The 57,671-nt window shown below is 37.9% G+C and carries 50 protein-coding genes and 1 riboswitch (2 of these 51 running past the window's edge); of the genes, 20 read left to right on the plus strand and 30 right to left on the minus strand.

Features of this window, described 5'->3' with window-relative positions; genetic code table 11:
* The 3 genes from dpaL to ADM90_RS01250 all read right to left on the minus strand — a co-directional run.
* A protein-coding gene (gene dpaL, locus ADM90_RS01240) for a diaminopropionate ammonia-lyase (protein WP_053993259.1) crosses the window boundary here: on the minus strand, positions 1-542 show its 5' portion. The gene continues 652 nt to the left of window position 1, outside the view; 542 of the gene's 1,194 nt are visible here — the first part of the coding sequence; it begins with the start codon at positions 540-542; its stop codon lies beyond the left edge, outside the window.
* 12 nt (positions 543-554) lie between these two features.
* On the minus strand, positions 555-1,715 hold the full coding sequence (locus ADM90_RS01245) for a M20 aminoacylase family protein (RefSeq protein ID WP_053993260.1): 1,161 nt from the start codon (positions 1,713-1,715) through the stop codon (positions 555-557).
* A 150-nt stretch (positions 1,716-1,865) separates the two neighbouring features.
* A complete protein-coding gene (locus tag ADM90_RS01250) occupies positions 1,866-3,104 on the minus strand; it encodes a hydantoinase/carbamoylase family amidase (protein ID WP_053993261.1) in 1,239 nt (412 codons plus the stop codon).
* 164 nt (positions 3,105-3,268) lie between these two features.
* Here ADM90_RS01250 and ADM90_RS01255 point away from each other — a divergent pair, with 164 nt between their 5' ends.
* From ADM90_RS01255 to ADM90_RS01265, 3 genes are all read left to right on the plus strand, one after another.
* A complete protein-coding gene (locus ADM90_RS01255; protein ID WP_053993262.1) occupies positions 3,269-4,165 on the plus strand; it encodes a helix-turn-helix transcriptional regulator in 897 nt (298 codons plus the stop codon).
* 264 nt (positions 4,166-4,429) lie between these two features.
* On the plus strand, positions 4,430-5,356 hold the full coding sequence (gene epsC / locus ADM90_RS01260) for a serine O-acetyltransferase EpsC (RefSeq protein ID WP_053993263.1): 927 nt from the start codon (positions 4,430-4,432) through the stop codon (positions 5,354-5,356).
* 300 nt (positions 5,357-5,656) lie between these two features.
* Complete coding sequence (locus ADM90_RS01265) at positions 5,657-7,039, plus strand: dipeptidase (protein WP_053993264.1); 1,383 nt, start codon at positions 5,657-5,659, stop codon at positions 7,037-7,039.
* A 46-nt stretch (positions 7,040-7,085) separates the two neighbouring features.
* Here the strand turns inward: ADM90_RS01265 and ADM90_RS01270 are convergent, their stop codons facing one another.
* Together ADM90_RS01270 and ADM90_RS01275 are read right to left on the minus strand one after the other, a co-directional pair.
* Positions 7,086-7,661 carry a nitroreductase family protein gene (locus tag ADM90_RS01270; protein WP_053993265.1) on the minus strand — a complete coding sequence of 192 codons (576 nt, stop codon included), beginning with the start codon at positions 7,659-7,661 and terminating at the stop codon, positions 7,086-7,088.
* A gap of 96 nt (positions 7,662-7,757) precedes the next feature.
* A complete protein-coding gene (locus ADM90_RS01275; protein ID WP_053993266.1) occupies positions 7,758-8,252 on the minus strand; it encodes an amidase domain-containing protein in 495 nt (164 codons plus the stop codon).
* Between the two features lie 219 nt (positions 8,253-8,471).
* Here ADM90_RS01275 and ADM90_RS01280 point away from each other — a divergent pair, with 219 nt between their 5' ends.
* Positions 8,472-9,494: a DUF2804 domain-containing protein gene (locus ADM90_RS01280; RefSeq protein WP_053993267.1), complete on the plus strand. Its 1,023-nt coding sequence runs from the start codon at positions 8,472-8,474 to the stop codon at positions 9,492-9,494.
* Between the two features lie 38 nt (positions 9,495-9,532).
* On the opposite strand, the gene ADM90_RS01285 is transcribed toward ADM90_RS01280, so the two are convergent.
* A complete protein-coding gene (locus tag ADM90_RS01285; RefSeq protein ID WP_053993268.1) occupies positions 9,533-10,249 on the minus strand; it encodes a glycerophosphodiester phosphodiesterase in 717 nt (238 codons plus the stop codon).
* A 131-nt stretch (positions 10,250-10,380) separates the two neighbouring features.
* On the opposite strand from ADM90_RS01285, the gene helD reads away from it, so the two are divergent.
* A complete protein-coding gene (gene helD / locus ADM90_RS01290; protein WP_053993269.1) occupies positions 10,381-12,609 on the plus strand; it encodes an RNA polymerase recycling motor HelD in 2,229 nt (742 codons plus the stop codon).
* 35 nt (positions 12,610-12,644) lie between these two features.
* Here helD and ADM90_RS25290 read toward each other — a convergent pair whose 3' ends face one another.
* The 5 genes from ADM90_RS25290 to ADM90_RS01310 form a co-directional block, all read right to left on the minus strand.
* Positions 12,645-12,767, minus strand: coding sequence for a hypothetical protein (locus ADM90_RS25290; RefSeq protein WP_268766596.1), 123 nt, complete (start codon positions 12,765-12,767; stop codon positions 12,645-12,647).
* A 107-nt stretch (positions 12,768-12,874) separates the two neighbouring features.
* Entirely contained in the window at positions 12,875-13,741 is an 867-nt protein-coding gene (locus ADM90_RS01295; protein WP_053993270.1) for a GNAT family N-acetyltransferase, read from the minus strand.
* Between the two features lie 521 nt (positions 13,742-14,262).
* A complete protein-coding gene (locus ADM90_RS01300) occupies positions 14,263-16,095 on the minus strand; it encodes an ABC transporter ATP-binding protein (protein ID WP_053993271.1) in 1,833 nt (610 codons plus the stop codon).
* Entirely contained in the window at positions 16,095-17,816 is a 1,722-nt protein-coding gene (locus ADM90_RS01305) for an ABC transporter ATP-binding protein (protein WP_053993272.1), read from the minus strand. The genes ADM90_RS01300 and ADM90_RS01305 overlap by 1 nt, the downstream gene beginning before the upstream one ends.
* A 40-nt stretch (positions 17,817-17,856) precedes the next feature.
* On the minus strand, positions 17,857-18,750 hold the full coding sequence (locus ADM90_RS01310) for a DMT family transporter (protein ID WP_053993273.1): 894 nt from the start codon (positions 18,748-18,750) through the stop codon (positions 17,857-17,859).
* A 187-nt stretch (positions 18,751-18,937) separates the two neighbouring features.
* Between ADM90_RS01310 and ADM90_RS01315 the strand changes: the two genes are divergently transcribed.
* Positions 18,938-20,959, plus strand: a complete 2,022-nt coding sequence (locus ADM90_RS01315; RefSeq protein WP_053993274.1) for a GGDEF domain-containing phosphodiesterase — start codon at positions 18,938-18,940, stop codon at positions 20,957-20,959.
* Between the two features lie 40 nt (positions 20,960-20,999).
* Here the strand turns inward: ADM90_RS01315 and ADM90_RS01320 are convergent, their stop codons facing one another.
* On the minus strand, positions 21,000-21,467 hold the full coding sequence (locus ADM90_RS01320) for a threonine/serine exporter family protein (protein ID WP_200908504.1): 468 nt from the start codon (positions 21,465-21,467) through the stop codon (positions 21,000-21,002).
* Positions 21,468-21,488: 21 nt separating this feature from the next.
* Entirely contained in the window at positions 21,489-22,241 is a 753-nt protein-coding gene (locus ADM90_RS01325) for a threonine/serine exporter family protein (protein ID WP_053993276.1), read from the minus strand.
* A 294-nt stretch (positions 22,242-22,535) separates the two neighbouring features.
* Between ADM90_RS01325 and ADM90_RS01330 the strand changes: the two genes are divergently transcribed.
* The gene (locus ADM90_RS01330; RefSeq protein ID WP_053993277.1) at positions 22,536-23,945 is read left to right on the plus strand and encodes a polysaccharide deacetylase family protein; all 1,410 of its coding nucleotides are present in this window, start codon (positions 22,536-22,538) and stop codon (positions 23,943-23,945) included.
* A gap of 41 nt (positions 23,946-23,986) precedes the next feature.
* On the opposite strand, the gene ADM90_RS01335 is transcribed toward ADM90_RS01330, so the two are convergent.
* The 4 genes from ADM90_RS01335 to ADM90_RS01350 form a co-directional block, all read right to left on the minus strand.
* Positions 23,987-26,086, minus strand: a complete 2,100-nt coding sequence (locus tag ADM90_RS01335) for a beta-propeller domain-containing protein (protein ID WP_053993278.1) — start codon at positions 26,084-26,086, stop codon at positions 23,987-23,989.
* Between the two features lie 122 nt (positions 26,087-26,208).
* Complete coding sequence (locus ADM90_RS01340; RefSeq protein ID WP_053993279.1) at positions 26,209-27,402, minus strand: acyl-CoA dehydrogenase family protein; 1,194 nt, start codon at positions 27,400-27,402, stop codon at positions 26,209-26,211.
* Between the two features lie 9 nt (positions 27,403-27,411).
* A complete protein-coding gene (locus ADM90_RS01345; RefSeq protein WP_053993280.1) occupies positions 27,412-28,584 on the minus strand; it encodes a saccharopine dehydrogenase family protein in 1,173 nt (390 codons plus the stop codon).
* Between the two features lie 26 nt (positions 28,585-28,610).
* On the minus strand, positions 28,611-30,089 hold the full coding sequence (locus ADM90_RS01350) for an aldehyde dehydrogenase family protein (RefSeq protein ID WP_053993281.1): 1,479 nt from the start codon (positions 30,087-30,089) through the stop codon (positions 28,611-28,613).
* A 419-nt stretch (positions 30,090-30,508) separates the two neighbouring features.
* On the opposite strand from ADM90_RS01350, the gene ADM90_RS01355 reads away from it, so the two are divergent.
* On the plus strand, positions 30,509-31,309 hold the full coding sequence (locus tag ADM90_RS01355) for a TIGR00266 family protein (protein WP_053993282.1): 801 nt from the start codon (positions 30,509-30,511) through the stop codon (positions 31,307-31,309).
* Positions 31,310-31,349: 40 nt separating this feature from the next.
* On the opposite strand, the gene ADM90_RS01360 is transcribed toward ADM90_RS01355, so the two are convergent.
* The 4 genes from ADM90_RS01360 to ADM90_RS01380 all read right to left on the minus strand — a co-directional run bounded on the left by ADM90_RS01360 (position 31,350) and on the right by ADM90_RS01380 (position 35,091).
* Positions 31,350-32,312: a 2-hydroxyacid dehydrogenase gene (locus ADM90_RS01360; RefSeq protein ID WP_053993283.1), complete on the minus strand. Its 963-nt coding sequence runs from the start codon at positions 32,310-32,312 to the stop codon at positions 31,350-31,352.
* Between the two features lie 219 nt (positions 32,313-32,531).
* Positions 32,532-33,824 (minus strand): globin-coupled sensor protein, encoded by a 1,293-nt coding sequence (locus ADM90_RS01365; protein WP_053993284.1) that lies wholly within the window; start codon positions 33,822-33,824, stop codon positions 32,532-32,534.
* A gap of 741 nt (positions 33,825-34,565) precedes the next feature.
* Positions 34,566-34,775 (minus strand): helix-turn-helix domain-containing protein, encoded by a 210-nt coding sequence (locus ADM90_RS01375; protein WP_053993286.1) that lies wholly within the window; start codon positions 34,773-34,775, stop codon positions 34,566-34,568.
* Positions 34,744-35,091, minus strand: coding sequence for a hypothetical protein (locus tag ADM90_RS01380; RefSeq protein ID WP_053993287.1), 348 nt, complete (start codon positions 35,089-35,091; stop codon positions 34,744-34,746). The genes ADM90_RS01375 and ADM90_RS01380 overlap by 32 nt, the downstream gene beginning before the upstream one ends.
* A 188-nt stretch (positions 35,092-35,279) precedes the next feature.
* Here ADM90_RS01380 and ADM90_RS01385 point away from each other — a divergent pair, with 188 nt between their 5' ends.
* The gene (locus ADM90_RS01385) at positions 35,280-35,684 is read left to right on the plus strand and encodes a helix-turn-helix domain-containing protein (RefSeq protein WP_053993288.1); all 405 of its coding nucleotides are present in this window, start codon (positions 35,280-35,282) and stop codon (positions 35,682-35,684) included.
* A 434-nt stretch (positions 35,685-36,118) separates the two neighbouring features.
* Here ADM90_RS01385 and ADM90_RS01390 read toward each other — a convergent pair whose 3' ends face one another.
* Both ADM90_RS01390 and ADM90_RS01395 read right to left on the minus strand, forming a co-directional pair.
* A complete protein-coding gene (locus ADM90_RS01390; RefSeq protein ID WP_200908500.1) occupies positions 36,119-36,955 on the minus strand; it encodes an undecaprenyl-diphosphate phosphatase in 837 nt (278 codons plus the stop codon).
* A 60-nt stretch (positions 36,956-37,015) separates the two neighbouring features.
* The gene (locus ADM90_RS01395; protein WP_053993289.1) at positions 37,016-38,095 is read right to left on the minus strand and encodes a metallophosphoesterase; all 1,080 of its coding nucleotides are present in this window, start codon (positions 38,093-38,095) and stop codon (positions 37,016-37,018) included.
* A 226-nt stretch (positions 38,096-38,321) separates the two neighbouring features.
* Between ADM90_RS01395 and ADM90_RS01400 the strand changes: the two genes are divergently transcribed.
* Entirely contained in the window at positions 38,322-39,470 is a 1,149-nt protein-coding gene (locus tag ADM90_RS01400; RefSeq protein WP_053993290.1) for an acyl-CoA dehydrogenase family protein, read from the plus strand.
* A gap of 39 nt (positions 39,471-39,509) precedes the next feature.
* Here the strand turns inward: ADM90_RS01400 and ADM90_RS01405 are convergent, their stop codons facing one another.
* The 3 genes from ADM90_RS01405 to ADM90_RS01410 are packed head-to-tail and all read right to left on the minus strand — an operon-like array spanning position 39,510 to position 42,546.
* Positions 39,510-41,705 (minus strand): histidine kinase dimerization/phospho-acceptor domain-containing protein, encoded by a 2,196-nt coding sequence (locus ADM90_RS01405; protein WP_053993291.1) that lies wholly within the window; start codon positions 41,703-41,705, stop codon positions 39,510-39,512.
* A gap of 15 nt (positions 41,706-41,720) precedes the next feature.
* Entirely contained in the window at positions 41,721-41,876 is a 156-nt protein-coding gene (locus ADM90_RS24645; protein ID WP_162838592.1) for a hypothetical protein, read from the minus strand.
* On the minus strand, positions 41,854-42,546 hold the full coding sequence (locus tag ADM90_RS01410; RefSeq protein ID WP_053993292.1) for a response regulator transcription factor: 693 nt from the start codon (positions 42,544-42,546) through the stop codon (positions 41,854-41,856). The genes ADM90_RS24645 and ADM90_RS01410 overlap by 23 nt, the downstream gene beginning before the upstream one ends.
* A 263-nt stretch (positions 42,547-42,809) precedes the next feature.
* On the opposite strand from ADM90_RS01410, the gene ADM90_RS01415 reads away from it, so the two are divergent.
* A complete protein-coding gene (locus ADM90_RS01415) occupies positions 42,810-43,040 on the plus strand; it encodes a MerR family transcriptional regulator (protein ID WP_053993293.1) in 231 nt (76 codons plus the stop codon).
* Between the two features lie 91 nt (positions 43,041-43,131).
* Here ADM90_RS01415 and ADM90_RS01420 read toward each other — a convergent pair whose 3' ends face one another.
* The 3 genes from ADM90_RS01420 to ADM90_RS01430 all read right to left on the minus strand — a co-directional run bounded on the left by ADM90_RS01420 (position 43,132) and on the right by ADM90_RS01430 (position 46,564).
* The gene (locus tag ADM90_RS01420; protein WP_053993294.1) at positions 43,132-44,118 is read right to left on the minus strand and encodes a homoserine dehydrogenase; all 987 of its coding nucleotides are present in this window, start codon (positions 44,116-44,118) and stop codon (positions 43,132-43,134) included.
* Between the two features lie 445 nt (positions 44,119-44,563).
* On the minus strand, positions 44,564-44,950 hold the full coding sequence (locus tag ADM90_RS01425; RefSeq protein WP_053993295.1) for a hypothetical protein: 387 nt from the start codon (positions 44,948-44,950) through the stop codon (positions 44,564-44,566).
* Positions 44,951-45,262: 312 nt separating this feature from the next.
* A complete protein-coding gene (locus ADM90_RS01430) occupies positions 45,263-46,564 on the minus strand; it encodes an O-acetylhomoserine aminocarboxypropyltransferase/cysteine synthase family protein (protein WP_053993296.1) in 1,302 nt (433 codons plus the stop codon).
* Positions 46,565-46,680: 116 nt separating this feature from the next.
* Positions 46,681-46,794: riboswitch (SAM riboswitch) on the minus strand.
* A 156-nt stretch (positions 46,795-46,950) separates the two neighbouring features.
* Here ADM90_RS01430 and ADM90_RS01435 point away from each other — a divergent pair.
* The 4 genes from ADM90_RS01435 to ADM90_RS01450 all read left to right on the plus strand — a co-directional run bounded on the left by ADM90_RS01435 (position 46,951) and on the right by ADM90_RS01450 (position 51,349).
* Positions 46,951-47,583, plus strand: coding sequence for a glycerol-3-phosphate acyltransferase (locus ADM90_RS01435; protein ID WP_053993297.1), 633 nt, complete (start codon positions 46,951-46,953; stop codon positions 47,581-47,583).
* 398 nt (positions 47,584-47,981) lie between these two features.
* Complete coding sequence (locus ADM90_RS01440) at positions 47,982-49,463, plus strand: DASS family sodium-coupled anion symporter (RefSeq protein WP_053993298.1); 1,482 nt, start codon at positions 47,982-47,984, stop codon at positions 49,461-49,463.
* A 536-nt stretch (positions 49,464-49,999) separates the two neighbouring features.
* Positions 50,000-50,731: a class II chromate reductase ChrR gene (chrR, locus tag ADM90_RS01445; RefSeq protein WP_053993299.1), complete on the plus strand. Its 732-nt coding sequence runs from the start codon at positions 50,000-50,002 to the stop codon at positions 50,729-50,731.
* 192 nt (positions 50,732-50,923) lie between these two features.
* Entirely contained in the window at positions 50,924-51,349 is a 426-nt protein-coding gene (locus tag ADM90_RS01450) for a hypothetical protein (RefSeq protein WP_053993300.1), read from the plus strand.
* A 49-nt stretch (positions 51,350-51,398) separates the two neighbouring features.
* On the opposite strand, the gene ADM90_RS01455 is transcribed toward ADM90_RS01450, so the two are convergent.
* Positions 51,399-53,078 carry a tripartite tricarboxylate transporter TctB family protein gene (locus ADM90_RS01455; protein ID WP_053993301.1) on the minus strand — a complete coding sequence of 560 codons (1,680 nt, stop codon included), beginning with the start codon at positions 53,076-53,078 and terminating at the stop codon, positions 51,399-51,401.
* Positions 53,079-53,200: 122 nt separating this feature from the next.
* Between ADM90_RS01455 and ADM90_RS01460 the strand changes: the two genes are divergently transcribed.
* The 5 genes from ADM90_RS01460 to ADM90_RS01485 all read left to right on the plus strand — a co-directional run.
* Positions 53,201-53,851: a lysoplasmalogenase gene (locus ADM90_RS01460; RefSeq protein WP_053993302.1), complete on the plus strand. Its 651-nt coding sequence runs from the start codon at positions 53,201-53,203 to the stop codon at positions 53,849-53,851.
* Positions 53,852-53,880: 29 nt separating this feature from the next.
* On the plus strand, positions 53,881-55,110 hold the full coding sequence (gene pepT, locus ADM90_RS01465) for a peptidase T (protein WP_053993303.1): 1,230 nt from the start codon (positions 53,881-53,883) through the stop codon (positions 55,108-55,110).
* A 120-nt stretch (positions 55,111-55,230) separates the two neighbouring features.
* Positions 55,231-56,193 (plus strand): DMT family transporter, encoded by a 963-nt coding sequence (locus tag ADM90_RS01470; protein WP_053993304.1) that lies wholly within the window; start codon positions 55,231-55,233, stop codon positions 56,191-56,193.
* Positions 56,194-56,671: 478 nt separating this feature from the next.
* Entirely contained in the window at positions 56,672-57,382 is a 711-nt protein-coding gene (locus tag ADM90_RS01475) for a hypothetical protein (protein ID WP_053993305.1), read from the plus strand.
* Between the two features lie 111 nt (positions 57,383-57,493).
* Positions 57,494-57,671 (plus strand): IS3 family transposase gene (locus tag ADM90_RS01485; RefSeq protein ID WP_152927953.1) (it continues 964 nt past the right edge of the window). Within the gene, positions 57,494-57,671 belong to an annotated coding region that runs on past the window's edge; the region does not span the whole gene.

A 57,671-nucleotide genomic window follows, 5' to 3' on the forward strand; every position in this document is an offset into this window, starting at 1 on the left:
TTTTGCTCAGCATGTTCAGCAGCTAAACGAACAGTATCATCATAATTAACATCCGTAATAGAAGCACTTGCCCCTAAGCTTTTAATATGATTTAACCTTTCTTCAGAAGACCCTTTAGGCATATAAACAACAGCCTTTTGCCCTAGCTGCTTGGCTGTCCACGCAACTCCTCGACCGTGGTTTCCATCTGTTGCTGTAATAAATGTTAGTTCACCTAGCTTTTCTTTCACTTCAGGTGAGACAAGTCGATCATACGTTAGATCAGAGGGAACAATGTTTAGTTGCTTTGCTAAATATTGGCCAATCGCATACGATCCACCTAAAGCTTTAAAGGCATTTAAGCCAAAACGATAGGATTCATCCTTTACAAATAATTTGCTAATATTCAACTCCTCCGCTAAATGATCTAACACAGCTAAAGGCGTCGGTTTATACTGGGGAAAGCTCTTATGAAATGCGTGTACTTTTTGAGCCCCCTCTAGTCCTAAAAAGTCAATATTTGTACTTGGATTTTTCTTTCTAGTATATGTTATTAATTTCATCGTGACTCTCTCCTATTCTTTTGCTAGGCGAAGCTTAATAATTTCTGCAAAAAATTCAGCGCCTATTTCTATAATCTCATCATTGTAATCATACATGGAGTTATGCAGTGGAATTACTTCCTCACCTTCAACCTTACTTCCTAAAAATACAAAGCAACCAGGAATTTTTTCGATAAACTTGCCAAAATCCTCTGACGCCATAATTGGCGTACCATCGCTGTTTGTATTTTCTACGCCAACGATATTTTTGGCAGCTAATGTCGCAACTTCATTGCATTTATCCCAGTTAATCGTAGGAGAGAATTCATGTGTATAGTCAAACTCACATTCAGCCCCATGCATTGCACAGATCCCCTCACATAAGCTTTTCATTCTTTGCTCCAGCAATTTTTGAACTTCTGGCGTAAAGCTTCTCGTATCGCCTTTAATTTCTACATTAGAAGGAATGGCATTGCGAATGCCATCTGATTGTATTTCTGTACATGATATGACTGCCGTTTGAAGTGGGTCAAGATTTCTTGCCACTACTGTTTGCAGTGCAAGAATAATTTCAGCCGCAATAACGAAAGGGTCAACTCCCATATGCGGGCTTGATGAATGTGCCCCCTTTCCTTTAATTCGAATAACGAAATTATCCTCACTAGCCATAATAGGACCTGACTTTGTGTGTATCGTTCCAGCAGGTAATCCCGGCATATTATGTAAACCGTAAATTTCATCCACTGGGAAGCGCTCAAATAATTGATCCTCTATCATTGCTTGAGCACCCTTGCCGATTTCTTCAGCAGGCTGAAAAATAAATCGAACAGTCCCATTAAAGTTTCTTCGGGTAGAAAGTAATTGAGCAGCGCCTAATAATGTCGTCATATGTCCATCGTGTCCACATGCATGCATTTTCCCTTGATGCTTAGAGCGATATGGAAGGTCTTTTACCTCATTTAGATTTAATGCATCCATATCAGCCCGTAACCCAATAACACCTTTACCATCTCCCATAGTAAGATTTGCCACAATACCTGTAGTACCGATATTTTCATGAACCTCTAAGCCCATTTTTTGAAGCTCCTGTGCTATATAGGCAGATGTTTTTACTTCCTCAAAGGCCGTTTCAGGATATTTGTGCAGATAATGTCGCCATTCTAGTAATTGTTTTTTAAACTCGATATTACTCATAATATACCTCCATTTTCACAGAAAAATCTGATTATTTTTGTGTTGCTTCCTTGATATTAGATAAATGAATGGTTGTAACATCTGACTCTTTATTCCACTCAGGTTCCTTTACACCGCTTTTTAATTGATGCATATAAGCCCCCATTTTGCCTATTGCTCCATCACATCATGCACTAATCGTAAAAATGCGCGAATCCCCACCTCTAGCTTTAACTCTGGCGTATGCTCCTCCTTCGTATGGGATAAACCGCCTTCAGACATTGTAAACATCATGACAGTTGGCACAACCTTCGCCATTTCCACCGCATCATGTAAAGGACCTGAATACATTTTCGTTGCCTCACCTGTTTCCTTCTGGACAGCTTTTTCACATAGGCAAATGAACTGCTCATCAAATAATTGCGGTGCGACCGAATAAATTTTTCGCCATCCTACTGAAACGCCATTTACGCTCGCAATTTTTTCTGTCACAGCCTGTGCTTCCACATACATCTTTTGCAAATCAGCCGCATCAATTGTACGCATATCTAAAGAAATCGTACATTTTCCCGGCACAATTGTGACAACATTAGGCTGCACCTGCACTTGACCAACCGTGCAAACCGCCTTATATTTTAACGCAAGCTTTCTGAATTCTAGTGCCGCCTCTGCCGCAGCTAAAAAGGCATCTTGACGCATTGGCACAGGGAATGAACCCGCATGAGCAGCCTGTCCAACAAAATCTATATAATGACGCTCTACTCCTGCTGCGCCGAATACACACGCCACATCCTTCTGCTCTTTTTCTAACACAGGCCCTTGCTCAATATGCAGCTCTAAATAGCCTATAATATTTCTTTGTAACATTTCTTGATGCGCCTGTAGCATTTTATCTGGCATCACCTGATAGGCGGATACAGCTTTTTCAAATGTAATGCCATTACTATCAGCTCTTCCTATTAGCTCCTCGACACGTAAAGAGCCACTTGCCGCGGATGAGCCTAGGCAGCTATAGCCATAGCGAGCTCCTTCTTCATCTGCCCAATCAACAACATATAACGTTTTCCTTGGCTTTTGTTTTTCTGCTGAATAACGTCTCAATGCCTCAAGTCCAGCTAATACACCAAGTGCCCCATCAAGCCAGCCACCATGTGGCACACTATCTAAATGGCTCCCAATAACAATTGCCTCTGCGCTCTCTCCTTCCATTTTCGTCCACACATTGCCTGCACTATCTGTTGAAACCTCTGCGCCAAGTGCCTCTGCTTTTTGACGATACCAATCGCGTGCTGTTTGCCATAAAGCTGTCCATGCAACTCGCTGTGCTCCATGCTCATCTGACGTTAATACAGCAAGCTCCTTTAAATCAGCAATAACACGTACTGCTCCTTGTTCTAAACTATACTTCATCGTCATTCTCCTTTTATCAAATTTAATTACAATGCAAAAAACTTAACGATTGTTTCCAAATCCGCTAAACTGTTGTTATTACAACTACTATACATATAATCAAAATATTCCTTCTATAATTTTTGTAACTATTTTTATCAAATTTGAGTGAAAAGGTGATGTCCATGAAATCGAATCCAATTGCACAGAATATTTTAGATGGAACAACGTTCAAAATAACATTAACAGAGGATTTAGAGGAGCAAATAATCTATACATTCGAAGACTATGCGATTGCCTTATTTACACAAACCTATCATCATTTACGCTCAGACTATATACCGATTCATTGGCATGATGCCCTGCAAATTGTTTGGGTGTATCATGGCATACTTGATTATCAAATTAATCATGAAATTTTAACGGTTTCAGAAAATACACTTTTACTAATTAACAAAAAACAGCTTCATAGCTCGAAAACAATTAATCAAAATACAAATGCACTATGTATCAACTTTGACTTGAATTTTTTGCATCCAAAGCTGGTGACAGAACATGTACAGCCATTTTTTGAAAACCATCCATTTGCTTACTATTTGCTGCCATTATCCCCCAACCAAATGGCAAAGCTTGCTGATTGGACACAAGGTAAAAAACTAACACTTTTTTCGGTCATCACCCTTTTAACAACACTTATTGAGCATTTACTCACACACTATGATGCAATGATGCAAAATCATGAAGAACAGGAAATTGCTATTTTCAATCAAATGTTGCAATTTGTACAAGAAAACTATCAAAATAAGATTACAGTTAGCGACCTTACAAACTGTGCACTCATTAATAAAAGTGCCTGTAATCAGCTTTTTCGTAAATACACACGCCTATCACCCATTAAATTCGTGAACAAGCATCGGCTCTATATCGCACAAGGCTTAATTTTGCATACAAATAAATCGATTTCCGAAATTAGCGAGGACGTTGGCTTTAATCAAGTGAGCTATTTTGTAGAGTTATTTCGCAAAAATTATCATCTTGCTCCATTGCAATATCGCCACAACTACCGTCACGATACCAAATAAAGTGTCAGTAAAGAGGGATCATTCCTATTCTTCTCGATAATAAGAAGTGCAGGCTCATCAGCTACCATCATTCCATGATAAAAATATAAATCTATATAGTAGGTAATTTATTTATCAAATAAAAAGGGGTTTTCTTTTATTTTAAAGCGAAAAGGGCTACTTCAAAATTGTTACCTTGCAAATGGATGAAATCTTTTGTACCTTTATTAAAACATTAGAAATATTATATGTTTAATGACGAATTTAAAGGGGTGCCATTTTAGTATGAGCTTAAATGATTGGCTAAATGAAAAAGTGCCAGAAATTACAAATGCATTAAAAGATATGAATCGACAATATGTGGATGTAGAAAACTCCATCGGCTTTGTAGGGCGCAACCAAATTTATAAAATTTTAGATAATTTCCATGAAGTACTGTTCCCTGGTATCCATACTGTTCCACCAATTGATGATACACGTATCAATATTGTTAGCAGCAATAAGCTGCGTGAAACGGCCTTAGATTTACGTGACATTATTGAAAAGGTATTAATTTATAATATGGATTATAGTGATCCAGAGAATTGCACATGCCAAGAGGATGCAGATCGGATTGTCATGAATTTAATTTCACAATTCCCGAAAATCCGTCAAATTTTGCAAACAGATATTCAAGCAGCCTACAATGGTGATCCAGCTGCTCTTTCGACAGAGGAAATTTTATTAAGCTACCCATCTATCGTTGCTGTCTATATTCATCGTGTTGCCCATGAGTTATACGAAATGGGTGTACCAATTGTGCCTCGTATTATGTCAGAATATGCCCATAGCTTAACAGGCATTGATATTCATCCAGGGGCAACGATTGGTGAATCATTCTTTATCGACCATGGTACAGGGGTGGTTATTGGTGAAACATGCAGCATTGGCAAAAACGTTAAAATTTATCAAGGTGTCACGCTAGGCGCATTAAGCTTCCCTCTCGATGAAAATGGCAACCCAATTAAAGGCATTAAGCGTCATCCAAATATCGAGGATAATGTTGTTATTTATGCAGGGGCAACCATTTTAGGCGGTGAAACAACAATTGGTCACGATTCAGTGCTGGGCAGTAATATTTGGCTTATGAATTCTATCCCACCGCATTCTCGTGTCTATAACTCACCACCAACACCGAATATTAGTAGTAGTAAAGCCAAAAAGAGTGAATAGCCCTCACCCTTTAACAGGCTAAGATAAAAAAGTCCAAACTATTCTACAAAACTTTTACACAAGGGTTTCGTAATTGTTTGGGCTTTCTCGTACTATTACGTACATTTTCATCCACTGACATTTCCTTACCCTAAAATTTGTAGTAAAACCTCTATATCATTAATAATAAGCATAACCCCATCCTGTGATTAAACTTTATAGACTACTTCATACCCAAACCATTGATATATTGGGCTTCTGCTTGTTGGTTGTGCTATACTATTTCCATTATCGAAATACTTAGGAAAGAGGGCTTCTATCATGACGAACTTACAGCAACTAGATGCTTATTTCGCGGAACATCGTGAGGCACATTTAGAAGAATTAAAGGAGTTTTTACGAATTCCAAGCATTAGTTCTTTATCTGAACATAAGGAAGATATTCAACATGCCGCAAAATGGCTAGCGGGTACATTTGAAAAACTAAATCTTGAAAATATCTCTATTATGGCAACAGAGGGACACCCTGTCGTCTATGCTGATTGGCTACACGCAGAGGGCAAGCCAACGATTTTATTTTATGGTCACTATGATGTCCAGCCTGTTGACCCCTTACATTTATGGGAAAGCGAGCCGTTTAACCCATCAATTCGTGATAATAAATTATTTGCTCGTGGGGCTAGTGATGATAAAGGGCAAGTGTTTATGCACTTAAAAATGATTGAGGCTCTATTTGCTACAACAGGCACTTTACCTGTCAATGTGAAATTTATTTATGAAGGTGAAGAGGAAATTGGCAGCCCCCACCTACCTGCCTTTGTTGAACAGCATAAAGAAAAATTAGCAGCAGATTTAATTTTAATTTCTGATACGGGGCTATATGGTCCTGGTAAGCCTGCGGTCTGCTACGGGCTGCGTGGTTTGACGGGTATTCAAATTGATATTCGCGCTGCTAAAGGAGATTTGCATTCGGGTCTTTATGGTGGAGGTGTGCAAAATGCCATTCATGCATTAGCTGAAATTTTGGCATCCTTCCGTGATGAGCAGGGTACAATCCAAGTTGAGGGCTTTTATGACAAAGTATTACCATTAACAGAAGAAGAGCGTGAGGCTTATCGTGCACTTAGCTTTGATGAGGAAGCTGTGAAACAGGAAGTTGGCGTACAAGAATTAGTTGGTGAACCTGGGTTTTCTTATTTAGAACGTACTTGGGCTCGTCCAACATTAGAGGTGAATGGTGTATTCGGTGGCTTCTCAGGTGAAGGGATTAAAACGGTACTACCTGCTGAGGCTGGTGCTAAAATTACATGCCGTCTTGTGCCAAATCAAGAGCCAGACGAAATTGTTGCACTTTTAAAGGCACATGTTGAAAAGCATAAGCCTGCTGGTGTAGAAATAAATATTTCTGAATTTGATAAAGGTCGTCCATTCCTAACACCTTTCAATCATCCATTTATTCAAGCGGCTGGACGTTCTTATGAAAAAGTGTACAATGTCCCAACTGCCTATACACGTGGTGGAGGCTCTATTCCGATTGTAGCTGCATTTGATGAAATTTTAGAATTACCTGTTGTCTTAATGGGCTTTGGTTTATCAAGTGAAAATTTTCATGCACCAAATGAGCACTTCCATTTAGAAAACTTTGATAAGGGCTTACGTGTATTAAGCGATTATCTATACGAAGTTGCAGAATTACAAAAATAATAAACAAATCCCTTCGCTCCTCATTCGCGAAGGGATTTTCTTTTCACTATTGCTCACCAAAAATGGTCACAATTTCTGCCGCTGATTTACGTTCTTTTCCTTTTGGCACTTCATCAAAATAACCAACTTGTAGCATGGCAATCACACGCTCTCCTGGCTGCACCTTTAAAGCTTCACGGAATTTAGGTTGATCTAAGAAGGCTGGTGTTTTCCAGCAAGATCCGATGCCTCTATCCCACGCCAACAATTGAATATTTTGAATAAAAATACTTGCTGCCGCATAATCTTCTAAGCGCTCTTTTTGACGCACATCCTCTGGCACAATCACAAAGGCATAGCCACCAGGAGTAGTAAATTTCTCCATTTGCTTGCCCAATGTTTCACTTGATAGCTCTTGCCATTTAGGTATAGCTAAGTCACGCAATAATTCATGAAGCTTTGCTAATTCCTCACCACACGCAACCACTAAACGCCATGGCTCCCGGTTGCCATGATTGGGTGCCCATACAGCATCATCAACAATAGCCAGTAAATCCTCACGATCTACAGGCTGGCCATTAAACTTTTTAATGGAACGACGTTGAATAATGGCATCTTTAACAGATAAAATTTGTTCGCTCATATCCCATTCTCCTTCTACCATAAGACAGCATATTATAGTTTGTCTCTTCTATCTTTCACATTATCATAAAATCATATGCTTTAAAACTATCTCTTTCTAAGCAAAGCTATCATCTATATGATAGAAAAAATAAGTCATACTTGGCGTATACGCAGTCGAATCCTCGTACAAATACGGTCGATGAATACTATCTGAGGTATGAGCATTCACATAAGGCACGCCATTTTGAATACTTGTCACAATAACAGAGTGGTCAATTCTTCCATTCCCTTGAAAATCATAAAAAATAACATCTCCAAGCTCTAGCTCCTCTGCATATTGGACCCGTCTACCCTTCAATCCAGTTGTAGATCCTTCTAAATACCACCTTAATGAATGGGCAACAGACCAGCTAAAGCTCCAATTTCCTTGTTGAATCCACCAGCCCTTCTCTCGATTTGGCGCTCCTCGCATTGGCGCCCCTCCTGCAAGTAAGCATTGAGAAATATAATTTGTGCAATCTACATCAAAGTTTGGAAAAGCTGGATTACGTCTATTCCACCAATAATTGGCGTATTGGACAGCAGCCTGTCGATCGTACATCTTTGCCATACATCCCCCCCCTCACCCCATCATATGTTTAGAGAGGTATTTCTAGTAGAGCTATGTATATCGCAACATTGGGGTACTTCACTCGTTAGGTCCTTACTCATATTCTTACTAAAAGCAGGGGTATTCAGCTTGATCCTTTCCATTTTTCAGAGTATTTTTGCTACAATAAAAATAATAGAATAATCAAGTTCTAGCTTAAGACCAGAGGGGATGTTGAATGTGAAGCAACATGCTGAGAAAGAAATTTTACAACCTACTTTTTTATGCGATAAAAAGGGTAATTTAAACCCCGCAGCCATTGGATTTGCCCGAAAGCCCGTTATTCATAGCAATTTAAGCGGCCATATTATGCGTAAAAAGAAATGGAATTATTGGTGTGTGTATGGTGATGAAATCCTATTTTCTGCCACGATTAGTCATTTGGATTATGCAGCGGTCTGCTTCGTCTATTTCCTTGAGTATGAAACACAGCGCTATTTTGAAAAAACAATAACGATTCCCTTCGGTGGTAAATTAAAAATGCCTACACAAGTTTTAGAATCTGTCTCATTTAAAAATAGCGAAATGATGATTGATATGACATACATGCAAAATAAAACCTACTTGTCCGTTTCTATCCCTAACTTTGATGGAGAAGTTTTATGTGCAAAGCTTGTCGTTCAACATCCCCCAACAGATGAAACCTTAAATGTAGTCATCCCTTGGAATCGAAAGACATTTCAATTTACAGGCAAACATCATATCCTCCCTACTTCTGGTACTGTTACAATAGGTACTCGCCGTTTTATCTTCACACCAGAGGAAAACTTTGCTGTGTTAGATTATGGACGAGGGGTCTGGCCTCGTGATGCGATATGGAATTGGGGAATGGCCTCTCAGCGGGTTCGTGGAAGACGTATTGGGCTTAATCTAGGCGGTAAATGGACAGATGGCACAGGTATGACGGAAAATGCTGTGTTTGTTGATGGTAAAATGACAAAAATACATGAGGATTTGATTTTTCAATATGATCGAGAGGATTATATGCAGCGCTGGAAAGTGAAAACCAAATTTTCGAAGCAAGTTTCATTAACATTTTCACCGTTTTTTGAACGTGTAGCCCGCACAAATGTAAAGCTGGTTAAATCAGAGGTACATCAATTATTTGGTTATTATGACGGTGCGATTTTACTCGATAATGGCGAAACATTAATCATTCAGCAAATGCTCGGCTGTATTGAGGAACATCATGCAAAATGGTAAGGGAAGCGTTGAATCACTAACGCTTCCATTCCGTCATTCTAACGCAAAGCCTCCAACATTTGGACTGGATCATCTGTAAATATTGCCTGTACGCCAAGCTGCTGCAGGCGTCGAGCATCCTGCTTATTATTTACTGTATACACACGTACAATCGCTCCTTCGTCAAGAGCTAATCGTATTGATTTGCGAAATGCTGTGGACACATGGACATGCAATGCTTTAGCTGGTATAAGAGCAGTATACGTTGTAAAATCCACAAGCACCTCTGCAAACAATGGTGCAATGTCAATATACGGTGCGATCTGTGCAACGGTTTGTAAGGATTCATGGTTAAAGGAGGAAATAATAACCCTCTCTATCATTTGATGGGTAGCAACTTCCTTTAATACAAGCGATTCAATCCCCTCATATGCAAACACATCTGTTTTTAGCTCAATATTAATGCGATGATGTGTACCTGCGAAAAGCTCTAATACTTCCCCCAATGTTGGAATGCGCTCATTTTCATATTGTGGTGAAAACCATGAACCAAAATCAAATTTCCGCAATTGCTGCAATGTAAAATCCTTTACATAGCCAGAGCCATTGGAGGTACGATCTATCGTTTCATCGTGAATAACCACTACCTCTCTATCTGCTGTTACATGTACATCCAGCTCAATTCCCGCAATAGGAAGGTCAGCTGCTGCTTGAAATGCCGCAATTGTATTTTCAGGATAATGTATGGAAACACCCCGATGTGCAAAAATATCCAACTATATCAGCCCCTCTTTACTCATTTTCACCTCAACATCATCAGCATTTAGCTTTCACTTGCTGGTCCATATTTTATATAGTAGTATGGTAATCTACTTTGAAATTGTAAGTACCTAGGAGGTGCTAAAAAATGACTGTACCACATCCAGATTTTCAGGCTGAAATGAAGCGACTGGCATATACCCAAAGTTATATGCAGCAAATTTTAAACGAATCACAAAGAGATTTACGATCCGCTCAAGAAAATATTCGCCAATCCATGGCAGACCTTGATTACCTTGATTCAAGTTTAAGCTATCTAAATATTTTAACAAATGCTAGATTTTTTGAAATGGCTCGTACTCAAAAGGAAGGTTTAGAAGCTATTCAAAAGAAGCCGTACTTCGCTAGAATCCACTTTCAAAAAATAGGTGATCCTGAGGAATTTCTCTATATAGGAAAAACCTCTCTCTTTCATCGTGAAACACATGAGCCAATCATTGTTGATTGGCGTTCACCTGTAGCGAATGTCTATTATGATGGGCGTCTTGGTGATATGGAATATAATGTACGCGGCGAAATTCATAAAGGACACTTGTTTGCCAAAAGACAATATAAAATCGAGAATGGTGAATTACTCGATATCCGTGATATTGACTTAACCACAAATGATGAATTACTACAAGAAGCATTAGCAGGTAAAGCAGATGTTCGTCTAACTGAAATTGTTTCAACAATTCAAAAAGAGCAAAATGACATTATTCGTGCTCATTTACGCCAACCTATTATTGTCCAAGGTGCAGCAGGTAGTGGAAAAACAACCATTGCTCTACACAGAATATCGTATTTCCTCTATACAATGGGTGAACACTTCAACCCTGAACAGCTCATGATTTTAGCACCGAATAAGCTATTTATTGATTATATAGGTGATGTTTTACCAGAACTTGGGGTCGATAAAATTTGTCAAACTACATTTGCTGACTATGTTCTTGCTGCCACTAAATTAAAGCTAAAGCTTCAAAATCCAAATGAACGGCTAGAATCGCTTGTAGCAGGAGAAAGCAACCCATCCACTGCCTGGATAGCTGAAGCCAAAGGTTCACTTTATTACCGTGATATCATTGAACGCTATATTCAAAAAATAGAGCAAGCCATCGCTGGGCAATTTGAGGATGTTTATATCGAAAAATACCGTATTATGCGAGCCTCGCATCTTAAAAAGCTATTTTTATACGAATTCTCTTATATGCCTATCGAAAAAAGACTGGCACATATTAAAAAGGTAGTAGCCAGCCATGTTCGCCAGAAAAAGCAGGCTGTCTTGGCTACACTCCATAAAAAGTATGATGAAGCATTAGGTAAAGCTTTAAACGGTATTCGAGATGATGACAAACGACGACGTGTTGTGACAAGGTTTATTGATGAGCGTGATGAACGAATTCCTGCTATTGAAAAAGAGACAAAATCAACAGCAACCGTTTATATGCGGCGCTTTGCCAAGCATAATATCAAAACGCTCTATCGTAACCTTCTTACAAATGCAGATCTTGTAGCAGAGCTTGCGCCTGAATGGCATTATCTCGAACAGCAGCAATTTTTGCAGATACATCGCAAAGAGCAATGGGCACTTGAGGATTTAGCCGCACTTTATTATTTACAGGCACGGATCAAAGGCATTGCAGATGAATGGAAAATGCGTGTTGTCTTTATTGATGAAGTACAGGATTATAGCCTATTTCAGCTTGCTGCTTTAAAAACAGGTCTCGGTACAGACATGTTCACAATGGTTGGGGATTTAGCTCAGGGTATCCATAGCTATCGCTCACTTACTTCATGGGAGCCTGTCCAAAATTTATTTCCCCGTGCAAGTTTCTGCACATTACAAAAAAGCTATCGAACAACCATTGAAATTATGGAAGTTGCGAACCAAATTTTAGCACAGATGGATGAACAGCTTCCATTAGTAGAGCCAGTTGTTCGTCATGGCAATGTACCAAGCTTTATTCAGGCGGCTACCTTCGATGCCTTACAAATTAAAGACATTTTTAATATGATTCGTCAATATGGACATCGTTCGGTTGCTTTAATTTGCAAAACGACTGCTGAAGCAACCGCAATGCAACAGACACTTACAGACCAGCATATTGCCTCACAACTGTTAACTGAAAATGACACAATCAATCAGGATATGCTGCTTGTTGTGCCAAGTCATCTTGCTAAAGGGCTAGAATTTGATGCTGTAATCGTTGCTGCCTTTGACACGCCTTTTTATGATACAGCCATTGATCGAAAGCTTCTGTATGTTGCCCTTACAAGAGCTATGCATGAGCTCTATTTAATCGGCCCATCAAAAGGTACATTTTTATTAGAAAATTAAAAAGTCGCTAGCACGGCGACTTTTTTCATCCATTATCAATTTCTTGGTGGCAGCTTATAAAACTTGCCTTTTGACAGATAGGCTTTCACTACTTTCCACCATGAACGAGGGGCTTCTTTTGGAGGAGATTTCTTTTTTGGCAATGCTGGCATACGCATACTCACGACTCCCTTCACCATGCTTATTAATACTATATGACGATAGTTCGCAAATATGATTAAAAAGGCGAGAAGTTTATGTTAAACGCCACTCCTCGCCTTTTTTGCTATTGTTTTACATAATAATCAATTTGCTGTGCCTTCATAAAGCCAGCTTTTTCATAAACAGATAATGCTTTTATATTATCAATTTCTACATCCAGCATGACAAACTTTGCACCAATTTTACTTGCATAATCCTTTGAAAATGCTAATAATGCTGTGCCAATTCCTTGCCCTTCATAATGTGGATGAACAGCAAGTGCAGTTACCCATTGAATCTCACTTTCCTGGGCTGTTGTCACTGTTCCGACTATTTCCCCATCACGGTAAGCAACCCAAAGCTCTCGCCCAGTTGTTGATGTATTAAAAGCAATCAATTCTACAGATTCCTCTGGTAAATCTCCAAAGGCTTCACTATAAATCGTTATTAGCTCAGCCTGCTCATGATTGTAAGGCTGAATACTTATATTATGTTGTAATACAACTGGCTCTGCTTTTGTTTCTAACGTGGCTTCGGAAAAGCTATAGATAAAGCCTCTATTTTCAATAAATGTATGACCATAAGGAGAACCATCAATAACAACGGCTAATTGCCCCTCTGCCCCTCTGTCGTTTAAACCTGCTTGTATCCCCTCCACCAAGACAGTGCCAATTCCTTTTTGTCGATAGGCAGGTGATATGACGAGTGACCACTCATATGTATGAAGTCCCATTAAATCAATAGCACTCGCAGCTCCTACTAGTACATCCTTGTCATCCTCATATGCAAGCACCATAAAGCCCTTTGATTCAAAGGAGCTAGCCATTGGTATATTCATCACCGTTTCATAGACACGATAATCATGGCTTGTTGCTTCTTCACATAATAATTTTAATTCCTTCAGTGTTTCTCCATCTAATGGGAAAGACACTGTTATTACTGAAATATTCATCCTCTACTCCGTTTCTGTCTCAGACTATTGCCAGTCTATTTTATTGTTATAACAATAAAATAGACTGGCAATAAAATCCTCTACTAATCAAAATTTTACCTTAAATTAGCGCATAATAAAAGGATTTATACTATAACAAATCCTTGAAATAACTAAATTTCACTAGTTATTAATCATGGTATTCAAGTTTAAAAAGGAAATTTACTAAGTTACTTTAAAACTACATACTATGCATACTTTCCTGTAACAAAAGATAAGTTGGTGCTTCATTCTCAAATAGTCTCACTAGCGCTGCCTCCATTCATTTATATGATAAAATCACCGGAAAGGATTTTTTAGTTAATTTACACAATTATCCCATTTTATTAAATAAAGAGAGATCGACTTTAGTATGTGCTAAAATACCCTTTCTGATTTTTAGTAAAGAAGCCAACATGTAATAAATAATAGAGAAGATGTGTCTGAAAAATTATTTTAAGGCACACCCTCTCGCTAAAAAGTTTTAAGCATCTGTCTATTATCTATTCCTCGAGATGGTGGGCGGAAGACTGGAGCATTTGTGCGTAAAGACCACCTGACTCGATTAGTTTTTGCTGAGAGCCAGCTTCCACTAACTTTCCTTTTTGCATAACAAGAACTATATCGGCATTATGTACAGTATTTAAACGGTGTGCAATCACAAAACTTGTGCGCCCCTGCATTAATGTATCGAGTGCCTCCTGAATCGCCATTTCTGTCACCGTATCAATACTACTTGTAGCCTCATCCAATAATAAAATTTTCGGATCAGCAATTAGCGCCCTTGCTATGGAGAGTAATTGCTTTTGCCCTTGTGAAATTTCGCGTCCATCTGCAGCAAGAATCGTATCGTAGCCATCCTTCAGCTTGCTAATAAAGTCATGTGCATTTGCACGCTTAGCCGCTTCTTCTATTTCCTTATCACTTGCATCCAGTCGACCATAACGAATATTTTCCCGTACGGACGCCTCAAATAAAAATGGATCTTGTAAGACAAAAGCCATTTGTGAGCGAAGTGCTTGACGGTCAATCTGCTGAATATTTACACCATCAAACAATACTTCACCCTTTGTTACCTCATAGAACCGTGCAATCAACTGTAAAATGGTTGTTTTACCAGCTCCAGTTGCCCCAACAAGTGCGACTGTTTGACCGGGCTCCACATTAAAATGAACATCCTTTAATGTGTATGCTTCCTCTTCCCGCTCATATTTAAAATACACATGCTTAAATGTCACTTGTCCTCGGAGTTGATGCTTTTGTGCAGAGGTCGTTTCTTCCTCAGGCTGTTCATCAAGTAAGGCAAATACTCGCTCTGCACCTGCAATAGCTGATAATACTGTATTAAACTGGTTCGCTAAATCATTTAATGGACGTGTGAATTGTCTTGCATATTCCGTGAAAATAACAATAACCCCTATCGACACATGGCCATACAATGCAAGCACGCCTCCTATACCTGCAACAATGGTAAAGCTCATATTATTTAAAAAGTTCATGACCTTTGGAATATAGCCTGAGTATGTTTGTGCCCAAAAGCCCGTTCTTTTTAAGTGTAAGCTTTTGTCGCGAAATTCTGCCTTCATGCGTTCCTCTTGTGAGAAAGCCTTGACGATTCGCTGTCCTGAAATGGTTTCCTCTATCATGCCATTCAAAGCTCCTATTGCTGCTTGTTGCTCTTTAAATAATGGGGATGTACGTCGTGTAATCCAGCGCATTGCCCAAAACATCACAGGAATAATGGTCATGGTAAGCACAGTCAATAATGGGCTTAGGCTTAGCATAATAATAACCGTTCCGCCAAGTGTTAATACACTTGAAAACACTTGAATAAAGGAACTATTTAATGTAGAACTCACTGCTTCAATATCATTTGTCATACGACTCATTAATTCTCCATGCTGTCGACGATCAAAGAATGCAATAGGCAGTTGTTGAAAATGAGCAAATACATTTGTACGTAGTCGATAGATGGTTTGCTGTGCTATTCCAATCATCCAATAATTTTGTAGGAACAATGCAATGGCTAAGAGCGCATAAATGCCAACTAATAGGAAAATGCCCTTGCTTAAACCTGTAAGCTCTCCATGCATCACATATTGATCAATCATTTGACCAATTAAGTAGGGACCCACTAATGCTAATACCGAGCTCATTAAAACTAATAGTAGAACAATGATTAAAAGAACACGTTGCTCATCAACGATTTTCCATAGTCGAAGCAATGTATTTTTCGAATTTGCTGCACGTGGACCTTTCTTTTTCTTCACAGTTTGCTGCAAATCATCTTTCGTCAAAATCGGCTCATAACCAAAAGGCTTCTGGAAAAATCCCATTATTCCTCCACCTCCTGTTGAGAAATTGCAATTTTTTTATAAAGTGTTGACGTTTGTAAAAGCTCTTCATGTGTGCCATATGCGACTACTTTACCAGCGTCAATTAATAAAATGCGATCTGCACCCTTCGCTGTGCGAATTTTTTGCGTAACCACAAGCATCGTTGCCCGTTCCTCACTCAATGCCTCCCATAATGCCTGTTCCGTTTTTACGTCTAACGCACTGGTACTATCATCAAGCATTAAAATATGTCCTTTTCTTAGCAGTGCTCTGGCAATGGATAGTCTTTGCTTTTGTCCACCCGATAAATTAACACCTTTTTGTCCAACCTTAGTGTCATAGCCGTGTGGAAAATCCTCAACAGCAGCATGTATTTGTGCCTGCATTGTCGCTTGAAGGACCGCATCCATATCTGCCTGTGTATCTCCCCAACGTACATTATCTGCGATGCTACCTGTAAACAATAATGATTGCTGAGGTACATAGCCGATCATTTCTCGCAATTCTTGTAAACTCCATTGCCGCACATCTTGCCCCTCTACCAGTATTCTTCCCTCTGTCACTTCATAAAAACGAGGAATAAGCTGCAATAGTGTGGATTTACCAGCACCTGTTGCACCCATAATCGCCAGCTTTTCACCTGACTTCACCTGAAAATTTATGTTAGACAGGACAGGCTTATCTCCTCCCGGATATGTAAAACTAACCTGTTCAAATGCTAGCTCTCCATAATTTGTAGGGGGAGCTGCTTCCTGTGACAATGTTGTAGCCTCTACCGCATTTTCCATTGAAAGCACTTCTGCCATACGTTCTGCTGAGGCTTTTGCACGTGCATAAAAGATAATAATAAACGCAAACATAGAAAACGAACCCGTCATACGCATTGCATAGTTAACAATGGCCACAATATCGCCAAGCGGCGTAGTACCTGCTGCAATTTGCTTTGTACCAAACCACAATACAGCTAATAAACTGATATTCATAATAAATAAAAGCACAGGCATAATGTATTCCATTGTGCGTAAAGCTTTAACAGTATCAATTTTTAAGCGTGAAGCAACTTTATCAAAGCGAGCAGCTTCATAGGTTCCTCGTAAATAAGCCTTTACTAAGCGTATCGCCTGTAAGTTCTCCTGAAGCACTCTATTTAAGCGATCCACCCTCTTTTGCACACGCCCAAAGTAAGACACACCCTTTGCTACCATAAAAACAAGGAAAATAAATATAATTGGTGCACCTATTACTAAGAACAAGGCTAACTTTGCGTTCACGACAAAAGCCATTAGAATGCTTCCAATCACTGCGAGTGGCGCACGAAGCATAATACGCAAGCTCATGAATAACACGGTTTGTACTTGTGTTACATCATTTGTTAGCCTTGTAATTAAGGATGCCGTCGAAAATTTTTGATAGGCTGCTAATGTAAAGGATTGAATTTTATCAAATATTGCATTTCGTAAATCATACGAAAAGCTTTGAGCTGTATGGGATGAAAAATATGAATTAATCACCCCCGCCATAAAGGCAATAAATGATAGCACAAGCAACATAGCACCCCATTGTACAATCATGCCTTGGTCTTGAGCCCGTACACCTTCGTCAATTATTTTTGCCATAATCAGCGGCTGTACAAGCTCTACAAATAATTCAACCAGCATTAAACATAAAGCAAAAATAGCCGTCCATTTATATGGCTTTACATAGGAAAAAATTTCTCTCACATTCTTTCCTCCCTATTTAAAAAATTTAAAGATCATGAACTTACGCCTTTTCTCCAGCTATTGAAAGCCATGTTACGCAAATAAGCATAACGAATACCCCAATTAATTGCCAAAAACCTAAAGAAGCACCGAAAACAATTACCGAAATAATCATCGCAGTTAACGGTTCAATGCTAGAAAGAACACTCGTTTCGACTGCCGAAATATAGTGCATACTGCTTAAAAATAAAATAAAGGCGACCGTACCCAAAAATATTAATGCGATCATTAACAGAACAATTTGAAGTTCCATCAAAACCATCCATTGATCAGACTGCCATATACGGCTTACTATGCCTAATGCTACACCACCTACTAGCATCCCCCATCCAACGACTGAAAGTACACCCCATTCTTTCATCAAAGGAGCAGGGTATAATGTGTAAAATGCAAAGGCTAAGCCTACAGCTATTCCCCACAGCAAGGCTTTTGGGCTAATAAGTAAACTATCGAATGAAGCATTCGTTAGTAACAGAAATAATCCAATAAGTGTGCCCATAATACCTAACACTTGATATTTTGGTGGCCATTTCTTTAAACTAAGAGAGACATAAACCACAACAAATATTGGTGCTAGAAATTGAAGTAAGGTTGCTACTACAGCGTTACTGGCATTAATTGCTGCTACAAAAGAAAATTGTACACCCAACATACCAACAATACTAAAAATAACAAGCTGTCTACCCCATAATTTGTGCTGCCAAATACCAAAAATATTTTTTCCTGTTAACAATAAATATGTAAGTAATCCAATACCTGCAACCGATAAACGGATTGTTAACAAAAAGGAAACTGTCATTGATGTGTGGTTAAGCAACCATTCCATCAGAGGTCCAGTTGCTCCCCATAACATAGCACCTATGACAATAAATATAATCCCTTTTAAACGTTTCATACCAAGCCTACTTCCTATATACATACTAAAAAATATTATTTTTCTTCAAATCTTTTCTTACAATTCATTAGGAAAGTCCTAAATATCTTTACTATCAAATATTTACATATATATTCATAATGACTAATTCCCGATAATTATCTATAATAGATAGTATATATTGATTACCCAAGGAGATCGAATAATCATGAGTCATATGCATAAATCATTTACGATTGATGAACATTATCTAAATTCACTTCCTTTTCCTGCAATTATCATAAATCAAGATGGCCAAGCGATTATTTGGGGGAAGCTCGCCGAACATCTGATTGGTTTTTTAGCTAATGATATTACAGGAAATACTACTCCATTCATACATGAAAATCTACTACGTCAGCTTCCAGTGGAAACATTCCATGCTATTTTGCAAAATGAGGACAGTACGTATATAGACAGTATTCAAGTAAACACCTCTACAAATACAGAAATTACGACAGCATTACTAGCTAAGCCTTTTACAGAACAAGATGAGCGTTTCATTCTTCTTATTTTTATGCTTCCAGAGCTAATGTTAAAGACTATCTCTACTAGCAGTGCCTTTGTTGACTTAAAGCAGGGAATAGATACTACATTTATGACAGTGACGCTTGACCATGATGGATTTATTTTGGAATGTAATAATGAATTTTTAAAAACAAGCCAATGGACACCAAAACGTGTTATTGGTAAAACATTTTGGCAGCTATTCCCCGATAATGAAAAGGTCACAAATACGATTTGGCGTACTTTAAATAATGGTCAGCCATGGCAAGGTGAAGTTGAAAAACTCACTAAAACAGGACAAGTATATTGGGTACTGCTAACCGCTATCCCGACATTTAATTTTGAAACGAATGAGCAGCAATTTATCTTAATTGAAAAAGATATTACCAAATCAAAGAAAATCCAACAGCAGCTAGAAAAAATAGCTTACATTGATACAGAAACAGGTTTAATGAATGCCCATCGACTTGAAAAGGTCATTGCTACTATGGTAGAAGAAGCAAGACATTTTTCTTTTGTATATTTAAGTATTGATAAATTTTATACTTTAAAAGAATTACACGATCAACAAATTAATCAAAGTCTGATTACTGAATTTACAAATCGCATCCAAATGTACTTCCAAGATAGTACAATGGCTCGCATTAATGAAAATGATTTTGTTGTTATTACGCCTTTAAGTGAGTGGTTTATTCAAGGCTTTTTATCTTATTTACAGCAGCACCCGATCTATAGCGGCAATGTGGCGGTTCCCCTTTCGATTAGCGGTGGAATAACAAGATATCCTGAAGATCAAACAACATTCTCTCAGCTTATGAAAGCGTCCATTGCGACAATTTCAACAGTACGTGAGGCTGGCGGTAATAAAATTGTGTCATTGTCAACCGCGACACATAAAGCTTTAAATCGTAAAGCTTTAATTGAAAAACGTCTGCTTCAAGCACTGGACCAAAAAAATTTAAAGGTATTTTATCAGCCACAAATTGATATTGTTTCTGGTCATATTATAACGGTTGAAGCACTTGTACGATGGGAAGATGAAATAATCGGTGTTGTGTCACCTGATGAGTTAATACCTATTGCTGAAGAAACAGGCCTTATTAATAATATCGGGTCCTTCATGCTGGAAAAGGCTTGTGAACAGGCATTGACTTGGAAAAAGGCTGGTTATGATTTTAAAGTTTCCATCAATTTATCTGTACGAGAATTTCGTGATAAAAATATGGCAAAGTCCATCCTTAATACACTAGCCAAAACAGGTTGTCCAGCAAGTCTTCTGCAAATTGAAATTACCGAGAAATTTGCCCTTGAAGCAGAAGCGGCATCTTCCATTATTCAACAAATGCGGAAGCTTGAAAATGAAGGAATTACCTTTGTGTTAGATGATTTTGGCACAGGCTATGGGTCGTTTAAATATATGCAAATTTTACCGATAGACACATTAAAAATCGATCAGACCTTTACAAGTTCATTATTAAAATCTGAGAAAACACAAAAGCTAATGCACGGTATGGTACAGCTAGGAAAATCAATGGGCTTAAAAGTTGTAGCAGAAGGTGTTGAAACAGCAGAACAAGCCAAGCTATTGGTCACTTATGGCTGTGATGCTATGCAAGGCTTTTATATTAGCAAGCCTGTTACACCAGAGGAAATCACTACATTGCTTGTGCAAAAGCAATCATAAAACAAGGAGGCTACGTCTGTAACGTGGCCTCCCTATTTTGTTATTTTTTATAAACTCTCTGAAATGTTAATTTACTTAAGCGGATGGAACGAACAATAAGCTGTGTAAATACTTCTGCGAAAACAAGCCCCATAACAATCGCTCCTGTAATCAAAAATGCCTTTAAGCCATATTGTAAGCCCTGTAAATAATCATCTGCCACGACATTGCGCATCGCATTGTAAGCCATGCCCCCTGGCACTAAGGGGATAATGCCCCCTACTATAAAAATAATCATCGGTATTTTAAAACGTCGGGCATATAAATGAGCCACAATAGCAATAACGAATGAGCCGAAAAAGGAAGCATTCACAACATCCATTCCCCGCTCTGTTAAACTATAATAAATAATCCAGCCGATAACACCGACAAGTCCGCAATGAAGCAGCGTTTTTCTAGGAACATTAAAAATAATAGCAATGCCGGCGGTTGCAAAGAAGCTAACAATGATTTGTGTAATAATATCCATCATGTGTATCTGGTCTGCCTCCTAAAATCCTAGAGTAACGGCAATTGCTGCGCCAATAGCAAAGGCTGTTAAAAAAGCCTCTGCCCCCTTTGCCATCCCTGACATAAAATGACCTGCCATTAAATCACGCACTGCATTCGTAATTAATATACCTGGTACAAGGGGCATCACAGAACTAATAATAATTTTATCAATTTCTGTACCATAACCATATTTTTCTGAAAAGAAGGCAATAAAGCCAATAGCAAGGGATGCTGTAAATTCTGAGAAAAACTTTACCTTTGTTAAATGATTAATGATGACAAGTACTAGGAAGCCTAACCCACCTGCTAAACAGGCTATAGGAAAATCAGACCACCCTCCCTGAAACATAATCAGGAAGCAACCGCTTGCTAAAGCAGCTGCCAGAACTTGTAGATAAGTTGGTAAAAAATAATTTGTTTTTTGTATCGACTTTAGCTCGTCATAAGCCTCTTCTAATGTTATCATGTGAGATGTAAGTCTCCGAGATACTGAATTTACCAGGGCTATTTTTTGTAAATCTGTTACCCTTTTAGAAATTGATGTAATTCTCGTTGGCTGTGTCTTGCCTAATGAAAAAATGATTCCCGTTGGTGTTGCATAGCATTGTGCATTTGTCATCTTTTGTGATTTAGCCATTCGTAGCATCGTATCTTCTACACGATAGGTTTCTGCACCACTCTCAATCATAATACGCCCTGCAAGCAACAAACAGTCAATTGTAAGTTCATTATCCGCTTCTTGTAAGACCATTACAGCTATCTGCCTCCTTCAAAAGGTTCCTTGCCAATAGTATCGAACTGCCAATAAAAACTCAACCGCAAATTTAGCTTTCTTTCCATCAATTATGTTTGGTTTTAAGCAATCACTGCAAAAAGGATAAATTGGTATTGATTTCACTACTTATCGAGAGCACAGAGGCATATCATCCTATTTGGAATTATTTTTATAAATTCACATAAAAAGTTTTTCAATTTGTATAACTTTTTCAATAGTTAACACGTCTGATTGTATAGAAAATAAAAAGAGGGGAGCGTATCCAACATCATGCAGGAACGCAGAAGAAGACGCGGCCCAATAATAGATTTCTTATTACTTGGCCTTATTGTTACATTAACAACGATTATACTAGTTATTATCCTATCAAAGGATGAATTTAAGTTTCAAAAAATTAGTGCTTCAAAAGAAACCGATACAGAATCGGTTAATAGCAATTTATCAACGGAAAGTTCTGCGTTTCCAGGAATACGAATTGTCACAGATGTTTCGAACGATCAACGTACACCTTTTGCGATTCACTATCCACAAACAGATAATGAAGCCTTTAATGATGCCGTATTACAATACATATCGGATTCAAAAGAAAACTATCTAGCGTCTATGAAAAAAAATAAAGATAAAGAAGCAATGGGTGAATTAAATATTAGTTTTGAAACGTTCCCCTATCGAGAGCATTACTATTCCTTTGTGCTAACAAAAATGCTGTACTTAGGCGGAGCAAATCACGAAGTCTCCATCAAAACATTCTTTATTAACAATGAAACAGGAGAACAAATTTCGATCCAAATATTGTTGCAAAATGATGAAAATAATTTATCCACATTAGCTGCAAGTGTACGTAAGGATTTGCAAAAAAATCTTCAAATAAAGGATGCACTGTTGAATGAAGAGCTATTGAAAGCAACGGAACCGAAATGGTCTAACTTTGAGCGCTTTGCTATTGTAGATGATTCATTACAATTCTATTTCGATGAGTACGAGATTGCTAGTGGAGCAGCTGGTGCGCCAGTTGTGAAACTATCCCTATCACTGATTAATCCGTTGTTAGCCTCTGATTTTCAAATTGCTATGGAAAACGTTCAACCAACAAATCCAACGCCTACAGGTGATCCTACTAAAAAGCGAATTGCACTCACTTTCGATGATGGACCGCACCCTAAAGTGACGGAGCAAATTTTAAATATTCTCGATAAATATCATGCAAAAGCAACCTTCTTTATGCTTGGTAGCCGTGTCCAGTATTATCCTGATATTGCCAATGATGTCCTTGCACGTGGTCATGAGGTAGGCAATCATACATGGAACCACCCTGTTTTAACAAAGCTAACACATGAGCAGGTGATGAAGGAATTTAATGCTACTGCTGCTGAAATAGAAAAGGCTATTAACCAAGGAGCCACTGTATTTAGACCACCATATGGGGCAACAAATGATGCAATTAATGCTGAAATCCCTATACCTGTTGTATTATGGACCATCGACACCTTAGATTGGAAGCATCGTAATGCACAGCAGTTATTACCGCATATAAAAAATAATTTACACAATAATGCGATTGTCTTAATGCATGATATCCATCAGTCAACTGCGGATGGACTGGATGCTGTACTTGCTTATTTACAAGAGCAGGGCTATGAATTTGTTACAGTTTCGGAGATTTTACCATATCGTCAATAATAAAAAATCCAATGAATTCAGCATTCATTGGATTTTTCTTTTTATTTGATTGTTAATGTATCGAGATGTTTGAAGTCTTTTAGCTGATAGCTCTTGACCTCGTTGCGCGCTATTGTATAAAGAGTATCATTTATATAGACAACTCGTTGTACAGTTTGCGCCCAATTTTCATACTGTTCACCAGTAGATGCATTAATAAGATTTCCTTTTAAGGTAATGCCCTTGTCAGCTGTAATTTCGTAAATTTGAGCACCCTGACCTTTGTAAATAATATTATCCTTTTGAGCTGCCTCATATAGAACGACTGGGAAGCCAAAATAGCTATATTCCTTATTTCGGAAGAGTGCCTTCGGATTGTGCTGTACCTCAGAGTATGAGCCTTTTCCGCCAATTTTTACCGTTGATTGCTCTTTTGGATTACGGAAGTCTGATACATCAAATAATGACATTTTCATATTCGTTGTTACCGTGAAATTTTGCTTTGTATAGGCATCATAACGTTGTTCTGTATCATAGCCAATGCCAATTAAATGCGTATCGTCTAATGGATGTAGGTAATTACTAAAGCCCGGAATCTTTAGCTCTCCTAAGACAGTTGGCTTATTTGGATTCGCTACATCGATCACAAACAATGGGTCCACTTGCTTAAATGTTACGACATAAGCCTTCTCCCCCATAAAGCGAGCAGAATAAATTCTTTCTCCAGGCGCTAAATCTTTCACCGCCCCAAGCTGTTGTAAGTGCTCATCTAAAATAAAGAGATGGTTACGTGAAATATTCTTTTCATCCCATGTATTTCCTTCTGTTGTGAAAATACGGAAGTTCCCTTTATGCTCATCCATAGAATATTGATTTAATACCGTTCCCTTTACCTCTGCACTTCCAACAAAATTCATAGCTGTACCATCTACAGTCCATTTAAAAATTTGTGTATCTGTTGTTCTTGGTAGCCATATTCTATCCATCACCCGCTCAGTTGCAGGAGAAATAACATTTTTCTCATAAATTGGGGCTGTTACATACAGCGCGTTCTCTGACATATAAAGTCCACTACTACCACCTAAGTACCCCTTTGTATTGACAGTTCCTTTAGCGCCATTTTTTAAATCAATGGCTGTAATGATACTATATGTGCCATCCATTGTATTTGGTAAAATAGAGATTTTCTCTAAAGGTAGGCTTTTGAATTCTTTTCCTTCTGCACTATCAAATGTTTTTGGTTTTAAATCTGGCACCTTTTGTTCTTGTAATACCCAATAATTTGGATGCATATTTCCGATTAAATACAATGTATCATTCGTAATACGAATATCTTGTAAATACCCCTCTTGCCCTACATCACGCAGATGCTTTGGCTTTTCAGGATTGCTAATATCATACAGAGAGGCTGTTGCCATACTTGTGCCTGTTTTCTGCGAATATTCATCTCCAATGGCAATTAAAAGATTATCGTATAATGCAAGCTTTGTTATATAGTGAGATTCTTTGAATTTAATCGTTTTCACCAATTTTAAATTGTTTGGGTCTTTCGCATTCACAACGGTAATGCCCTGATCCTTGATCGAATAAATATAGCCAGCGTTGACGACAACAATATCGCCCTCTTCCACACCTTCTACCTGATTATTTGTGGAAGATTCGTTCGTTGTACTTGCTTTGTCCTCACTACTTGCACTTGGGGCACTCTGTTCACTTTCTAGCCACACAGTATACTTTTGATTGGCTAATAGCTGCTCAAAATATTGCTGTAGCTCTTGCTCAGATTTTACGGCTGTTACTGTTGTAATAATCGTAAATGGAATAACCTGTGAGTCTACCTTAAAACCATGGTCAAATGCCTCTTTTTTCACATGTAATTGATAACTGCCTGCCTCCATGCTCTTGACCACTAATGTTTTTCGATCTTCTAGCAATTCAATTGTTGCAGGTACTTTTTTGTCTTTATCTGTTGTGACATAGACATAGTCCTCTATGATTTTGTCTTTCTTTAAAGCGACAGAAAAGGATACCTGCCAATCCTGCGTAGTCATACTTGTGCTCACAGCCTTTGCGGTTACATCTGTTTTTATAACCCATGTGAAAATGCCAGGCATTATGGCTAACACAGTGATTAATAGAATAACTAACCATTTCTTTTTCATGATTTTCCCTCACCTTCATATACTTGTTTATCAATTAGACTACCAATGAGTGTGAAAGTTACATTTTTCTGAAATTTTTTTACTACATACAAAAAACGAGAGGGCATCAAAATCCCTCTCGTTTATTCTTCAAATGGCCATTTTGGCAGCATTTTTGTTAATGGCTTATCATGACGTCTTCCTAGCACATAATCAGCCTGCATAATCGTATGAATCTCACGAGTGCCTTCATATATAACAGGTGCTTTGGAGTTGCGTAAATAACGAGCTACTGGATACTCATCTGAATAACCGTATGCGCCATGAATTTGTACAGCATCATCAGCAGCTTTATTAGCAAAATTACAAGCCTGCCATTTTGCTAAAGAGGTTTCTCTTGTGTTACGCACACCTTTATTTTTTAATTCACCAACCCGATAAACAAGAAGTTGGCTCATTTGATAGCCAGCCTCCATATTCGCAATCATTTGTCCAACAAGCTGATGTTCTCCAATAGGTTTGCCAAATGTTTCGCGTTCATGACAGTATTTTACGCTAGCCTCTATGCATGCTTGAATCAAGCCTACAGCACCTGCTGCTACTGTAAAACGACCATTATCAAGTGCAGACATAGCAATTTTAAAGCCCTCGCCTTCCTCACCAAGACGATTTTTCACAGGTACACGTAAATCCTCAAAAAAGAGCTCGCCTGTATTGCCTGCGCGAATACCATACTTTCCTTTAATAGCCTTTGAGGAGAACCCAGCCATTGAACGTTCTACAATAAATGCACTAATCCCATGATGCTTTTTGGATTTATCTGTATACGCAAAAACAAGAAAATGATCAGCGATATCACACAAAGAAATCCATGTTTTTTGTCCATTGATTCTATAATGGTCACCATCGCGAACAGCAGTTGTCGACATAGCTGCTACATCAGAGCCTGCTCCCGGCTCCGTTAAGCCAAATGCGCCAATCCGAACACCCTTAGCCTGTGGCGCAAGATACTCCTGCTTCTGTTCCTCAGTACCCCATTGCATTAAGGTCATGCTATTTAAGCCTGTATGGACGGATACAGCCGTACGAAACGCTGTATCCCCTCTTTCAAGCTCCTCACATACAATAGCAAGTGCATTATAATCCATACCACTACCACCATACTGTTCAGGAACACAAACACCCATTAAACCTAGCTCTGCAAGTCTTGACCAGATTTTGGCATCAAAGCCCCCTTCAGCATCCCACTTTGCGATGAAAGGAATAATTTCATCATCCACAAATTGTCTGACTGTTTTTCGCAGCATTTCCTGCTCAGTGGACATTTCAAAATTCATGGCCAGCACCTACCATTTCACAATCATTGCAGATTTATGAGATGTCTCCTTAATCACCACGCCACGTTTTGCCATTTCTTCAATATACATATCACCCGGCACAATTGATTCAGGTGCAAACACACCACGCTCCGTAATTACACCTGCACCAATCATTTGTGCAACAACAGAAACCGTGTTGGCAGTAGCACGTGCCATAGCCGTTTCATTAATTGTCATATCCTTGCGGACAACCATTTCATATTCATATGTCACTTGTTGCTCAGCTTTTTCACCAGCTACAATAACACGTAGAAGTACAGCATCTGGCTTCGTCCCTAACTCAAGTTTCTTTTTAAGGGCTTCACGCACTACCGCACGAACAGGTACTTCCTGATGATCCACTTCTACTGTATTTGTGGCATCAAGGAAGCCTAAATCAGCTAATAGCTTAAATTTCTCTGCATGCCCTTTATAGCGAATTGTTTTATATTCTAATGTGCGGACATTTGGGAATGTCTTATACAGTGTGGAGATTCCTCCAGAAGTATAAAATGCCTCCAGCACACCAAACTCATCAAAATAAATAGGTTCAATGCCTGATAGGGATGGAACTTCTTCAAGTACACCCTTCTGAATTGTTTTAGAAGGTTCCGTATAATGATCAAAAACACCGTCTAAAGAAAATACACGCGTATAGTGAAGAGGCGGCTTAGGCTCAGTTGGAATACCCCCAACAAATAGTTTAATAGATTCAACATCATCTAATTTAGATGCACCATAGCCTGTTAGGATATTGACCATACCTGGTGCCACACCTAGGTCAGGGATAATTGTGACACCCTTTGCCTTTGCTTCCTCATGAAGCTCTAATATTTTTTCTGTTATTCCACCAATATGTCCACCTAAGTCTACGGAATGCACACCTACCTCAATTGCCGCTCTTGCCACTCGTTCATTGAAGGAATAGAATAGCGCATTGACAACAACATCCCCTTTTGCAATGACCTCCATTAAGGAATCATCACTCTCTGCATGAAGCTCCACAACCTCAATCTTATCTGTACCTAGTGTGTCCACAAAATCCTGTGCCACATTTATATCAATATCACTTAAAAATACACGCTTTACTTCATCATTTTTTATTAAATCACGAGCTACCTCTTTCCCCATTAAACCTGCACCTAATACAACAACTTTCATCAAGAACATCCCCTTTCGCTGATCTGTTATTCTGTATCGATTTGTGCTCTTTGTAATTTACCGCTGTAGTCTACGTAAATGCTCTTCCATTCTGTGTATACATCGAGAGCAGCAACACCCGAGTCACGGTGCCCATTTCCTGTCCCTTTTGTACCACCGAAGGGCAAATGAATTTCAGCACCAGTTGTGCCAGCATTTACATAAACAATTCCTGTGTCTAAATCACGTTGGGCGCGGAAAATTGTATTTACATCCTGTGAGAAAATTGAGCTAGATAAGCCAAATTTCACGCCATTATTTACTTCAATTGCTTCCTCTAAACTAGCTACTTCAATTAGTGAAACGACTGGACCGAAGATTTCTTCTTGCGCAATAATCATGTCAGGTTTGACATTCGTAAACAATGTCGGTTCATAATAAAATCCATTATTATACGGCGCTTCATTTAATATATTGCCACCTGCTAATAATGTGGCTCCCTCTTGTTTACCTATTTGCACATAGTGATTAATTTTTTCTAATGCAGCTTTATTAATCACTGGTCCAATTTTAACGCCCTCATCTAAGCCGTTCCCAACGGTTAGCTTTTGCATTTCTTCCAAGAGGTGCTGCTCCAATTGCTCTTTTACATCTTTATGCACAATCACTCGACTACATGCCGTACATCTTTGCCCAGCTGTGCCAAATGCACTCCATAAAATTCCCTCTGTAGCGAGCTGCAAATCAGCATCATCCATGACAATCACAGCATTTTTTCCACCCATCTCTAAAGAAATCTTCTTTAAATGCTTACCGCCAAGCTCAGCTACTTTACTACCTGTTGTTGTAGAACCTGTAAAGGAGATAACCTTTACATCGGGATGTTCAATTAAAGCTGTTCCAACTGTAGGCCCTGTACCAAATACAATATTTGCTACACTATCTGGTAAGCCTACTTCTTCAAAAATTTTACCCATTTCATAGGCCATCATTGGTGTCTCATTTGAAGGCTTCCAAATAAATGTATTCCCTGCAACAATTGCAGGAAATGACTTCCATGTTGCAATAGCAATAGGGAAATTCCAAGGAGTAATAAGTGCCACAACACCAATAGGCGCTCTTACACTCATTGCAAACTTATTAGCTAGCTCAGATGGTGTCGTCTCACCAAACAACCTGCGACCTTCCCCAGCCATATAGTAAGCCATATCGATGCCTTCTTGCACCTCTCCTCTAGCTTCTTCAATAACCTTGCCCATCTCTTTTGTTAAAACGGTCGCCAAATATTCCTTTTTTTCTTTCATTTTTTGACCGATGGCATATAAATAGTCTGCACGCTTTGGCGCTGGTACAAGTGCCCAGCCTTTTTGTGCTTGTTTAGCAGCTACTACCGCCTCATCTACTTCGCTTGCTGTTGAACGAGGTATGGTGGCTAACTGCTCTCCATTTGCAGGGTTCGTCACTGCTATACTTTGTAAATGTGAATGTGCTTTCCATTTACCACCGATATAGTTTTTAATCTCCACTTCATACACCCCCTGAAATACTCTATGATGCCTCGGCTATCGACCAGTCGTATTCCATAGGTACAGAATATATGACTTTCGTGAGAATTAATTATGTCAAAATTCCGAATTTTAAAGATATATTATCCCTTTGTAATACGTCCGTAAAACAAATATCAGCGACAACTGCCAGAGGCTTTATTTTCACTTAACGTAAAACTTTCACCTATCCATTTATGCAAAGGGATAGCCGTTTAAGGTTATGTATATTCACCATACCCTCCATTAAATGAAAATAAATCATACACATTCTAGTTTTTTATATTCGACATTTTCTGTCTAATTCCCTTTTTTTCTAAAAGATTTAATTTTTCATTGAAACTAATGTGACGGATCACCGTATATAATAACAATAAATTTATTATTGGAGGAATCTCTTTATGAATAACCATGAAATTGATTACAAATTGTTTGGTGACGATATGCAGTATGTACAGGTGGAGCTTGATCCTCAAGAAACTGTTGTTGCGGAAGCAGGCGCTTTAATGATGATGGATGATGCCATTCATATGGAAACAATTTTTGGTGATGGCTCAAGAGGTAGCTCACAAAGCGGAATAATGGGGAAATTATTAGGTGCTGGTAAACGAATGATTACAGGTGAAAGCTTATTTATGACGACATTTACAAATGTTGGCTCAGGTAAAAAGCATGTCTATTTTGCTTCACCTTACCCAGGCAAAATTATTCCAATGGATTTAAGTCAATTAAATGGCAAAATTATTTGTCAAAAGGATGCCTTTCTAGCAGCGGCTAAAGGAGTTTCTATTGGCGTTGAATTCCAGAGAAAAATCGGTGCTGGTTTCTTTGGTGGTGAAGGCTTTATTATGCAAAAACTTGAGGGAGATGGTATGGCATTTGTCCATGCAGGTGGTACTATTCATGAAAAAACATTGCAGCCTGGGGAGGTTTTACGTGTGGACACTGGCTGTCTAGTAGCGATGACTGCCAGCGTGGACTATAATATCGAGCTAGTAGGAGGCGTAAAAACGGCACTATTTGGGGGAGAAGGTATTTTCTTTGCTACTCTACGTGGTCCGGGTAAAGTTTGGGTACAATCATTACCATTTAGCCGTTTAGCAAGCCGCGTCTTTGCAGCAGCGCCTATTTCACAAGGCGGTGGTGGTCAATCGAAAGGTGAAGGCGGTATTGGCGGTTTATTTGATTTATTTAACAAATAACAAAATGGGAGCATATCACTACTGGATATGCTCCCATTTTTTAATCAATTCGATTTGTTACAGCCTTGCCTTGTCCATAAGCCGTAAGCTCTTTTACATTTAACATAAGCATCGCTGTTCTTGTTTCTAAGGACGCACTACCGATATGCGGCAGGGCTACAACATTTGACAGTGTTAATAAAGGATGATCCATAGCTATCGGCTCTTGTTCAAATACATCCAGCCCTGCAGCCCACAACTTGCCCTCTTTTAATGTGTCGTACAATGCCAGCTCATCTATAATACCACCACGTGAGGCATTAATAATAACAGCATCATCCTTCATTAGCGCTAGTTCTTCAGCACCGATAAGCCCCTCTGTATCATTGTTATATGGTGTCATAATGACAACGAAATCTGATTGCTTTAAAAGCTCCTCCAATGATGCATACTGAAAGCCGTACATTTCTTCTGCTTCATGACGGCGTCTTCGATTGTTATATAAAACCTTCATATCAAAGCCCTTTGCCCGCCTAGCAACAGCCTGTCCAATACGCCCCATTCCAATAATACCTATGGTAGCACCTGACACATCCTTCCCAACTAATTGCATTGGATACCAGCTCTTCCATTTGCCCTCACGTAAATAGCGTTCACTTTCTGGAATTCTACGTGCTGTTGCTAGCAATAAGCCCATCACTAAATCTGCCGTTGTATTGGTCAACACTCCAGGCGTATTGGTCGCCATAACCCCTCGCTTCCGTAACGCTTGCACATCTATGTTATTATAGCCAACCGCTAAATTGGTCACTAATTTTAGATTGGGCGCATGTGACAGCAATTCCTCATTTACTTGATCAGCAAGTGTTACCCATAACACCTCACAATCTGCCACGGCTGCTAGCAATTTGTCACGTGGAATCACCATTTCTTCCTCGTCCCACTGTGAGATGTCGTAATATTCCCGTAAAGGCTCTACGATTTGTGCAGGAAATTTGCGTGTTATAAATAATTTCTTTTTCATGTTTGAAACACCCCTCTAGTCAATTCCCTAATTCGCCTATAGCGTAACACTTACCACAAGCATTTTCTAGTCTGTATCTATTTATAAATATTTGCTGTTTTTAACATTTATCAATTTTATCAGCTTCTTTCTTTGTTTATCCATGAAATACATAGCTTTATCCTAAAACCAAACAAAAAAACTATGCATAGATTTTATGCATAGCTACTATTTTACATGCTAAAACTCTCTAATTGTTGTATTTAAGCGATTAGCTACCCGCTCTAACGCTCCTGAGGACTCACCTATCGATTCAATAATATTTGCTAATTCCGAAATCTGTCTTCCTACATTCTGAAAATTGGAGATAGAATCTTCAACAGAGTCAGAAATCGCATCGAAAGCTTTTAAAGACTCGGCATTGCGTTCAATACTATTATGCACGAGTTGTTGTATATCTTGAATGGCTTGAACAACCTGTACCGTAATACCATTAGACATCATAATAAGCTCAGCAATTTCCTCAACAGAACTTTTCGTTTGATCTGCAAGCTTGCGTACCTCATTCGCCACCACTGCAAAGCCCTTACCGTGCTCGCCTGCACGTGCTGCTTCAATAGCAGAGTTCAACGCAAGTAAGTTGGTTTGACCTGAAATGTTTTTCACCATTTCCACAACTGCATTAATTTTTGAGGAGGACTGGTCCAACTGTTCCACCATCTTAGCCATTTCAACTGTCTTATGATGAATTTCACCCGTTTGTTCATTGATTAAAACAATTTTAGCGTGGCCATCACTTGATACTTTCTGCATGGATTCTGCTTCATGAATACTATTTGTTAAAAAATCATTGGTCTTCTTTGCACTATAAATAAGCTCCGATACGGTTTTAGAGGTATTTTGAGATTGAGTCTCTAATTGCGTAGAAATGCCACCTATCACTTCTTTTACATGCTCAAGAACATTATTACGCTGTTCCTCAATCAATGTATTGGCATAGTGATCATATTCTTCTAACACAATTTGCTGCTCAAAATTGCAAATTTTACTAATAGCATCACAAAATTTTTCTTCCTCGCCTTTTGATAATTGAAGCTCATACACAATCTTTCTTAATGATTTTTCAAGAACTTGAAAGGCAGCTAAATACCATTTTGGATATAGACGAATCCTTACATGCATTTTTGCCACTCGTCTGCGTTTTTCTAAAAAGGCTTCATCAATTCGTCCTTCAAACATTTCAATAATATGATGACGCAATGTTTGGCGTAATCGCTCACTGGAGCTATTTGTTTGAATAACCTCTTGCAGCGTAGGGACACTTTCAATCACACGATAAAATCCTGCCACCACATCCGCAACATCGCGCTCTACATATAGCTTTAAGCTTTTAATCAGCTGCAGATCATAGTTATTCAAACCTATGAGTTTTAATTGTAATAAACGATCTGGATCTTCAATAAAAATACCTGTATTTGTATCATTGTTAATTTCAATTGTATTTTTCTTTGATCTATTCACAATTTGAAACATTCTCTCCACCTCGTATCATAATCTATACGTTCTAATCCCATCCTCCTAAATGCCATTAAAAGACAAAAATAATCTGGTACTTTATGTATCAATTATAATCTTAAACTATCTAAATGAACAATATATAGGCAAATAATGTATGTTATTAATAACTTTTTTATCACCTTATTCAAAAATAATACTTTATACCTAATAAATCTTGTATTCTTAAAATATCATTGTAGAAACGCCCTTTTGGCTAACGGTCATTTCCTTTTCTTACACTTATAATATGGCAACCATACTATCTTGATACATTCATTATAATGATCATCACATATTTTTAGGCTGTAAAAATGATACACTCATAATTATACGAAAATGACATACAAGTAGCCTCGAATAGAAATCTCTGTCTTCTCATTTTGGTAAATTTTTCAACAACAGCAAGGATTGTATTAAGGACACAAAAATGCCTTTTAACCTTCCCATTACAACCACATGATCTCCAGTGGGTATAAAGAAAATCACCTCCCCAGTTTTTCGACTAAGCATTAAGATTTGATACGCCCTATCAACTTTCGCTATTTTCTCAAGACATTCTGACGCTGTAAGCCCTTCCGCTTCTATCAATGTATTCACACAAATTGTGTAAGCTTTCCTTGTGTCAGGGAGTGTTTCTCCATATCACTTCTTTCTTCATCAAATGACTGATGTTGGCGACTAAACCAGTTCATTTTCTTCATCCTTCTCTAAAGTACTTCAAGCCGATTGCTGTTCATCATCTTTCAAATCGAGAACATCATGAATTTTTGGCCAATATTTTTTACCTGAACGCTCTCCATGTAGGATTTTGTTCAAATACGTTTTGCCTGTACCAATTTCATCACAGAGCCATTGTTGCGTCTTATTCATGTCGATTAAACGTTTCACGACACGCTTACCCATGGGCGTTAACTGACGTTGTTTCACGTTTCTCACCTCCTGTATTTTCGAGGTAGACTTCCACGCTCATTTGCAGACCTTCTCTGACTCCCACTTGATAAAACCAAGCTAATAATTCATTCCTCTCAGCTATTTTTTCAAGTAACTGTTGTTCTAGTTGTTCAATTTCTTCCTCTAAGCATTTGTATTCTTCTCTGACAAAAGCATCAATGCGATGAACCACTGCTTTATGTGCCTGTGAGATTTTCCAACTAATAGTCTCTGTCTGCTCGGCTGTATACTCACGGCACTTTTGCATCTCCTGTAATACTGCCTGATTCTGCTTGTACATTAGTTCGCTCATTGCCTCTCCTCCTATTTAGTTGTCAAAGAATAATGGTTGCTATTATTCCACCTATTAAAAATGGTAAAATCTAATGAGCAACTTGTTTCCCTTAATTACATTGTATCGCATATACGAATTCACTCAAGTTTAAATTCGCTTTTTTTTGCACAAAATTCGTTTACGCGAATATTAGGAGGTTATTTATAATGAATGAAATCGGCAAACGCATTAAGCAACTACGAGGACAAAGAAATGTTAAAGCTATTGAACTGGCTGAAGCTATAGGCGCATCTCAAGGAAATATCAGTGATTGGGAAAATGATAAAAAAAAGTCTACTCCTACAGCGAAGTATTTAATCGCAATTGCGAATTTTTTTGATGTTTCTTTAGATTGGTTAATGACTGGTGAAGAGCGCACTATTGAACAAGAAACGTTAAACTTTGATGAAACTGATCTCGCAAAAAAAATCAACTTACTTACACACGATGAGAAATTAAAACTTGAAGGCATCATTGAAGGATTTTTATTAGCTCGTGAACTGTATAATAAAAAAGTAACGTCACCGAACTCGACAAGTGGAGAAGAAGCCGCAACAGATGAAACGGCTTAATTTTTTATTCTTTTTGGGTAACTTGTTTCCCTTTTTAAATCCTTCACATACTATATACATGCTTGGCATCCACTTAAGAACATCGTAGTTAATTTTTTTGCTATGAATTGTGCAAGATGTTCAGTTGGTACTTAATAAGTATTGATGAGGTCTTGTTATTTCTATATTTTTATTCAACTGAATATTTAGGTGCCTTACTGTATTTTGTTTAGTTTAGTTGAATTGATTAAATCTCTATTGGCATATGTGAAAATTGTGGCAAGCTGTAATATCAATGTTTGCAAGTCTTTACCAGGCAAAATAAAGAGGTAATCATATCTTTAGCTTTTACGTCAAAAATCATGATTACCTCAATTTTTTGCAAGATTTCTCACAAATACACATCAACATGATGAAAGCCACTGCTTCTTGTGGAAAAGAAGAGTGGCTTTTGTTTACATAAAAATAATAACGCAAAGCACTGCTGCTAATACTAAACGATAAATAGCAAAAGGCATTAACTTTACTTTTGAAATCAGTGCTAGGAAAAATTTGATTGACAGCAATGCAAAGACAAATGAGCTAATAAATCCGACAGCATAGAAGCCAAAATAGTCCATAGATAAAGTATCCCAGTTTTTCAAAACAGATACTAAACTAGCTCCGGCCATAATCGGTACAGCCATAATAAATGTAAAATCAGCTGCAACACGGTGGCTCATACCAAATAGTACCCCGCCTGAAATTGTAGCGCCTGAGCGTGAGAAACCTGGCCATAAAGATAAACATTGCACTAAGCCTACTTTAAAGGCTAAGCCATAAGAGATTTTATCTAAAGAATCTATTTTTGGCTTTCGCGGTGCTAATTTATCTGCGGCTATCATTAAAATAGCTCCTGCAACTAATGCATACACAACATGCTCTACTTTAAAAAGATGATCATCAATAAAATCCTTGAAGGCAAATCCTAATACAACAGCGGGTAGCATCCCAACAATTACATGCGCTAAGTTAAAACGATTCGTCATTGATTTAGATTGACCATCGATATTATATAATCCTACTAAGCTGAGTATCCGTTTCCACATTACAACGATCACTGCTAAAATTGAACCAAGCTGTACAACAATTTTAAATGTATTAGCAGGATACTTCCCTAAAAACTCCTCTGTCTTTAACCACATATCATCTACGATAATCATATGACCCGTTGAAGATACAGGCGCAAATTCTGTCATCCCTTCAACAAAGCCTAAAATCAATGCTTTTAATAACTCTATAATATCCACCATGTCACCTTACCTTTATTTATAAAATTACTCACCTATTATAAAATAATACATTTACAGCTACTACTGAAGCTTTATATCTACTACCCAAAGCTCAGACCTGCTACCAATTCGCATAGGTGGCCCCCAGAAGCCATAACCTGATGACACAAGTGTATGCATCTGCTCCTTCAGCTTATAACCATAATCCAGCTCAAATACGCGAGCTGTTATATATTGATTTGGCCAAAGCTGCCCTTTATGTGTATGCCCTGACATATGAAAATCAACACCCAGCTTTGAAGGTGTTATCAAATCATCAGGTGTATGATTCATGACAAGCCATGGTAAGTTAGCTGAAGGCTTTAAATCATCGAGTGGCTTCCGATCTATATTCGTTTTATCCTCTTGACCCGTTAATATAAACGCATCTGCTATACGAATTGTTTCATCTAATAGTATTTTGACATTGGCATTTTCCATTTCCTTTATAAAGTCAGGAATTTTTTTACCATAATATTCATGATTACCAAGTATACCATATGTTCCATATGTAGATGTTAATTGCTTGATGACATCCGCCATGCCCTCTTGCACAAACCATTTAGGGTCATCATCCACGATATCACCAGCTAATAAAACGATATCTGGATTCGCTTCATTCGTAAGATCAACAAAGCGTTGTAGATGCCGTTTATGTGATAAAACGCCTAAGTGAAAATCGGATGCTGCAACCACCCTTAGTGATGTTAACTCACTATCTTTTTTATCCATAGTAACTTCTAAATGGCGCACTACTGGAGAATAGGCTAGATAAGAGCCAACAACGCCTAGCACAAATAGTACAGCAATTGCTATACTACCAATTATTTGTACATTTTTAAAGGGTGTTAACCAAATAATTAATTGTGCAGTTAAACATAATAATAAACCATATTCAAACACAAACATCCAGTAGTTACTAATAACCGAGAAAAACTGCAAATACTCATGTAACCTTCCTATAATAATACTAAAGGCAATTATATACAACACTAACCAAAATAGTACTGGTAGTCGAAACCAGCCCATTGCTACTAGCCACTGCTTTAATCCCCACCCTATATAAAAGGTCAACGCACTATAAATACTAATTAAAAGTATACCCCCTATTACTTTTGGCATATCTTTGTCCTCTACTTTCCTTTATTATTTAGTCGATTATATCATGATACTTCATCAATCTATGAGTATGAGCCCTTATTGCTAGATTCATCTTATTTAATGTATAGCAATAACAATTTTGTTATTTCAGCACTAAAAGCACTTTAATTTTTATATTCCTTTCAGTAACATAATAGTTGTAAGAGAAAATTTATGCATTTACGAGCAAAAAGGGGTGCTATTTCACATGACACGCTATAAATTTGAAACAACAGAGCATGAGTTATTTCGTAAAACCTTTCGTAAGTTTTTAGCAGAGGAAGCTGAGCCGCATTATGCCCAATGGGAAAAGGACCATCTTATTCCCCTCTCATTTTGGCGCAAACTTGGCGATATGGGCTATCTTTGTCCACAAGTAGAAGAACAGTATGGTGGGCTGGGGCTTGATTTTAGCTTTGGGGTCATTATTCAGGAGGAGCTTGAACGCATAGGGTCAAGCCTTATCGGGGTTGGTTTGCATAATGATATTGTTATTCCTTATATCGAGGCATATGGTACACATGAACAAAAGTCTCGCTGGTTGCCTAAATGTATTACAGGTGAGTATATAACAGCCATTGCGATGACCGAGCCTGGCACAGGGTCAGACCTGGCAAATATTCAAACAACAGCTATTCGTGATGGTGACCATTATATTGTTAACGGGCAAAAAACCTTTATAACAAATGGTATTCATACTAATTTAGTCGTTGTTGCTGTAAAAACAGACCCCTCGACTGAAAAAAAGCATCGTGGTATTAGCTTGCTTGTTATTGAAGGAGATACACCTGGCTTTACAAAAGGTCGGCAGCTTGAAAAAGTGGGGATGCATGCACAGGATACAGCAGAGCTTTATTTTGAGGATTGTAGGGTTCCCGTTCAAAACCTTCTTGGAGAAGAAGGCAAAGGCTTTGTCTATATGATGGAAAAACTACAGCAGGAGCGATTAGCTGTAGCTATTGCAGCACAGACAGCCGCAGAGGATATGCTCACACTAACACTCGACTATGTAAAATCACGACAAGCATTTGGCAAAGCCATTGGTGATTTTCAAAATACACAATTTAAAATAGCTGAAATGGCGACTAAGGTTGAGCTTGGCAAATCATTTTTAGAAGCCTTGATTGAGGAGCATATTGCTGGAAAGGATGTTGTAACAAAGGTATCCATGGCTAAATACTGGATCACAGAAAACGCTCGTGAGCTGGCTGCTCAATGTATGCAATTACACGGTGGCTATGGTTATATGGAGGAGTATAAAATTGCGAGAAGGTATCGTGATATACCGGTTATGTCCATTTATGCCGGCACAAATGAAGTAATGAAAATGATTATTGCCAAAAATTTAGGCTTATAAGAAAAAGATGGTGGCACAGAAACATGCCACCATCTTTTTCTATACGGCTGGAATCCGTACAATTACTTTAAATAAATCACCATCTACCTCAATGTTCATGCGGGCTCCATGTAGGTCAACAATGGATTGTGCAATAGCTAATCCAAGACCTGATCCTTCTGTATGACGTGAGGCATCTGCACGTTTAAAACGCTCAAATAACTCCTCAGCATCCTCACCAATTTCATACTTAGCAACATTTTTCACTGTAAATTCAGCATCACCATCGATTGTACGCTTTAATGTTACATAGACACGCGTACCCTCTAATGCATACTTCAAGACATTTACAATTAAATTATCAATCAGTCGCCACCATTTTTGACCATCCACATAGGCATACATTGGATCATGTGGCATCGTCATGCGTAAATCTAAACGTGACTGGTTTAAATCCTCTTTATGCTCCCCTACAGCTTGCTGGATAAGCTGTGTTAAATCCACGCGACTGCGATGAAGCTCTATGTTGCCGCTTGCCATTTTAGAAACTTCAAAAAGGTCTTCAATTAACACTTTTAGACGCTCTGATTTTTTATCGAGAATATGGATATATTGCTGACGCTCTTCCTCTGTAATATTTGGTTTTTTAAGTAAATCTGTATACGTAATAATAGAGGTTAATGGTGTGCGTAAATCATGGCTAACATTTGTAATGAGCTCTGTTTTTAAACGCTCACTTTTTGCCTGCTCATGCATAGATATGCGTACACCCTCACGTAAATGGTTCAGATTTTCTGCATGCCTTGCAAGTGGCGATTTACCTCTAACCTTTACATCTCGATTTAAGCGCCCCTCCGCCATATCTTTCGTATCCTTCATAATACGATTTAAGTAGCCCATTCTGTTTAAGAAAATAACTAACGCTGGAATTCCTACAATCATACAAAGTAGTAAGAACGGGAAGCCAAAGCCGCCTCCTATCATCGTCGCAACAAGGCTGCCTCCACCGAAAAAGGCTGCCGCTAGCATAACAATTGAATGCAATGCGATGGAGCGATTTAAAAATAAATCTGTAATTGAATCACCTAATGACCATAAATAACTTGATTTTAAGCTTTCTTCAAACCTTTCTAATGTATTGATTCGTGCGTATAGCCAAATGATTTGCATAAAGAAAGCTATACCAATTGTAATGAAAGCCATTATTTTAAAAGCCATTTCGATTATATAACGCACATAATTGTATAAATAATGATACTCAATCGATTCATAAACAACTTGAAAGGCAATAAAATAGATAAAGCCTGTAATTAATAAGGAAATAAGCTGCACATCTACTTTAAACTTTGTTAACGTTTCTTTTTTCTGCAAATTTTTCGCTACATATAGCACATCTTTACGGCCCATCCAAGCAAAAATAGCTGTTACAATACTTGTAAGCCAAACAAAGTAAAAAATATATTGGTTTTGCTGAAATTGTTTATAGCCATCCCACATTATATTTGTTGACTGTGCGATTGCTTTTTTTGGAATTGTCACGGTACCTGTGTATTCAGCTAGTTCATAAAGAGAATCTGTATTCACATGCGTTTCTGTACGGTAAAAAATATCCTCGAGTTTAGGGCTAATATTATCTACTCGTAATGGGTTTTGCTGCGTATATTCTATTCTATAAACGCTGCTTTCTGAAACATCCCCAAAGCGATATATTTTACCCGTTTCTGTATTTTTTAATTCATAAGACCAAAAATGATAGACTTTATTAAAATTTTTCGCCTCTTCTTGTACAGCCTTTACATATTTATCAACAAGCACTTCTTTTGCAGCAAGAACCTTCTTCCGAACATGCTCATCATCTTCAAAGTTTGTTGTGATATCTTTAATTTTAGCATCTCGCTCAGCTTGTAATTTTTTTTGCAATTCAGTTGCATTTGCATTTATAGCTTCTTGAATACGTTGCTCATATTGTTCTTTAATGCTATCAATTTGCTCTCCTAATGTACCATAATAATTACGATGCTCATCTATTTCTTCTTGCGTAGCCTCTAATTTACTTTTTAAATCACTCGCTTTTGGTGCATTTAAGATAATCGGTCCTAAATCCGTAAAAAAATCATTACTCTCACCATAGAAATTTTCAGAGTCAAAATAGGAATTACCAATATATTGATGACCTACAAGCATAAAAGTTCCTATACCAAAGGTTGTCCAAATTAAACATATAAGCACAAGAAAGGCTTTCCATTTTTTTACCATACTCCTAACACTCCCCTAAAAAATTCTTTCAAGCAATTGTAAAACCTCTGAGGAGCGAGCATTAACAATTTGATACGCATACACACCAAAGTAAATAAGTCCAATAACACCAGCTATAAATCCTGTAATCGATATATACTTCTCTAGTTTATTTTTCCATTTTATATCCAACGCCCCATACCACCTTTAAATAGCGTGGGTTTTTCGGGTCTGCTTCAATTTTTTCACGTATTTTTCGAATATGTACAGCTACAATATTTTCAGCATTGTAAGCCTCCTCATTCCAAACACGCTCATAAATTTCACGAATCGAAAAAACACGCCCTGCATTTTTCATTAATAATTCTGTAATTTTGTATTCGATTGGTGTAAGACGAATAGGCTCTCCTTCTAAGATGACCTCTTTTGCATCCTCATCGAGCACAAGTCCGTCAATCTCCACCTTTGCTGCACCTTCATTATATGTTCCCAGTTGAACATAGCGTCTTAGCTGTGATTTTACACGTGCTAATAATTCTAAAGGATGGAATGGTTTTGTCACATAATCATCCGCTCCTACTGATAAACCATGTATTTTATCGCCATCTTCCGCCTTTGCACTAAGCATAATAATTGGAATATTGCGCTCTTCTCTAATTTTAAATGTTGCTGTAATGCCATCCATATTTGGCATCATAATATCCAAAATAATTAAATGTACCTCATTATTGTTCAACTTTACCAATGCTTCCACGCCATCTGCTGCCTTGATCACATTATAGCCTTCATTTTTTAAATAAATTTCAATACCATCACGAATATCTTGATCGTCATCTGTAACAAGAACTGTTAATTTCGTCATGATATGCACCTCACTCTCAACTATTAGTGTACTGTTCAAATCTTAAAAACCAGTTACGATAAAAATGAAGAATTTCTTAAGGTTTTCACACCCTTATGTAACCAGCTTGTTTCTCCCTCCTACTTGCAAGACATCTTCTGCTATTATTCGATCATTATTATTAATAATACAGATTTATCCAGAATCAAACAATTAGCATTTTACTTTAGTAGGCTTTCTGTCCAATGAGCAGTATAATGAACTTAAGAAAAGGGGCGATTTATATGTATAAAACAGTGGCAGAGACAGCTCTTGATCTTGGGATGCCTGAGGAGCAAATTATGCGTCTAGTGTATGAGGGGCGCATCCGTTCTGTTTATGATGGGGAACAAATACTTATAAATAACAGCCAATTCAGCACTTATTTTCAGCAATTAGAGCGTATTAAAGAGGAAATTGAAATTTGGCGCTCTACCCCCATTCCAGAGGATATTGATGTAAAAGATGAAGATTAAAAAAGTCTGCCATTCAAGCAATTGCATATTGTTGAATGGCAGACTTTGTATTATTTTATTAACGCTTTCCCGTGACATTCTTCACTTTATTTTAAATTGTTACAACAAACCCTGCTCTTTTACCGATGATTTCAGCATAATCTTCTACCATCACACTAGCAGTTGGGTACATGCCAGCACCAGGACCGATTAATGTAAGTGTACCAATATAATTTGTCTCTAAGGCAACCGCATTATTAACATCATCCACTGGATAAAGTGGATGTTCCTTATCGACTAATTGCGGGCCAACTTTGGCTACAATGTTACCATTGTCGAGCCTTTCAACCTCGGCCACATGGCGATAACGTAAACCTTTATCATTCGCTTCTTGGACTTGTGCTGGCGAAATACTATCAATACCAATTACTTCAACATCTGCCCAATCAGGCTGCTCATCAAAAGCCAATGCACTTAGAATCATAAGCTTCTTAAAAGCATCTTGACCAGAAATATCATTATATGGATCTGCCTCTGCATAGCCTAAGCTCTGTGCCTCTTTTAATGCTTCTTCGAATGTACAGCCCTCTGCACGCATCTTAGTTAAAATATAGTTACTTGTACCATTTAAAATTCCTTGTATACGGCTTACATCATTAACAAGTAAAATATTTTTCATTGTTTTAATAACAGGCACACCACCTGCAGTAGTAGCCTCATAGCCTACAAACACACCATTTACCTTTGCAAGAGCCTGCAATTCTAAGCCTCGTTTGGCGAACATTACTTTATTAGCCGTAATTACATGGCATTTATGCTCAACCGCACGCTTTAAATAGCTATAGGCAGGTTCTTCATTGACAATTGCTTCAAACACAACCTGCATGCCTGGCTCCGCTAAGACATCATCCATACTCGTTGTCATTAAATGTGCCGTTCCTGGTACACGTTCACGGCTTGCATCTGTGACTAAAATCTTCGCTACTTCTAATTCAATACCTAATTTATTTTTAAGCTCTTCTCGCTTTTCATTTAATATATGGTAGATACCCTGACCTACCGTTCCAAATCCTAAAATCGCTGCCTTTATAGTTGCCATTCCTGTTATTCCCTCCAACTTACATTCCGCAGTTTTATATAATTTTGTGCTGGTACTCATACCCACCACAAACTTCTCATTATTATTTATTTTGGTACAAGCTCTATTATTTTAGACCCCATACAAATTCAAATAATTCAAAATTTAACTTAAAGAAAATTGTAACGCAAATAGATAGTTCACACAAGAAAAATCTTTCTAGGATGTACATTTGTTTCCCCTAGACGTGCAAAAGAAATCGTTTCCAATCCCTTTATGATACGCTTTCAAGTGTCTCCATAACATTTGAACAAATATTGACGATTTGTTTACAACAAATAAACTACAACTTTCTTCTATTATATATATGTTTGTATTCTCAAATATGTTGTTCGAAATACATATAAAGAAAAAACCCATTCCCTGTAGCAGTAGAGAATGAGCTTCAATATATAGGGGATTTGTTTTAGCCTGCTTTTGATAGTAATTGATAACGATATTGTGTTAAAACTTGCTGAACAAGATCTTTTTCTTCTTCGGTAAAATTAGGTACAGCATATGTACGCTCTACTAATTGGAATGCACCATACTTTAAGAAATACTCTGTTGCAGGAAGTGAAATATGGCTTACACCATAAACTTGATAAGCTTCAAAAACTTCCTTGACAATATAGCCTTCCTCTTGCGCATAAGTTTGTTCATGAAATGCTGTGTGGCCAAAAGCTTGCTGCCATTGTTTTTCAACTGATGCCAGTAAGTGTTGAATGGCCTTATTATTAACAAATACATGACCTTCGTTTAGTTCATAAATAAAATAAGATGCGATGTTTTGTGCACTATAAGTATTACCCATTTAAAAACACTCCTTTATCATCAGCTTTTAGGAAGGAGCAGCTACTAGCTAGCAACTACTCCTCTTCCTTTATCTATTCAAAAGTGGGGAGCACTTCCGTTCGTTCCTTTAACTTATTTCCTAGTATACAGCATGGTTTTAAATAAGTCAATAATTCAAATAAATTTACTAGGTATTATTTTTAAAAAAGTTCTGATAATTTACCGAATGAGGTAAATAGCTGATGTAGCAACGTTTTACGCATTACCAAATGAGGCACTTCAAATGAGAAAATACGTAAACGCTACAACATTGCCCTTTATCTTCCCTAGCTTAAGCTTCTATTGTTTGCTCAGCTGCTGTTGCTTGTGTAATTGCTTGTTCTATATCAGCAATAATATCTTCCACTGCCTCTAATCCGATAGATAAGCGAATGAGCGATTCGGATACGCCAGCTTGGATCAATTCCTCTGCTGATAGTTGCTGATGTGTAGTTGATGCAGGATGGATAATTAATGATTTGGCATCCCCTACATTGGCTACATGTGAGAATAGCTTGACACTATCGATAAGCTTTCGTCCAGCTTCACGTCCACCTTTAATGCCAAATGTCAGCACGGAGCCAAAGCCATTTCTTAAATATTTTTTTGCCAGATCATGCGTAGGAAAATCCTCCAGACCATTGTAATTTACATACTCCACAGATGGGTGGTTTCGTAAATATTCAGCCACTGCTAATGCATTTTCATTATGTTTAGGAATACGCAAATGAAGCGTTTCTAAACCTTGTAGGAAATTAAAAGCAGCGTCAGGACTCAATGTTGGACCAAAGTCGCGTAATAACTGGACACGTAGCTTTGTAGCAAAAGCAGCAGATGCTGTGTCAATGCCATAACGTAGTCCATGATAAGAAGCATCTGGCTCCGTAAAGCCTGGGAATCTTCCACTCGTCCAGTCAAATTTACCAGCGTCTACCACCACACCACCTAAAGTGGTACCATGGCCACCAATCCATTTTGTTGCTGAGTGGACAACGATATCTGCCCCAAAGTCTATTGGTGTAGAGCCATAAGGGGATGCAAATGTGCTATCGATAATTAATGGCAAGTTGTTGTCATGAGCAACTTTAGCAACTGCTTCAATATCTAAAACCTTTAAGCTTGGATTACCATAGACTTCAGCAAAAACAGCCTTCGTTTTATCAGTAATTGCTGCATTGAAATTTTCTGGATTTGTTTCATCTACAAAAATTGTTTTAATACCGTAGTTTGGTAATGTATTTGCGAATAAATTATAAGTACCACCATATAAAGAACTAGCTGCTACTATTTCATCGCCAGCTCCTGCTAGATTTAAAATGGAGAAGGCAATCGCTGCTGCACCAGATGAAAGTGCTACCGCTGCTGTTCCACCCTCCAATAAAGCTACACGCTTTTCAAAAACATCGACAGTAGGGTTTGTAATACGTGTGTAAATATTCCCTGCTTCCTCTAAGGCAAAAAGACGTTGCGCATGAGCAGTGTCTTTAAAAACAAAAGCCGTTGAACGATAAATGGGAACGGTACGAGTACCTGTCACAGGGTCGGGCTCTTGCCCACCATGTAACAATAATGTTTCTGGTTTAAAATCTGTCATTGTGGACCTCCAAATGGTTATTTTTTTACGATGGTACCGGAGATGAGGAGGATTTTTCTGTAGAAAACAAAAACCCTCTTCAGCTAAGAAGAGGGTTGCAGGTGCAAGTTTTCCTCCCCTTATCTGCCAGATCCAAGTAAGAATCTGCAGGAATTAGCACCTTAGTAAGCTTAACACTTACTGGTTGCTGGGCATCATAGGGCCTGTCCCTCCGCCTCTCTCGATAAGAGTATGTGATTCAATTTCCATCGTTGTTACACAGTATAAACATAGAGTTTTTTTCTGTCAACCTATAAATTTTATTTTTTCCGAAACTTCAGTCTGCTTTTTTTCGTAATATGAACACATACACTATTTTAGAAATAAATTTGAAGGGAGTATTTAGTATGGTAAAAGCCGTGATTATAATTCTTATTGTCGGCTATTTCATTGGCTGTATTCATGGCTCTAAGGTGGCACAGCTTTTATCGGGCGTTGACTTAAAAAAAGCTGGTCATGGTAATGCTGGTGCCTCTAATGCTACACTTTCTCTTGGCTGGAAATATGGTGTTTTAGTCGCTCTTATTGATATTGGCAAAGGCGTTATCGCCATTATTGGCGCACACCTATATTTGGGGGATATCACATATTTAACAGAGGAGCAAAGATGGCTTCTCACATATATTATTGCGGCAGGTGTTATTTTAGGTCATAACTTCCCATTTTACATGGGCTTTAATGGTGGCAAAGGCACTGCTTCTATTATCGGTATTTTACTTGCTGTTGACTGGAAAATTGGTTTATTTGCACTTATATTATTTGTTACTTTATCATTTGCAACAAACTATTTAATTGTCGGGGTACTTGAGTTTTATCTTGTCTTTTGCACAGCAACCTATTTATGGATTCCTGGAATCGGTCCTACTATTATCGCACTCTGTCTTTTTACCCTCGCTATTATTTTACATATTGAAAATATAAAGCGATTAGCAAAAGGAACAGAGCCTAAAGTCATCTCAGCATTTAAGAAAAAGAAATAGTATACAGAAATTTAACAAACCATTATGATTGGATTTACTTGAAACGGGTACAATATTAACAATGGAGGTATTGGAAATTCCATCCTCCTATTTTTAATAACTATAAGATACATAATCGTACAAACATACTCTACATTTTTGTACAAAAATATTTATCAGAATTATAATATTTCCCTCTATGCAGTCTGTAACATAACAAATATATAGGCTGACATGAATTGCATAGTTATTTTGTCTTTTGTATGACCATATATTTTCTTTTTATCATCCTCTTAATGCTCTAAAAAGTAACTACTTTACATCTTGATTACTCTACAATAAAATAGACAATTTCCTATCTTAATAAAGTATTTTACTAACCGATGTTATGAATAATAGTGTAGAAAGGATGAGAAAATATGTCAGCACCGAAACAAGAAGCTACAAAACGTAATTTAAAGCCCCTCTGGATTGCACTAGCCTTTGCCTTACTAATTATTATTACGTTTTTACCAAATGACGGTGATTTACCTCTCGCAGGACAACGCTCTTTAGCCATCCTAGCCTTCGCAGTTATTCTTTGGGTAACAGAAGCTGTATCATACCCTGTTAGCTCAGCGATGATTATTGCACTTGTTACTGTTTTGCTTGGACTTGCGCCAACAATTGATGACCCTACAACACAATTAGGTACAGCAGGCGCTCTAAAGCTTGCCTTAAGTGGCTTTAGTAATTCCGCAGTCGCTCTAGTAGCAGCAGCTCTTTTTTTAGCAGCAGCCATGCAGCTTACCAATTTGCATAAACGACTTGCTCTCTGGATTCTTTCCCTTGTAGGAACAAAAACGAAAGCTATTGTATTTGGAGCAATTCTAGTATCAATCGCCCTTGCATTCTTTGTCCCTTCTGCTACAGCACGTGCTGGTGCCGTTGTTCCAATTTTACTCGGCATGGTCGCAGCATTTGGTTTACCGCGTGATAGTCGACTCGCTGCTCTACTTGTTATTACTTCCGTACAAGCTGTTTCTATTTGGAATATTGGTATAAAAACAGCAGCAGCTCAAAATATGGTGGCACTAAACTTTATCCAAGAACAATTTAATGTGAATGTTTCTTGGGGAGCATGGCTGCTCTACGCTGCTCCATTTTCCATTATTATGTCGGTCGTACTATTTTTTGTAATGATTATGCTTATCAAACCTGAAACAAGCAATATTGAGGGTGGTAAAGAGGTTATCAAAAAACAATTAGAAGAACTTGGCCCATTAAAAGGTCCTGAAATACGTTTAATTATTACATCTGTTATCTTACTGTTCTTCTGGGCAACTGAAGGTAGACTTCATCCATTTGATACAACAACCGTCACAATTATTGCTATCGCTATTTTACTATTGCCGAAAATCGGTGTATATACATGGAAAGAAGTGGAACCGCATATTCCTTGGGGTACAATTATTGTCTTTGCAGTAGGTATTATGCTAGGAACAGTTTTGTTAAATACAGAAGGTGCATCATGGTTATCCGATAAAGTATTTGGCTCACTTGGTTTAGACTCTATGCCAATTTTAGCCACGATTGCACTTGTTACACTTTTTAATATTTTGATTCATTTAGGCTTTGCAAGTGCAACAAGCTTAGCATCCGCGCTTATACCAGTATTTATCGTTTTAGCATCCACATTAACAGCGAATGTTGACCAAGTTGGTTTCGTCATTGTACAGCAATTTGTTATTAGCTTTGGCTTCCTACTGCCAATCAGCGCACCGCAAAATATGCTTGCCTATGGTACGGGTGCATTTACCACAAAAGACTTCTTGAAATCTGGTATTCCATTAACCATTGTAGGCTTTATTTTGATTTTGCTCTTCTCTGCAACTTATTGGAAATGGGTTGGACTACTATAGATTTTCACTATAAAAAGCCTTGGAAGAGCGATAATAGTCGCTCCTTCAAGGCTTTTGCAAATGCAGAATCCTTCATTGTGCCATTTTTAGCATAGTTGATATGGTATGAAAGCATTTTTCCAAATCATAAGCAGTATGTCATTATTAAATACCCTACCTGCTCACGATAATCAGAGAGATACACATGTTGTGTATACATCTACCTGCAAGTTTTCCTTTTTCGCTTTCTTTACAAACGATTTTCACATCGTCAGCACGTGCGAATCCGTTCATCCCTTATTCTTCCCTGCCACTTTATTTTGTTCAATTAGCCTAGTAACTTTCTACACTATCCAAATTTCAGACATACAATTGAATAAACGGCCACTTCTAAAATTTTAGAACATTCTATCTATAATAGATGAAATACACTACTTTACGAGATAATTTCTACATTTTCAAATGTTCTCTATATTACTTCATAACTTTCTTCATTCGATTTTGACCATAAAGCGTGCTATGCTTTTGGTATAGAAAAAACAAAGGAGTGCATGTAAATGGTAAAAGAATTATTACGCAACCATTCCTCAGTACGCATTTATGATGGCCAACCAATTTCAAAAGAAATCATCGAGGATTTGATTGCAACTGCACAAATGACCGCAACATCACATTTTGTACAAGCTTATAGTGTGATATGGGTAACCGATGAAGAGAAAAAGGAAAAATTAGGTTTACTCTCTGACAACCCACGTCAATATGAAACCTCTGGAGGTGCCTTTGTCTTTTGTGTTGATTTTAAGCGTCTTCAAATGGCTGGTAAATTAGAGGGTGTAGATATCGTAGCTGATTCAGCTGAAAATGTCCTTGTGGGTGTAGCGGATGTTTCATTATTTGCACAAAACTTTGTCATTGCAGCAGAATCAATGGGCTATGGTATTTGCTATATTGGTGGTGTACGTAACAACCCTGCGGAAATAAGTGAGTTATTCAATCTGCCTGAGTATGTTTTCCCATTATTTGGGTTGACAATCGGTGTGCCTGCTCGCCGCAATGAAGTAAAACCCCGCCTGCCTGTATCTGCTATCTTACATGAAAACGACTATAACATTGAAAAGTATGAGACGCTTTTACCAGCATACAATGAAACAATGGAAGCCTATTATAATAGCCGATCATCGAATAGAAAAATTGATAATTGGACAAAACAGATGGCTGATTTTTTAATTGAACAACGTCGACCTCATATCAAAGAATTTTTAGCTAACAAAGGATATAATTGGATATAATTATATGTAATGGGGTTACTATCGTCTGATAACAGCCCCATTTTATTCCCCTTGCTTACTATAACTAGTATTTTCCTCTTACTATACCGCATATATTCAACCCCAAATTAATGAAAATGGCTCTTTCTTTTTCCAGCAATTCCATTCATATTTATAAATAATAGTCCTATTCCCGAAAGGAGTTATAGAAAAATGTCTTTTGTTAATAAACATCTTGCCCGTATCTTAGAACACCAACATAAGAGAAGTGTAAGAGGTTTATTTTTAAAAATGGAAGAAATGAATAATAATTGTACACAACTACGAAAGCGACTTGACCCGTATATTGACTTCACACAGTATCAACATGCCATTGACTATGTTAATCAATTTGTGTCACATACAACTATTCTTCATTTAAAATTTATTACCAATACGCAAAACTTAGAGGTAGTTGTCCTACATGCACTTTTGCTAGATTATATATTAGAGACAGAAAACAAAACGTCTTTTGAATATGAAAACAAATTGCTACAAGGCTATTTGCAAGAAATCTATACATTAAATGATCATGCAAAAACCCTCTTTACAAACCATCGAGAAAAAATGCTTTCTTATATTGAACAGCATGCCGAATAACAAAAGACGACCTTCCCACTATACGAAGATCGCCTTTAGTTATTTTCTTTTATTGTAATCCTTTAATGATTAGCGAGCGCACTGGTAGGAACTGCTCACCTGTATCGCCATATGTGACAATGACTTCGTCCCCCTCCTGTAAGTAAATAGCTAAAGGTTCTGTTTCAGCACTCACTAAATAGCTTTCACCATTCTCTAATAAGAACGATACAGTTGTAAAATCACCTAAACGTTCCTTATATACACGTAATACTTTTCCACTGACTTGCTTTTCCTCTGCATTTGAACTACCATCCACAGTATTTCCACCACGGCTTAAGGCTGTTTTATATAATTTAAGTGCCTCTTTAGGTGTTGTCGCATAAACAGAAATTTCAGGATTTGCTGCTGATACAATAAAATAATTTTGTAAAAAGCCATTAGAATCCAATACTGCTGTTAACCAGCTGGCTTCCCCGTAGAAGTTATATAGCACTGGCATTTCACCAGTCCACTTTTTCTCAATAAATTTCTTTTCAATAATTTGTAAATTACCTTGTGAATCCATATAGCTTGAATCCTGGTTTCCTGTATAGTACATTGCATCCCCTGTTCGTGCATTTGTTAAGGAATAGCCCAGCATTGAGTCTACGCCCTCTTTTGGACTTGTAAAGTCTGTAAAGTAATACATATCGCCCTTCTCATCGAAAATTGGGCTAACATTTGATTCTGTTCCTTCATCAGAAGGAATCTTTACATCCTTTTTCCCAAACATGCTATTCCAAAATCCATGAATATAATTACCAAAATAACTATTTTGTAAGCTAACCGTCTCTGGTGATACAGCACCATCAATAAATTCTGGTATCTCGTCTAGTTTGATCACTTCAGATTTCCCTGTCAATGCGTCAACCAAGACAATGCCCTTTACATCAAAGCCATTACGCGCTGAGATAAATTCTCCATATGAGCGAATATAATATGGCTTTCCTTCATCATCCACCTCAAGCTGGACATCCCCATAAAAAATTAAGAATGGGTGTTGTAAGCGAATATGACGCTCTAAATTCGTATTTAAGTATGCAGAAGGAACATATTTCATTTCCTCCTTCACAAACCGAGGATTATCTGCCGAATCTGTTGCACTCATAATAAAGTAACCAGGCGTTGTATCGCCATTCATCCATTTAAAGAATCCTGAAAATTCAACGGGTGCAATATAGACATATTCACCCTTCACCTTTTGAATTTGAAGACGCCCTAGCTCATAGTAACTAGTGTTTGGTACTTGCCCAAATGCCTTTTTCATTTTATTTCGCGCAAATTTCGGTGGAACACTTGCAGGTGTCTGCGTTTCATCGAACGGTTTGATCTCTACTTCTTCCTTCATTTCTGAGGACTCAAACTTTTCATTAGCATTCCATAAAGGCGCCGATAATACATATATAGCAACACCTAAACTTGCTAAAAATAAAATACCTTTTACTTTTCGTTCAACCCCACTGGCAAGCAGAGCACCTAAAAATGTTAATAAAATAATCGCAGGCCAAAAAACAAGCCAGTTCACATCAATTTTTGTTATATATAAAGTGATACCTGTCCCTAAAAAACCTAGTACAAAAATACCGATAAAAAAGTAGCCAATTACCTTTTTGGATTTTCCATCTTCTCGTTTCTTGGTAATAAGCGGCGTGACTAACACACTCGCAATCAATGCGATGACAGCCGAAGCTATTAGTAGCTTAGTCATTTATTTCACCCTCTCTTTAACTCTCTGTCTACTTATTTACGGCTACATGCAAAAAAAGTTTCATATATAAATTGTATTGAACAGCCCCGATCATTATAACAAAAGGAAAGGAGTGAGCTATTTTGATAAAAAAATATTTGATCACATTCATTGTATTATTTAGTCTTTACTATATTTTTGGTTATTCTTCTATTGCTGAAAGCTTAACGCTGATTTTTAAAGTGTTACCAATGCTATTGATTATTATATTAGCTATTTATGAAAGGGCAGTTGCGCTGCAAAGCTATCGACGACTAATTATTGTAGGGCTTATTTTTTGTATGATTGGCGATTATACACTGCAGTGGTTTTTAGTCGGACTCACGAGCTTTCTCATTGGGCATATTTTTTATATTTTTGCGTTCGTCACTCTTAATAGGCGACAAGTGCCTACTTGGGGAAAAGTTATGTTACTGCTTTATGGAGCTAGTATGGCGATATGGATTGCTGGGTCCGTTTTTACAACAGGTGAAACAATACTTGGTAGTGCAGTGATCGCCTATATTTCGGTGATTCTCATAATGGGGTGGTCATCTATTAAAACTGGTTCTACCTTGGCCACTAGTGGCGCCCTGCTATTTATTGCTTCTGATTCTTATTTAGCTATTAACAAATTTGTCATGCCACTAGCTTTTTCTCATGAGATTATTATGCTGACTTATTATAGCGCTCAGTTACTTATTGCTTTAAGCACCCTTCAATATTCCGAAAACCGAAGTAAAGTGATACAATAATGACACATACACTTTAGGAGGCCACACTTATGAAAGAACAAGTAATTGAGCGATTAATTCGCTATGCAAAGATTGATACACAATCAGATTTCACAAGCGCAACTACACCTTCCACACAAAAGCAATTTGATCTGTTACATGTCTTAAAAGATGAGCTTGCTGAAATTGGCTTAACAGACATTACATTAGATGATAATGGCTATTTATTTGCTACATTAGAGGCAAATACAGCTAAAAAAGTGCCGACGATTGGCTTCTTAGCGCATGTGGATACAGCGACAGATTATACAGGGACAAATGTAAACCCCCAGCGCGTAGATAATTATGATGGCGGCGATATTCAGTTAAATGAAAATTTAGTGATGTCACCAGTTGATTTTCCAGAGCTGAAAAATTATGTTGGTCAAACACTAATTACCACAGACGGTACTACCCTATTAGGTGCAGATGATAAGGCAGGTATTGCTGAAATTATGACAGCAATGGAATACCTTATCCAAAACCCTTCTATTAAACACGGTAAAATTCGTGTAGCCTTTACACCTGATGAGGAAATTGGTCGTGGTCCACATAAATTTGATGTGGCTGCATTTGGAGCAGATTATGCCTATACAATGGATGGCGGACCACTTGGAGAGCTACAATATGAAAGCTTTAATGCGGCTGGTGTTCAGGTTATCACTAAAGGCACAAGTGTACATCCTGGCTCTGCGAAAAATAAAATGATTAATGCGATTACAATGGCGATCGCCTACCAAAATGAAATGCCTGCTGATGCCGTTCCTGAAAAAACAGAGGGCTATGAAGGATTTATTCATTTAATGAGCTTTAATGGGACGATCGAGCATACAGAGCTATCTTACATCGTACGTGACCATGATCGCCAAAAATTTGAAGAGAAAAAGCAATTAATGCTTGATGCAGCAGCTAAAATCCAAGCACAGTTTGGTGAGGAAGCCTTAAGCATTACAATGGAAGATCAATACTATAATATGGGTGAAAAAATTGAGCCTGTGAAAGAAATCGTTGACATTGCACGTGCTGCAATGGAAAAATTGGCTATTACCCCAAATACCCTGCCAATTCGTGGTGGTACAGATGGCTCTCAATTATCATATATGGGCTTACCAACACCAAATATTTTTGCTGGTGGTGAAAATATGCATGGTAAATTTGAATATGTGTCTGCTGAAACAATGGAAAAAGCAACACAAGTAATTATTGAAATTGTTCAGCTCTTTGAACAGCAAGCAAAATAGTCTATAATTTTATTACGAAGAAAGGTTTTTTCCTTTCTTCGTCATTTTTTCAGTACTAATTACTGAATTTTCAAAATTACATACGGAGTGTAAGATGCAACTCCAATTGAGGTGATCGTTATGAGAGAAATTGCATTAGGCATTTTAGCTTCTCTGTTCTTTGCTGTTACATTTATTTTAAATCACGCAATGGAAATGCAGGGAGGAAGCTGGCTATGGAGTGCATCGCTACGATATTTCTTTATGCTCCCCTTTTTACTGGTTATTGTCTTTTATCGTAAAGGCTTTTCACAGTTATCCGGGGAAATGAAAGCACAGCCTATCGCATGGCTACTTTGGAGCTTTGTTGGCTTCGTATTATTCTATGCACCATTAACATTTGCAGCAGCATTTGGACCAGGCTGGCTTGTATCAGGAACATGGCAATTTACAATTGTTGCTGGGGTATTATTAGCGCCCCTCTTTGTTTCCGTTATTGCTGGAAAAAAGATACGTCAAAAAATTCCGTTAATCTCCCTACTAATTTCATGTGTAATATTAGTAGGTATTTTACTTATTCAAATACCTCAGGCACAATCTGCTTCATTTAGGAGTTTAATGCTTGGTATTTTACCCGTTATCATCGCTGCCTTTGCCTACCCTCTTGGGAATCGTAAAATGATGGACATTTGCGGGGGACGTATTGATACCTTTCAGCGTGTACTTGGTATGACAATCGCTTCAATGCCAGCATGGATTATTATGGCTCTTTATGCCATGGTAACAGTTGGTCTTCCATCAATAAGTCAGATGTTCCAATCTTTACTTGTTGGAATTAGCTCAGGGGTTATTGCAACCATCTTATTTTTTATTGCAACAGATCGTGTAAGAGACCATCAAGGTAAACTAGCTGCTGTGGAAGCCACACAATCGACAGAAATACTGTTTGTCATTATTGGTGAGGTATTACTACTCGGCATCGCCTTCCCAAGTCCTATTGCACTTGCAGGTCTTGGTGTTATCATTATCGGGATGTTGCTGCATAGCTACTATACAATGATATTAGGTAAAAAAAGCGTGACTCAACAATCCACTTCCTCATAACAGTCCATGCGAATGGGCTGTTTTTAATTTTCATTAAGCAAGTTACTATGTTGATCACCCCGCTTTTCTGATTTATCGCTCAGCCTTTTAGGATTATCGTTAAACCTTTCATATAAAAAAGACGACTCTATCCTATAAATGGATGAGCCGTCAAGAGATTTTCACGTTCCCAAAAAATGAGGGGGGTTTTAGGAGCGTAATCATGAACTAGCAAACTTCTGGAGAAAAGTAGCTAAAGTTCATCCTCTCTACACTGTATTGTAGAGGAGGAATAATCTTTATACGATAATGATAATCATTATCAATTAAATTGTCAATAATAATCTTAAAAATTTTTTTATTAATCATATAAGGGAATAACTCTAATTCATATATATCCTATATGTTTAATATATTTTAATATATTGCATTCTATTTGTGAAGCAAAAATGATTACTTTATAATTAAGGAAGAGAAGTTCAAAGAAAAGAGGATGACCATGCCAGCTTTAACAATGGATCAAGTGCAGCAACTAAACTCTTATAGTATTTATACAACTGAACCAAAGCGGACTTTATTTACATTGGCTGATATACATAAGGACTTTTACCATCCTGATTTTTTAAACCTGATGATGGGCATTACAGATGCAGCAACAGAGACCGCAGCTATCTCCCATTTTGCGCGCCGTTATGGTATGTTTTTTGCCATGCAATTTTATATGCTTGCTGCCTATGATGAGGTGTGGGAGGGCAAGCCAATTGAATTGCGCTTTGATGCCGCAAAAGAGTTCAATAGCTTTACCGTTGCCATGTTCGTAAATCCCAATGACTGGCGTTATGTCGATGAAGATGAACGGCAAGCTGTGATTGAAAAAATTCTATACGATGGTCATGTGATTGTGCAGCAGCTACGAAAGGTCACATCCATCTCCCCTCTAACAATTTGGGAAAACTTTTTTGGCTATTTACTTTGGCATTATCATGTACTACTAGCCAATCCCGGTTTTGCCGACCAAGCAATGGAGGATATAGAAGCCTTAGAAAACCCTAAAACATGGACACGCTTCTCCAATAAATCCTGGTGGGCACAATATACAGGCAATCAGAGCCCAACAAATTTAGTGAATGTGCCTGTCCGCAAATCGTGCTGCTTTTCCAAGGATATCCCTGGTTTAATGGCTTGCGGCTTTTGTCCAATGAAAAAATAAGAACCTTATCCTTCAATTTGGCACTGACCTAAAAAAATGAGACAAATAAAAACACCTTTCGTTGAAAAACGGGTATTGTACCTTATCAAATCAATGTGGAGGTGTTTTTCTATGGGGACAAGAGTGAGTTACCCAGTGGAAGTGAAAATGAAAGCAATTGAAATGAGATTAGCAGGCATTCCTGTAAAACAAGTACTAGAGGAGCTAAATATTCGTAACCATTCTCAGTTAAAAACATGGATGAAATGGTACAAGAACGGCGAATTACATCGTCTTGAACAGCCAGTAG

The organism is Lysinibacillus macroides, assembly GCF_001281525.1.
GTDB lineage: Bacteria > Bacillota > Bacilli > Bacillales_A > Planococcaceae > Lysinibacillus > Lysinibacillus macroides.

Excerpts from the sequence above, each read along its gene's own strand:
- ADM90_RS01450 (WP_053993300.1), top strand. The coding sequence starts at position 50,924 with ATGTCTTTTGTTAATAAACATCTTGCCCGTATCTTAGAACACCAACAT.
- ADM90_RS01315 (WP_053993274.1), top strand. The coding sequence starts at position 18,938 with ATGAGTCATATGCATAAATCATTTACGATTGATGAACATTATCTAAAT.
- ADM90_RS01410 (WP_053993292.1), bottom strand. The coding sequence starts at position 42,546 with ATGACGAAATTAACAGTTCTTGTTACAGATGACGATCAAGATATTCGT.
- ADM90_RS01365 (WP_053993284.1), bottom strand. The coding sequence starts at position 33,824 with ATGTTTCAAATTGTGAATAGATCAAAGAAAAATACAATTGAAATTAAC.
- ADM90_RS01275 (WP_053993266.1), bottom strand. The coding sequence starts at position 8,252 with ATGGCAAAGATGTACGATCGACAGGCTGCTGTCCAATACGCCAATTAT.
- ADM90_RS01400 (WP_053993290.1), top strand. The coding sequence starts at position 38,322 with ATGACACGCTATAAATTTGAAACAACAGAGCATGAGTTATTTCGTAAA.
- ADM90_RS01455 (WP_053993301.1), bottom strand. The coding sequence starts at position 53,078 with ATGACTAAGCTACTAATAGCTTCGGCTGTCATCGCATTGATTGCGAGT.
- ADM90_RS01300 (WP_053993271.1), bottom strand. The coding sequence starts at position 16,095 with ATGGGATTTTTCCAGAAGCCTTTTGGTTATGAGCCGATTTTGACGAAA.
- ADM90_RS01325 (WP_053993276.1), bottom strand. The coding sequence starts at position 22,241 with ATGGTCTTACAAGAAGCGGATAATGAACTTACAATTGACTGTTTGTTG.
- ADM90_RS01340 (WP_053993279.1), bottom strand. The coding sequence starts at position 27,402 with ATGAATTTTGAAATGTCCACTGAGCAGGAAATGCTGCGAAAAACAGTC.
- ADM90_RS01250 (WP_053993261.1), bottom strand. The coding sequence starts at position 3,104 with ATGAAGTATAGTTTAGAACAAGGAGCAGTACGTGTTATTGCTGATTTA.
- ADM90_RS01435 (WP_053993297.1), top strand. The coding sequence starts at position 46,951 with ATGGTAAAAGCCGTGATTATAATTCTTATTGTCGGCTATTTCATTGGC.
- pepT (WP_053993303.1), top strand. The coding sequence starts at position 53,881 with ATGAAAGAACAAGTAATTGAGCGATTAATTCGCTATGCAAAGATTGAT.
- ADM90_RS01295 (WP_053993270.1), bottom strand. The coding sequence starts at position 13,741 with ATGAATATTTCAGTAATAACAGTGTCTTTCCCATTAGATGGAGAAACA.
- ADM90_RS25290 (WP_268766596.1), bottom strand. The coding sequence starts at position 12,767 with ATGCGTATGCCAGCATTGCCAAAAAAGAAATCTCCTCCAAAAGAAGCC.
- ADM90_RS01255 (WP_053993262.1), top strand. The coding sequence starts at position 3,269 with ATGAAATCGAATCCAATTGCACAGAATATTTTAGATGGAACAACGTTC.
- ADM90_RS01420 (WP_053993294.1), bottom strand. The coding sequence starts at position 44,118 with ATGGCAACTATAAAGGCAGCGATTTTAGGATTTGGAACGGTAGGTCAG.
- ADM90_RS01270 (WP_053993265.1), bottom strand. The coding sequence starts at position 7,661 with ATGAGCGAACAAATTTTATCTGTTAAAGATGCCATTATTCAACGTCGT.
- ADM90_RS01330 (WP_053993277.1), top strand. The coding sequence starts at position 22,536 with ATGCAGGAACGCAGAAGAAGACGCGGCCCAATAATAGATTTCTTATTA.
- ADM90_RS01430 (WP_053993296.1), bottom strand. The coding sequence starts at position 46,564 with ATGACAGATTTTAAACCAGAAACATTATTGTTACATGGTGGGCAAGAG.
- ADM90_RS01470 (WP_053993304.1), top strand. The coding sequence starts at position 55,231 with ATGAGAGAAATTGCATTAGGCATTTTAGCTTCTCTGTTCTTTGCTGTT.
- ADM90_RS01440 (WP_053993298.1), top strand. The coding sequence starts at position 47,982 with ATGTCAGCACCGAAACAAGAAGCTACAAAACGTAATTTAAAGCCCCTC.
- ADM90_RS01380 (WP_053993287.1), bottom strand. The coding sequence starts at position 35,091 with ATGAGCGAACTAATGTACAAGCAGAATCAGGCAGTATTACAGGAGATG.
- ADM90_RS01355 (WP_053993282.1), top strand. The coding sequence starts at position 30,509 with ATGAATAACCATGAAATTGATTACAAATTGTTTGGTGACGATATGCAG.
- ADM90_RS01425 (WP_053993295.1), bottom strand. The coding sequence starts at position 44,950 with ATGGGTAATACTTATAGTGCACAAAACATCGCATCTTATTTTATTTAT.
- ADM90_RS01265 (WP_053993264.1), top strand. The coding sequence starts at position 5,657 with ATGACGAACTTACAGCAACTAGATGCTTATTTCGCGGAACATCGTGAG.
- ADM90_RS01320 (WP_200908504.1), bottom strand. The coding sequence starts at position 21,467 with ATGGATATTATTACACAAATCATTGTTAGCTTCTTTGCAACCGCCGGC.
- ADM90_RS01310 (WP_053993273.1), bottom strand. The coding sequence starts at position 18,750 with ATGAAACGTTTAAAAGGGATTATATTTATTGTCATAGGTGCTATGTTA.
- ADM90_RS01390 (WP_200908500.1), bottom strand. The coding sequence starts at position 36,955 with ATGGTGGATATTATAGAGTTATTAAAAGCATTGATTTTAGGCTTTGTT.
- ADM90_RS01395 (WP_053993289.1), bottom strand. The coding sequence starts at position 38,095 with ATGCCAAAAGTAATAGGGGGTATACTTTTAATTAGTATTTATAGTGCG.
- epsC (WP_053993263.1), top strand. The coding sequence starts at position 4,430 with ATGAGCTTAAATGATTGGCTAAATGAAAAAGTGCCAGAAATTACAAAT.
- ADM90_RS01335 (WP_053993278.1), bottom strand. The coding sequence starts at position 26,086 with ATGAAAAAGAAATGGTTAGTTATTCTATTAATCACTGTGTTAGCCATA.
- ADM90_RS01405 (WP_053993291.1), bottom strand. The coding sequence starts at position 41,705 with ATGGTAAAAAAATGGAAAGCCTTTCTTGTGCTTATATGTTTAATTTGG.
- ADM90_RS01245 (WP_053993260.1), bottom strand. The coding sequence starts at position 1,715 with ATGAGTAATATCGAGTTTAAAAAACAATTACTAGAATGGCGACATTAT.
- ADM90_RS01475 (WP_053993305.1), top strand. The coding sequence starts at position 56,672 with ATGCCAGCTTTAACAATGGATCAAGTGCAGCAACTAAACTCTTATAGT.
- ADM90_RS01360 (WP_053993283.1), bottom strand. The coding sequence starts at position 32,312 with ATGAAAAAGAAATTATTTATAACACGCAAATTTCCTGCACAAATCGTA.
- chrR (WP_053993299.1), top strand. The coding sequence starts at position 50,000 with ATGGTAAAAGAATTATTACGCAACCATTCCTCAGTACGCATTTATGAT.
- helD (WP_053993269.1), top strand. The coding sequence starts at position 10,381 with ATGACTGTACCACATCCAGATTTTCAGGCTGAAATGAAGCGACTGGCA.
- ADM90_RS01385 (WP_053993288.1), top strand. The coding sequence starts at position 35,280 with ATGAATGAAATCGGCAAACGCATTAAGCAACTACGAGGACAAAGAAAT.
- ADM90_RS01415 (WP_053993293.1), top strand. The coding sequence starts at position 42,810 with ATGTATAAAACAGTGGCAGAGACAGCTCTTGATCTTGGGATGCCTGAG.
- ADM90_RS01345 (WP_053993280.1), bottom strand. The coding sequence starts at position 28,584 with ATGAAAGTTGTTGTATTAGGTGCAGGTTTAATGGGGAAAGAGGTAGCT.